Origin of the sequence: Reyranella sp. (genome assembly GCF_004297265.1) — a bacterium.
Taxonomy (GTDB): domain Bacteria; phylum Pseudomonadota; class Alphaproteobacteria; order Reyranellales; family Reyranellaceae; genus Reyranella.
Genome location: NZ_SCUT01000020.1, coordinates 1 through 55,709 on the forward strand (window position 1 = coordinate 1; position 55,709 = coordinate 55,709).

54 protein-coding genes (1 of these 54 running past the window's edge) are annotated in these 55,709 nt (G+C 66.5%); 30 read left to right on the forward strand and 24 right to left on the reverse strand.

Annotated features, from left to right (window positions below; all coding sequences use genetic code 11):
- Positions 1–1,441 (forward strand): chaperonin GroEL (gene groL / locus EPO41_RS07175; RefSeq protein ID WP_296322485.1); only part of this gene is annotated, 1,441 nt, incomplete at its 5' end.
- A gap of 135 nt (positions 1,442–1,576) precedes the next feature.
- Positions 1,577–1,987 (forward strand): NUDIX hydrolase, encoded by a 411-nt coding sequence (locus EPO41_RS07180; protein ID WP_296322488.1) that lies wholly within the window; start codon positions 1,577–1,579, stop codon positions 1,985–1,987.
- On the opposite strand, the gene EPO41_RS07185 is transcribed toward EPO41_RS07180, so the two are convergent.
- The 4 genes from EPO41_RS07185 to EPO41_RS07200 are packed head-to-tail and all read right to left on the reverse strand — an operon-like array spanning position 1,939 to position 4,572.
- A complete protein-coding gene (locus tag EPO41_RS07185) occupies positions 1,939–2,997 on the reverse strand; it encodes a hypothetical protein (RefSeq protein WP_296322490.1) in 1,059 nt (352 codons plus the stop codon). The two genes, EPO41_RS07180 and EPO41_RS07185, sit on opposite strands and share 49 nt — an antisense overlap.
- Positions 2,990–3,283, reverse strand: a complete 294-nt coding sequence (locus tag EPO41_RS07190; protein ID WP_296322493.1) for a DUF1330 domain-containing protein — start codon at positions 3,281–3,283, stop codon at positions 2,990–2,992. Before EPO41_RS07190 ends, EPO41_RS07185 begins: the two co-directional genes overlap by 8 nt.
- A 14-nt stretch (positions 3,284–3,297) precedes the next feature.
- Positions 3,298–4,161 carry a sulfurtransferase gene (locus EPO41_RS07195; protein ID WP_296322496.1) on the reverse strand — a complete coding sequence of 288 codons (864 nt, stop codon included), beginning with the start codon at positions 4,159–4,161 and terminating at the stop codon, positions 3,298–3,300.
- Positions 4,162–4,221: 60 nt separating this feature from the next.
- Positions 4,222–4,572, reverse strand: coding sequence for a hypothetical protein (locus tag EPO41_RS07200; protein ID WP_296322499.1), 351 nt, complete (start codon positions 4,570–4,572; stop codon positions 4,222–4,224).
- A 126-nt stretch (positions 4,573–4,698) separates the two neighbouring features.
- On the opposite strand from EPO41_RS07200, the gene EPO41_RS07205 reads away from it, so the two are divergent.
- Positions 4,699–5,637, forward strand: coding sequence for an AEC family transporter (locus tag EPO41_RS07205; RefSeq protein WP_296322501.1), 939 nt, complete (start codon positions 4,699–4,701; stop codon positions 5,635–5,637).
- A 21-nt stretch (positions 5,638–5,658) separates the two neighbouring features.
- Positions 5,659–6,081, forward strand: a complete 423-nt coding sequence (gene mscL, locus EPO41_RS07210) for a large conductance mechanosensitive channel protein MscL (RefSeq protein ID WP_295141683.1) — start codon at positions 5,659–5,661, stop codon at positions 6,079–6,081.
- On the opposite strand, the gene dapA is transcribed toward mscL, so the two are convergent.
- Positions 6,078–6,962 carry a 4-hydroxy-tetrahydrodipicolinate synthase gene (gene dapA / locus EPO41_RS07215; protein WP_296322505.1) on the reverse strand — a complete coding sequence of 295 codons (885 nt, stop codon included), beginning with the start codon at positions 6,960–6,962 and terminating at the stop codon, positions 6,078–6,080. The two genes, mscL and dapA, sit on opposite strands and share 4 nt — an antisense overlap.
- 80 nt (positions 6,963–7,042) lie before the next feature.
- Between dapA and EPO41_RS07220 the strand changes: the two genes are divergently transcribed.
- Positions 7,043–7,915: a LysR family transcriptional regulator gene (locus tag EPO41_RS07220; RefSeq protein WP_296322706.1), complete on the forward strand. Its 873-nt coding sequence runs from the start codon at positions 7,043–7,045 to the stop codon at positions 7,913–7,915.
- Positions 7,916–8,128: 213 nt separating this feature from the next.
- A complete protein-coding gene (locus tag EPO41_RS07225) occupies positions 8,129–8,713 on the forward strand; it encodes a GNAT family N-acetyltransferase (RefSeq protein WP_296322510.1) in 585 nt (194 codons plus the stop codon).
- Here EPO41_RS07225 and EPO41_RS07230 read toward each other — a convergent pair.
- The 5 genes from EPO41_RS07230 to EPO41_RS07250 all read right to left on the reverse strand — a co-directional run bounded on the left by EPO41_RS07230 (position 8,695) and on the right by EPO41_RS07250 (position 14,759).
- Complete coding sequence (locus tag EPO41_RS07230; protein ID WP_296322513.1) at positions 8,695–11,031, reverse strand: Orn/Lys/Arg decarboxylase N-terminal domain-containing protein; 2,337 nt, start codon at positions 11,029–11,031, stop codon at positions 8,695–8,697. The genes EPO41_RS07225 and EPO41_RS07230 overlap by 19 nt on opposite strands.
- On the reverse strand, positions 11,031–11,954 hold the full coding sequence (ppk2, locus tag EPO41_RS07235; RefSeq protein WP_296322516.1) for a polyphosphate kinase 2: 924 nt from the start codon (positions 11,952–11,954) through the stop codon (positions 11,031–11,033). Before ppk2 ends, EPO41_RS07230 begins: the two co-directional genes overlap by 1 nt.
- Before the next feature lie 94 nt (positions 11,955–12,048).
- Positions 12,049–13,140 carry an NAD-dependent epimerase/dehydratase family protein gene (locus EPO41_RS07240; protein WP_296322522.1) on the reverse strand — a complete coding sequence of 364 codons (1,092 nt, stop codon included), beginning with the start codon at positions 13,138–13,140 and terminating at the stop codon, positions 12,049–12,051.
- A gap of 192 nt (positions 13,141–13,332) precedes the next feature.
- Entirely contained in the window at positions 13,333–14,328 is a 996-nt protein-coding gene (locus EPO41_RS07245; RefSeq protein WP_296322526.1) for a tripartite tricarboxylate transporter substrate binding protein, read from the reverse strand.
- Positions 14,329–14,411: 83 nt separating this feature from the next.
- Positions 14,412–14,759 carry a hypothetical protein gene (locus EPO41_RS07250; protein WP_296322529.1) on the reverse strand — a complete coding sequence of 116 codons (348 nt, stop codon included), beginning with the start codon at positions 14,757–14,759 and terminating at the stop codon, positions 14,412–14,414.
- Positions 14,760–14,950: 191 nt separating this feature from the next.
- On the opposite strand from EPO41_RS07250, the gene EPO41_RS07255 reads away from it, so the two are divergent.
- Complete coding sequence (locus EPO41_RS07255) at positions 14,951–15,697, forward strand: SDR family NAD(P)-dependent oxidoreductase (RefSeq protein ID WP_296322532.1); 747 nt, start codon at positions 14,951–14,953, stop codon at positions 15,695–15,697.
- 5 nt (positions 15,698–15,702) lie between these two features.
- Positions 15,703–16,668 (forward strand): D-2-hydroxyacid dehydrogenase, encoded by a 966-nt coding sequence (locus tag EPO41_RS07260; protein WP_296322534.1) that lies wholly within the window; start codon positions 15,703–15,705, stop codon positions 16,666–16,668.
- A gap of 199 nt (positions 16,669–16,867) precedes the next feature.
- On the opposite strand, the gene EPO41_RS07265 is transcribed toward EPO41_RS07260, so the two are convergent.
- The 3 genes from EPO41_RS07265 to EPO41_RS07275 form a co-directional block, all read right to left on the reverse strand.
- On the reverse strand, positions 16,868–18,232 hold the full coding sequence (locus EPO41_RS07265) for a tetratricopeptide repeat protein (protein ID WP_296322538.1): 1,365 nt from the start codon (positions 18,230–18,232) through the stop codon (positions 16,868–16,870).
- A 127-nt stretch (positions 18,233–18,359) separates the two neighbouring features.
- The gene (locus EPO41_RS07270; protein WP_296322542.1) at positions 18,360–18,719 is read right to left on the reverse strand and encodes a hypothetical protein; all 360 of its coding nucleotides are present in this window, start codon (positions 18,717–18,719) and stop codon (positions 18,360–18,362) included.
- Between the two features lie 66 nt (positions 18,720–18,785).
- The gene (locus EPO41_RS07275) at positions 18,786–21,566 is read right to left on the reverse strand and encodes an ATP-dependent DNA helicase (RefSeq protein ID WP_296322545.1); all 2,781 of its coding nucleotides are present in this window, start codon (positions 21,564–21,566) and stop codon (positions 18,786–18,788) included.
- A gap of 68 nt (positions 21,567–21,634) precedes the next feature.
- On the opposite strand from EPO41_RS07275, the gene EPO41_RS07280 reads away from it, so the two are divergent.
- Positions 21,635–22,786 carry a sterol desaturase family protein gene (locus tag EPO41_RS07280; RefSeq protein WP_296322548.1) on the forward strand — a complete coding sequence of 384 codons (1,152 nt, stop codon included), beginning with the start codon at positions 21,635–21,637 and terminating at the stop codon, positions 22,784–22,786.
- Here EPO41_RS07280 and EPO41_RS07285 read toward each other — a convergent pair.
- The gene (locus EPO41_RS07285) at positions 22,770–23,933 is read right to left on the reverse strand and encodes a YbfB/YjiJ family MFS transporter (protein ID WP_296322551.1); all 1,164 of its coding nucleotides are present in this window, start codon (positions 23,931–23,933) and stop codon (positions 22,770–22,772) included. The genes EPO41_RS07280 and EPO41_RS07285 overlap by 17 nt on opposite strands.
- A gap of 70 nt (positions 23,934–24,003) precedes the next feature.
- Here EPO41_RS07285 and EPO41_RS07290 point away from each other — a divergent pair, with 70 nt between their 5' ends.
- Both EPO41_RS07290 and EPO41_RS07295 read left to right on the forward strand, forming a co-directional pair.
- A complete protein-coding gene (locus tag EPO41_RS07290) occupies positions 24,004–25,605 on the forward strand; it encodes a lysine--tRNA ligase (protein WP_296322555.1) in 1,602 nt (533 codons plus the stop codon).
- A 10-nt stretch (positions 25,606–25,615) separates the two neighbouring features.
- Positions 25,616–26,272 (forward strand): ureidoglycolate lyase, encoded by a 657-nt coding sequence (locus tag EPO41_RS07295; RefSeq protein WP_296322560.1) that lies wholly within the window; start codon positions 25,616–25,618, stop codon positions 26,270–26,272.
- Here EPO41_RS07295 and EPO41_RS07300 read toward each other — a convergent pair.
- Entirely contained in the window at positions 26,247–26,867 is a 621-nt protein-coding gene (locus tag EPO41_RS07300; RefSeq protein ID WP_296322563.1) for a TetR/AcrR family transcriptional regulator, read from the reverse strand. The genes EPO41_RS07295 and EPO41_RS07300 overlap by 26 nt on opposite strands.
- Before the next feature lie 75 nt (positions 26,868–26,942).
- Between EPO41_RS07300 and EPO41_RS07305 the strand changes: the two genes are divergently transcribed.
- Complete coding sequence (locus EPO41_RS07305; protein WP_296322565.1) at positions 26,943–27,890, forward strand: SDR family NAD(P)-dependent oxidoreductase; 948 nt, start codon at positions 26,943–26,945, stop codon at positions 27,888–27,890.
- On the opposite strand, the gene EPO41_RS07310 is transcribed toward EPO41_RS07305, so the two are convergent.
- The gene (locus EPO41_RS07310; protein ID WP_296322568.1) at positions 27,848–28,498 is read right to left on the reverse strand and encodes a TetR/AcrR family transcriptional regulator; all 651 of its coding nucleotides are present in this window, start codon (positions 28,496–28,498) and stop codon (positions 27,848–27,850) included. The genes EPO41_RS07305 and EPO41_RS07310 overlap by 43 nt on opposite strands.
- 84 nt (positions 28,499–28,582) lie before the next feature.
- On the opposite strand from EPO41_RS07310, the gene EPO41_RS07315 reads away from it, so the two are divergent.
- Together EPO41_RS07315 and EPO41_RS07320 are read left to right on the forward strand one after the other, a co-directional pair.
- Complete coding sequence (locus tag EPO41_RS07315) at positions 28,583–29,485, forward strand: sterol desaturase family protein (RefSeq protein ID WP_296322571.1); 903 nt, start codon at positions 28,583–28,585, stop codon at positions 29,483–29,485.
- Between the two features lie 56 nt (positions 29,486–29,541).
- Positions 29,542–30,267 carry an SDR family oxidoreductase gene (locus EPO41_RS07320; protein WP_296322573.1) on the forward strand — a complete coding sequence of 242 codons (726 nt, stop codon included), beginning with the start codon at positions 29,542–29,544 and terminating at the stop codon, positions 30,265–30,267.
- Positions 30,268–30,329: 62 nt separating this feature from the next.
- On the opposite strand, the gene EPO41_RS07325 is transcribed toward EPO41_RS07320, so the two are convergent.
- Positions 30,330–31,298 (reverse strand): 2-dehydropantoate 2-reductase, encoded by a 969-nt coding sequence (locus EPO41_RS07325; protein ID WP_296322574.1) that lies wholly within the window; start codon positions 31,296–31,298, stop codon positions 30,330–30,332.
- A gap of 92 nt (positions 31,299–31,390) precedes the next feature.
- Here EPO41_RS07325 and EPO41_RS07330 point away from each other — a divergent pair, with 92 nt between their 5' ends.
- Positions 31,391–31,894: a pyridoxamine 5'-phosphate oxidase family protein gene (locus tag EPO41_RS07330; protein WP_296322577.1), complete on the forward strand. Its 504-nt coding sequence runs from the start codon at positions 31,391–31,393 to the stop codon at positions 31,892–31,894.
- Between the two features lie 15 nt (positions 31,895–31,909).
- On the opposite strand, the gene EPO41_RS07335 is transcribed toward EPO41_RS07330, so the two are convergent.
- Positions 31,910–32,119 (reverse strand): bacteriocin, encoded by a 210-nt coding sequence (locus tag EPO41_RS07335; RefSeq protein WP_295141753.1) that lies wholly within the window; start codon positions 32,117–32,119, stop codon positions 31,910–31,912.
- 57 nt (positions 32,120–32,176) lie between these two features.
- Between EPO41_RS07335 and EPO41_RS07340 the strand changes: the two genes are divergently transcribed.
- On the forward strand, positions 32,177–32,743 hold the full coding sequence (locus EPO41_RS07340) for a hypothetical protein (RefSeq protein WP_296322580.1): 567 nt from the start codon (positions 32,177–32,179) through the stop codon (positions 32,741–32,743).
- Between the two features lie 40 nt (positions 32,744–32,783).
- Positions 32,784–33,077 (forward strand): hypothetical protein, encoded by a 294-nt coding sequence (locus EPO41_RS07345; RefSeq protein ID WP_296322583.1) that lies wholly within the window; start codon positions 32,784–32,786, stop codon positions 33,075–33,077.
- Positions 33,078–33,086: 9 nt separating this feature from the next.
- Here EPO41_RS07345 and EPO41_RS07350 read toward each other — a convergent pair whose 3' ends face one another.
- Positions 33,087–33,218 carry a hypothetical protein gene (locus tag EPO41_RS07350; RefSeq protein WP_296322586.1) on the reverse strand — a complete coding sequence of 44 codons (132 nt, stop codon included), beginning with the start codon at positions 33,216–33,218 and terminating at the stop codon, positions 33,087–33,089.
- A 111-nt stretch (positions 33,219–33,329) separates the two neighbouring features.
- Between EPO41_RS07350 and EPO41_RS07355 the strand changes: the two genes are divergently transcribed.
- Positions 33,330–34,013 (forward strand): potassium channel family protein, encoded by a 684-nt coding sequence (locus EPO41_RS07355; protein WP_296322589.1) that lies wholly within the window; start codon positions 33,330–33,332, stop codon positions 34,011–34,013.
- 82 nt (positions 34,014–34,095) lie between these two features.
- Positions 34,096–35,760: an NAD(P)/FAD-dependent oxidoreductase gene (locus EPO41_RS07360; RefSeq protein WP_296322594.1), complete on the forward strand. Its 1,665-nt coding sequence runs from the start codon at positions 34,096–34,098 to the stop codon at positions 35,758–35,760.
- A gap of 4 nt (positions 35,761–35,764) precedes the next feature.
- Here the strand turns inward: EPO41_RS07360 and EPO41_RS07365 are convergent, their stop codons facing one another.
- Together EPO41_RS07365 and EPO41_RS07370 are read right to left on the reverse strand one after the other, a co-directional pair.
- Positions 35,765–37,486 carry an amidohydrolase family protein gene (locus EPO41_RS07365; protein WP_296322597.1) on the reverse strand — a complete coding sequence of 574 codons (1,722 nt, stop codon included), beginning with the start codon at positions 37,484–37,486 and terminating at the stop codon, positions 35,765–35,767.
- Positions 37,487–37,607: 121 nt separating this feature from the next.
- Positions 37,608–38,243 (reverse strand): hypothetical protein, encoded by a 636-nt coding sequence (locus EPO41_RS07370; RefSeq protein ID WP_296322600.1) that lies wholly within the window; start codon positions 38,241–38,243, stop codon positions 37,608–37,610.
- A 244-nt stretch (positions 38,244–38,487) separates the two neighbouring features.
- On the opposite strand from EPO41_RS07370, the gene EPO41_RS07375 reads away from it, so the two are divergent.
- Together EPO41_RS07375 and EPO41_RS07380 are read left to right on the forward strand one after the other, a co-directional pair.
- On the forward strand, positions 38,488–39,546 hold the full coding sequence (locus tag EPO41_RS07375) for a type III polyketide synthase (RefSeq protein ID WP_296322603.1): 1,059 nt from the start codon (positions 38,488–38,490) through the stop codon (positions 39,544–39,546).
- 10 nt (positions 39,547–39,556) lie between these two features.
- The gene (locus tag EPO41_RS07380; protein ID WP_296322709.1) at positions 39,557–40,060 is read left to right on the forward strand and encodes an isoprenylcysteine carboxylmethyltransferase family protein; all 504 of its coding nucleotides are present in this window, start codon (positions 39,557–39,559) and stop codon (positions 40,058–40,060) included.
- On the opposite strand, the gene glsA is transcribed toward EPO41_RS07380, so the two are convergent.
- From glsA to EPO41_RS07395, 3 genes are read right to left on the reverse strand one after another with little or no spacing between them, the layout of a single operon-like run.
- Positions 40,054–41,874, reverse strand: a complete 1,821-nt coding sequence (glsA, locus tag EPO41_RS07385; RefSeq protein ID WP_296322606.1) for a glutaminase A — start codon at positions 41,872–41,874, stop codon at positions 40,054–40,056. The two genes, EPO41_RS07380 and glsA, sit on opposite strands and share 7 nt — an antisense overlap.
- A gap of 55 nt (positions 41,875–41,929) precedes the next feature.
- Positions 41,930–44,920, reverse strand: coding sequence for an ATP-binding protein (locus EPO41_RS07390; RefSeq protein WP_296322609.1), 2,991 nt, complete (start codon positions 44,918–44,920; stop codon positions 41,930–41,932).
- Positions 44,921–44,972: 52 nt separating this feature from the next.
- Entirely contained in the window at positions 44,973–45,830 is an 858-nt protein-coding gene (locus EPO41_RS07395; RefSeq protein ID WP_296322612.1) for a branched-chain amino acid aminotransferase, read from the reverse strand.
- Positions 45,831–45,872: 42 nt separating this feature from the next.
- Between EPO41_RS07395 and EPO41_RS07400 the strand changes: the two genes are divergently transcribed.
- From EPO41_RS07400 to EPO41_RS07440, 9 genes are all read left to right on the forward strand, one after another.
- On the forward strand, positions 45,873–46,739 hold the full coding sequence (locus tag EPO41_RS07400; protein ID WP_296322616.1) for a DMT family transporter: 867 nt from the start codon (positions 45,873–45,875) through the stop codon (positions 46,737–46,739).
- 109 nt (positions 46,740–46,848) lie between these two features.
- Positions 46,849–48,360, forward strand: a complete 1,512-nt coding sequence (locus EPO41_RS07405) for an altronate dehydratase family protein (RefSeq protein ID WP_296322620.1) — start codon at positions 46,849–46,851, stop codon at positions 48,358–48,360.
- A 214-nt stretch (positions 48,361–48,574) separates the two neighbouring features.
- Positions 48,575–48,781, forward strand: coding sequence for a cold-shock protein (locus EPO41_RS07410; RefSeq protein WP_230553054.1), 207 nt, complete (start codon positions 48,575–48,577; stop codon positions 48,779–48,781).
- A gap of 5 nt (positions 48,782–48,786) precedes the next feature.
- A complete protein-coding gene (locus tag EPO41_RS07415) occupies positions 48,787–49,245 on the forward strand; it encodes a GNAT family N-acetyltransferase (RefSeq protein WP_296322623.1) in 459 nt (152 codons plus the stop codon).
- Positions 49,246–49,255: 10 nt separating this feature from the next.
- Positions 49,256–50,650 (forward strand): amidase, encoded by a 1,395-nt coding sequence (locus EPO41_RS07420; protein WP_296322626.1) that lies wholly within the window; start codon positions 49,256–49,258, stop codon positions 50,648–50,650.
- Between the two features lie 84 nt (positions 50,651–50,734).
- Entirely contained in the window at positions 50,735–52,849 is a 2,115-nt protein-coding gene (locus tag EPO41_RS07425) for an adenylate/guanylate cyclase domain-containing protein (RefSeq protein ID WP_296322629.1), read from the forward strand.
- A 3-nt stretch (positions 52,850–52,852) separates the two neighbouring features.
- Positions 52,853–53,548: a methyltransferase domain-containing protein gene (locus tag EPO41_RS07430; RefSeq protein WP_296322631.1), complete on the forward strand. Its 696-nt coding sequence runs from the start codon at positions 52,853–52,855 to the stop codon at positions 53,546–53,548.
- A gap of 1 nt (position 53,549) precedes the next feature.
- Entirely contained in the window at positions 53,550–55,220 is a 1,671-nt protein-coding gene (locus tag EPO41_RS07435) for a transporter substrate-binding domain-containing protein (protein ID WP_296322635.1), read from the forward strand.
- Positions 55,217–55,709 carry the 5' portion of a hypothetical protein gene (locus EPO41_RS07440; protein WP_296322639.1) on the forward strand. The gene runs 131 nt beyond the window's last position, so 493 of the gene's 624 nt are visible here — the first part of the coding sequence; its start codon is at positions 55,217–55,219; the stop codon falls past the right edge of the window. Before EPO41_RS07435 ends, EPO41_RS07440 begins: the two co-directional genes overlap by 4 nt.

A 55,709-nucleotide genomic window follows, 5' to 3' on the forward strand; every position in this document is an offset into this window, starting at 1 on the left:
GAACATGGGCGCCCAGATGGTGCGCGAAGTGGCCTCGAAGACCAACGACATCGCCGGCGACGGCACGACGACGGCGACCGTTCTCGCCCAGGCGATCGTGCGCGAAGGCGTGAAGTCGGTTGCGGCCGGCATGAACCCGATGGACCTCAAGCGCGGCATCGACCTCGCCGTCGACGCGGCGGTCGAGGACATCAAGGCGCGCGCCAAGAAGATCACGGGCACGGACGAAGTCGCCCAGGTCGGCACCATCTCGGCCAACGGCGACAAGTCGATCGGCAAGATGATCGCCGAAGCCATGAAGAAGGTCGGCAACGAGGGCGTCATCACGGTGGAAGAGGCCAAGAGCCTGGACACCGAGCTGGACGTCGTCGAGGGCATGCAGTTCGACCGCGGCTATCTCTCGCCGTACTTCATCACCAACGCCGACAAGATGATCGCCGAGCTCGACTCGCCGTACATCCTGCTGTTCGAGAAGAAGCTGTCGGGCCTGCAGGCGATGCTGCCGGTGCTCGAGGCGGTCGTGCAGTCGGGCAAGCCGCTGCTGATCATCGCCGAGGACGTCGAGGGCGAGGCCCTGGCGACCCTGGTCGTGAACAAGCTGCGTGGTGGCCTGAAGATCGCCGCCGTCAAGGCGCCGGGCTTCGGTGACCGTCGCAAGGCGATGCTCGAGGACATGGCGATCCTGACCGGCGGTCAGCTGATCTCCGAGGATCTCGGCATCAAGCTCGAGAACGTCACGCTCGACATGCTCGGCAAGGCCAAGAAGGTCCTGGTCGAGAAGGAGAACACCACGATCGTCGACGGCTCGGGCAAGAAGGCGGACCTCCAGGCCCGCATCAGCCAGATCCGCGCCCAGATCGAGGAGACGACCTCGGACTACGACCGCGAGAAGCTCCAGGAGCGCCTGGCCAAGCTCGCCGGCGGTGTTGCGATCATCAAGGTCGGCGGCGCCACCGAAGTCGAAGTGAAGGAGAAGAAGGACCGCGTTGACGACGCCATGCACGCCACCAAGGCTGCGGTGGAAGAGGGTGTCGTCGCCGGCGGCGGTTCGGCCCTGCTCTACGCGCTGCGCGCGCTGGACAAGGTCCGCACCTCCAACGACGACCAGAAGGTCGGCATCGAGATCGTGCGTCGTGCGCTGCAGGCGCCCGTCCGCCAGATCGCCGAGAACGCCGGCTATGACGGCGCCGTCGTCGCGGGCAAGATGCTCGAGCAGAAGGACACGAACTTCGGCTTCGACGCCCAGAAGGGCGACTATGTCGACATGATCAAGTCCGGCATCATCGACCCGGTGAAGGTCGTCCGTACCGCCCTGCAGGACGCCGCTTCGGTGGCCGGCCTGCTGGTCACGACGGAAGCCATGATCGCCGAGAAGCCGGAGAAGAAGGCCCCGATGATGCCGCCGGGTGGCGACGGCGGCATGGGCGGCATGGACTTCTAAGTCCAGTCTTCTCAGAGACAACGGAAAGGCCGGGGAGCGATCCCCGGCCTTTCTCATTGGAGCGCGCCACTAAAGGGCGGAGACTACTCCGCCCGAAGTGGCGCATCATGAGCGCCACTGGAGTGGCGCGCGCTCATGAGCTTGAATTACCCGACATCGATCAAGGGCGTCGTCCTGCATCAGGGCCGCGTGCTGCTGCTCCTGAACGACCGCGGCGAATGGGATCTGCCCGGCGGGCGTCCCGATGCCAGTGAGGATCATCGCGCGGCGCTGGTGCGCGAGGTGAGGGAAGAGACCGGGCTGGCCGTCGAGGTCGGCGCGCTCGTCGACGAGCATCTGTTCGAGGTGCTGCCGCAGCGCTTCGTGCGGATCGTGGCCTACGTCTGCAGGCTGCAGACCGAGGGCGCGATTGCCCTCAGTCACGAGCATCATGAAGCGAGCTGGGTCGACCTTGCCGCGCTCGGCGAGCGTACCGCCGGCCGGCCGTTGCCGGCGGGCTATCTCGGCGCGATCCGCCAGGCCGCCTGCCAGCCTTCGTCGCCGTAGCTGCGGCTCGTCTCGACCTTGAGGAAGCGGTCGTGCGCCCCGGCGGCGCCGAGCCACAGCTCGTTCCAGGCGTCGAAGCCGGCCAGCGGATCGGCGAGCTGAAGCTCCCGGGCCAGCTTCCAGCCCTCCATGCGCAGGGTGACCGCGCCGTCCTTCTCCTCGGTGACGACCTCCTCGCCCTCGGCGGCGAGGATCGCCGCCAGCCAGCGGGCGAACAGGCGGGCGCTCTCGAGGTCGCCGGTCTCGACGTCGGTCGGCAGGTCGAGATCGCGCGCCGTCTCCTCGTGGAACTGCAGCCCGACGAGACGCGCCACGCGGCCCATCTCGGTCTGTGCGTCCTTCGCGCCCAGAAGGTCCTGCAGCACCGGCAGCATGGTCTGCACGTAGCCCATCGCGTAGGAGCGGAAGGTGCGCAGCCGGCGTTCCTCGGGCCAGTTCGCCGTCTCGAGCCTCGGCTGGGTCTTCCAGTCGATGCGCGGCATCTCCTCGTCGTAGGCGAAGCGCACGCGCTCCTCCTCCTTCAGGGGGCGGCCGTAATCGCAATAGTAGCCTTCGAGGCCGGGCTTGCCGTCGACCGTCATACCCGTGCAGACGAAACCGAGGCCCGGGTTCTTCAACGATACGCCGTTGTGGCCGTGCCAGCCGTGCAGGAAGGCCGCCGACACTTCGTGCGGTACGGCCGCGATGGCCGTGCCCTTCCACATCCAGCGCGGCGGCGGGTAGCGCACCCAGGCTTTCGTGTCGCTCTCGCTCAGGTAGCCAGTCTTCACGCCGCCCAGCGCATTGGAGTGATAGTGATAGAGCGCGCAGGCCGGCGCATCCTTCTCGCCCGCGATGCCGAGCTTCTGCAGGCCGGGCAGGAACTTCTCGAGGTGCTGCCGGCGGAAGTGGCGGAAGATGTACTCGCGCGCCGTGTCGCTGCCGCGTCGCGAGACGAGGCCGAGGACCAGCGCCGTCATCAGCGCGTTGTAGAGCGTGCCGACCGCCCGGTAGGCGGCCGTGCTAGCCATTATGGCCGTCGATCAGGATCGCCTTGGAGTGGCCGGCCTTGAGCCGCATCGCGAGGACCGGCTTGTACTCCTCGGAATGATAGAAGCGCTCGGCCTTGGCGCGATCGGGGAATTCCAGCACGACCACGCGCGCCGGAGTCCAGCCGCCTTCGAGGCTCGTGCAGTGGCCGCCGCGCACGATGAACTTGCCGCCGAACTTGGCGACCAGCCCCGGCGTGTGCTTGCGGTACTCCGCCATCAGCTCTTCGTCCCTGGTGTCGATCTCGACGATGATATAGGCCGTCATGTCTTGCTCCCTCGTCAGCCGGTTTCCATGGGCAGGGCCGGATCGTTGGCCCATTCCTGCATGGAATTGTCGTACACCGAGACGTTCCTGTGACCCAAGAGGGCGGTGAGGACGAAAGCGTCGAGCGTGGCGGCTATGCCGCCGCCGCAATAGACCAGCACCCGCTTGTCCGGCGCGGCGCCGACGCCCTCGAAGGCGGCGCGCAGCTCGGCGATCGGCTTCAGCGCCTTGTCCGGGCCGAACAGGCTGGCGGCCGGCACGCAGGAAGAGCCCGCGACGCGTCCCGCACGGCCGTAGACTACACCGCCCGCGCCGCTGTGCTGGTCGTGGCTCAGCGCATTGAGGGTCAAGGTCGAGGCGTCGCCGATCGCGCCCTTGATCGCATCCTTGTCGACGAAGATCTCCGGCCGGCCGCGCAGCGACAAGGTGGCCGGAGGATGGGTGACGGGGGCGGTCGACAGCGGGCGGCCTTCGGCCTTCCACTTGTCGAGGCCGCCGTCGAGGATCGCCACCTCGTCGAAGCCGACGGCGCGCAGCATCCACCAGATGCGGCTCGCCCAGACCGGCGAGGCATGGCTGTAGAGCACCACGAAGGTGCCGTGGCCGACGCCCTTGGCCGCGAAGGCCTTCGTCAGCTCTTCGAGCGAGGGAAGCGTGAAGCGCAGCTTCGAGCTCTTGTCGGAAAGATCGGCCTGGAGATCGAGATACGCCGCGCCCGGGATGTGTCCCTTGTCGTAGTTGGCGCGCCCGCTTTCGGCGATGTAGCGGCCGTCGGGGCCGGGCTTCAGATAGGTGGTGCAGTCGAAGACGCGCAGCGCCGGCGCGCCGAGCTGGCGCGCGAGATCATCCGTTGTGATCAGATTGGCCGAATGGGCCATGTCGCTCTCCCGGGTTGGGGGAGCGGAGACTAGCGCGGTTCGGGCGAACCGTGCCTCAGCTTAAATCGTCTTGGACGGCAGCGGCGGAACGCTGACCGGGCCGGAGGACGGCGCGGCGGCGGTCGGCGCCGGCGCGGAAGCCGGCGGAAGCTGGCCCATCTCCGGCGACTTCGGGGCGGCCGGCGTGGTGGTGGTCTTCTTTGTCTTCTTGGACGGAGCCTTCGCGACCTGGACCTTCTTCAGGCAGGCGCTGCGCTGCGAGCTGCTCTTGATCTTGTTGCAGGAGGCGGTCGTCGGCGCCTTCGGCTTGGCGGTGGGGGTCGGGGTCGGCATCGTCTCGTCCTGCGCGAAGGACGGGGCGGCAAAAGAGACCGCAGCCAGGGCGGCCATGCTGGCGATCAAAAGACGCATGATTATCTCCCGGGCCGCTTGCGGTGAGGGGCGGGTGCGGCCTCGCTATATCTCTAAAATGCTATGGGATTTGTGCCGTTTATGTCAAATTCTTAATGGGTTAGAGCAACTGCAATCGGATGCGCCGTGCAGGCCATTTTCAACGTCGCCCTCCCGATCTTCGGCGTCATCCTGGCAGGCTTCCTGGCTGGTCGGTGGCGCATCCTGGGGCCGGAGGCGACTACGGCGCTCAACGCCTTCGTGAGCTACTTCGCCCTGCCGGTCCTGTTCTTCGGCACCCTGGCGCGCACGCCGGTGGCCGCCGTGCTTGATCCCAGCCTGATGGCGGGCTTCGGCATCGCCGTGGTCGCCACCTTCGGCGTCGCCATGATCACCACGCGGCTCGTTTCGCGAGGCGGTCTCGCCGCCATGAGCCTGCAGGGCATCGCGGCCTCGTGGGGCAATGTCGGTTACATGGGTGTGCCGCTCTGCCTGGCGGCCTTCGGCGAGCAGGGCCTGCCGCCGGCCATGCTGACGGTGATCGTGACGGCGGTCGTCTCGATGGTGTTCGGCGTCATGCTGATCGAACTCGAGGTGGCGGCAGGGCACGGCCCGGTCCGGACCTTCCTGCGCGCCGCCTTCAACGTGGCGCGCAATCCCCTGCCGGTCTCGATCGCGCTCGGCATCGTGGCGTCCTGGGTCGGTCTGCCGATCCCCGTGCCGGTCGAGAAGTGGCTCGACCTGATGGGCGCCGCGGCCGCGCCCTGTGCGCTGTTCGCCATCGGCCTGTTCCTGTCGGACAAGTCGATCAAGAGCGGTCTCGCCGAGGCCGGGCTCGCCACCCTGATCAAGCTCCTGCTGCAGCCGCTGGCGGCGCTGGTGATCCTGCCTTTGTTCGTGCCGATCGATTCGATCGCGGGCAAGGTAGCCTTGCTGATGGCTGCGTTGCCGACGGCCGCCAACGCCTTCGTGCTGGCCAAGCAGTTCGACGTGTCGGTCGAACAGAACACCGCATCGGTTCTGCTGTCGACGGCCTTCTCGGTGGTGACGGTTTCTGCTCTGCTGGTGTGGCTGCGCGTAACCTGACGACGAAACGGGAGAACACCCATGCTTCAGGAATTCAAGAAGTTCGCGATGCGCGGCAACGTCGTGGATCTCGCCATCGGCGTGATCATCGGCGCCGCCTTCAGCAAGATCATCGACTCGCTGGTCGGCGACATCATCATGCCGATCATCGGCCGCATCGCCGGCGGGCTCGACTTCACCAACTATTTCATCGGCCTCACCCCGGCGGCCAGCCAGGCCACGACCTACGATGCGGCCAAGAAGGCCGGCGCGACCCTGGGCTACGGCACGTTCCTGACGGTGACGGTGAACTTCCTCATCATTGCGTGGGTGCTCTTCCTGGTGATCAAGGGCATGAACCGCGTGATCAAGCAGGAAGAGGCCGCCCCGCCGCCGCCCGCGCCGCCGACCAAGGAGCAGGAGCTGCTGACCGAGATCCGCGACCTCCTGAAGGCGCGCGGCTAGGCCGCCGTCCTCGCGCCGAACATCGCGTCAAGCCGGCGGGCCAGCCCGTCGGAGATCCTCGTGAGCGGCAGCCGGCATTCCGGCGAGGCGATCAGCCCCTGTCGCCACAGGAGATGCTTGATCGGCATCGGGTTGGCTTCGGCGAACAGCATCGGCACGAAGCTCGCGAGCGGGGCCCAGGCCTTGCGGGCGCCGGCGAGATCGTCGGCCCTGAAGCAGCGCTCGACCTCGACGAAGCCCTGGGTCATCAGATGGCTGGCCGCCAGGATGCCGCCCTCGGCGCCGTTGGCGCGCATGGTGAAGAACAGCGCATCCTCGCCGGTCAGCACGGCGAAGTCGGCCGGCTTGCGGCGCAGCAGCTCGAGCGATTGCTCGACGCTGCCGGAACTGTCCTTCACGCCGACGATGTTCGGTACCTCGGCCAGCTCCAGCAGCGAGTCGTTGGCGAGGTTCACCGCCGTGCGATAGGGAATGTTGTAGATCACCACGTCGCGGTCGGTGGCCGCGGCGATGCGCCGGAAGTGCGCGATCAGCCCGTCCTGGCTCGGCCGGTTGTAGTAGGGGCACACCGACAGGATGCCGGCGATCGGCAGGTGGCGCAGCCGCTTCAGCTCCTTCTCGACCTTGGCGGTGGCGTTGCCGCCCACGCCCGCGAAGACCGGCACCCTTCCGTCGGCGACGGCCAGCGTGCGCTCGATCACAGCGGCGATCTCGTCCCCGTCCAGGGCGGGCGATTCGCCCGTGGTGCCGAGCGGCAGCAGCCCGTCGACGCCTTTGCCGATGTAGTGGTTCACCAGCCGGTCGTAGCTCGCGAAGTCGATGGCGCCGTCCTTGAACGGCGTGATGAGCGGCAGCCAGAGGCCTGAAATCTTCGTGGTCATGGCGCCACGGTAAGGCTGTTCAATGAATAACAAAAACGAATGTTTTGGATGAGATCGTTCACAAGTGATTATATGTGGCTATGCGCAAGGATCTCGACATGGCGCTGGTGCGCGCCTTCCTCACCGTCGTCGAAGCGGGCGGCGTGACGCGTGCGGCGGCGGTGCTGGGCATGAGCCAGGCCGCCGCCAGCCAGCAGATCAAGCGGCTGGAGGAGGCGCTCGACTGCCGCCTGTTCACGCGTCAGGGACGCGGGCTCGTGCTGGCGCCGGCGGGCGAACGGCTGCTCGAACAGGCGCGGCGCCTGGTGGCGATGAACGACGAGGTCTGGTCGTCGATGCGCGCGCCGCAGTTCGAGGGAGAGGTCCGCTTGGGCGTGCCCTACGATATCATCGGCAGCTTCGTGCCGGCGATCCTGCGGCGCTTCGCCAAGGCGCAGCCGCGGGTCCGGGTCAGCCTCGTCTGCGAGGATTCGCGCCTGATCCGCGAGGAGCTGAAGTCGGGCGGCGTCGATCTCGCCATGACGACCGAGACGGAATGCGGCCGCCACGGCGAGACCCTGCGCACCGACCGGCTGGTCTGGGTCGGCGCGCCGGACGGGGATGCCCATCTCAAGGATCCGCTGCCGGTGTCGCTCGGCGCGCCGACCTGCGTCTTCCGCCCCGTCGCCGTGGAGGCGTTAGGCAAGGCGCGGCGCGACTGGCGTGCGGTCTGCGAGGTGAGCCGGCTGGAGCCGGTCTACGCCGTGCTGGAGGCGGGCCTGGCCGTGGCGCCGCTGCTGCGCTCCTCGGTGCCCGAACGCTTCGTGATCCTGGGCCGCGAGGCCCGGCTGCCGCCGCTGCCGGAGTTCCGCATCAACCTCTATGCGCCACCCGGCCTCGGTCCCGCCGCACGTGACCTGGCCGATCATGTGCGAGCGAGCTTTTCCGGGCGGTCACGGAACCTCAACAATTGATACCAAGCGCCCCCTGTGCGGAGGTCGCGCCGGCCCGTATCTTCGCGGGCATGGATTGACGCGGTTCGAGACATCGCCGCGGCGGCCGACGAGTTTAGAGGGGGCGTCTGGGGGCCTGGAGAGTGTAACAACTCTCCGGGCCCTCTTTTTGTGCTGACATGAAAGGGTCATGGAGGCGTGTTTGATCCGGTCGTCTCGAAGGAGGAGCGGGTGATGTCTGCAACGAGCGAGTCCGTGCTCGAAAAGCCACGCGGCGCCGTCGTGGTCCGGCCGTCGACCGAAAACGACGTGCCGGCCATGATTGCGATCTACACGCACCACATCACACGGGGCGTGGGCGACGTCGATATCGAGCCGACACAGGCCGACGACATCAAGCGGCGACGCAAGAACATGCTGCGGCGCCGGTTGCCGCACCTCGCCGCGGAACGCGACGGCGTGATCGTGGGCTATGCCTATGCGGTGCCGTTCCGCAAGCGCCCGGCCTATCGCTATGCGGTGAAGCACTCGATCTATGTCCATCCCGACCATGTCTCCACCGGGATCGGCCGTCTGCTCCTGCCGGCGCTGATCGAGGCCTGCGCCAGTGCGGGTTATCGCCAGATGTTCGCCTATGTCGACGCCGACAATGTCGCGTCGCTCAGCCTGCACGAAGCTCACGGCTTTCGCCGCGTCGGCCTGCTGGAAGGCGTCGGCTTCAAGTACGGCAAATGGGCCGACAGCGTGCTGATGCAGCGCGCCATCGGCCCGGGCAGCACGACGCCGCCCGTCGAGATCGCCTACTCGCGCACCACGTAGGTGAGGAAGCGCACGCGGCCGTCCTTGTCGATCTCGCGATAGATGCCCTGGATCTCGACGTCGAAGCCGGGGAACAGGTTGGCCGACTTCTCGAACATGCGCAGATAGTCGAGCATCGGCTTGGCCCGCTCGTCGAGCCGTTCGCCGGGCACGATGCTGGCGATGCCGGGCGGATAGACCACGAACATGGTGGTGGCGATGCGACCCGCCGCTTCTTCGATCGGCACATAGTCGACATTGTTGCGCACGAGCTGGCGCACCGCCTCGTGCGGCGCCATCGCCGGCTCGGGCAGATGCTCGGGCATGAACTGCGCGCGCTGCATCAGGCTGACGTTGCTCTCGCGGAAGAAGGCGTGCATCTCGGCGCAGAGATCGCGCAGGCGCATGCCGGCATAGCGTGCCGGCCGCTTGCGAACGAACTCGCCAATGACGTCTTCCAGCCGCGCATTGTCGTCGTGCAGCCGCTTGAAGATCACGAGCGCGCTCAGCAAGGTGCCGGCCTTGCTCGACTCGACGCCGGGCGTCATCAGGAAGAGCAGCGAGTTGAGGTCGTTCTTCTCCGGCACGATCTGGTTCTCGCGCAGATACTGCGCCACCACGGGGGCGGGGATACCATGGCCGGCATAGCCACCTGTCTCGCGGTCGAAGCCCGGCGTCAGCACGATCAGCTTGTTGGGATCGGTGATCGCGTAGCCCGGGGCCACGTGCTTGAAGCCGTGCCAGCGCCGCTCCGGCGCCAGCTCCCAGTATCGCGCGTGCGTCGCCAGATCGTCGGTTGGAACCTCCTCCCAGAGCTGCTCGCGGTCGCCGACCATGACGCGGTTGGGAATGAAGGGTTCGAAGAACCAGCGCCGCGCCGGGTCGCGCTCCTTGTCCTCGAACTCGCGGCGGATGGCGCGCATCTTCTTGCGGATCTCGATGCCCAGACGAATCGTGTCGTCCCACAGAACCTCGCCCGACCGCCCCTTCATCATCTGCGCGCCGACGTCTAGCGAGGCGAAGATCGGATAGAAGGGCGAGGTCGAGGCGTGCAGCATGAAGAACTCGTTGAAGCGGCGATGCTCGATGCGCCGGCGCTGGCCCTTGATGTGGCGATCCCGGACGTGGATCTGCGAGGCCTGGCTGAAGCTCGCGAGCTGCTTGTGCGCCGACTGGGTCGCAATGATGCCGGGACTGTCCGGGCCGAGATTGGTCAGGCCCATGGCGAAGCGGCCGGCATAGAGCGGGTGAAACTTCATGAAGCCCGCCCAGGCCTCGTCGAACAGGATGTAGTCGCAGAGGTGGCCGATCTTCTCGACGATCAGGCGCGCGTCGTTGATCGTGCCGTCGTAGGTGCACTGCTCGATGACGGCGACGCGGAATGGCCGCTCGCGCTTCCATGCCTCCTTGTCCTGGACCAGCGGATTGGTGCGGATCTTCTCGCGGATGGCCTGCTCGTCGAGCGCCTCGTGGAAGATCGGCCCGATCAGCCCGTGGGCGTTGCGGTCGGTCTCGAGATAGATCGGGATGCCGTTGCCGAGGAACAGCGCTCCGTGATGGGCGGCCTTGTGGTTGTTGCGGTCGAACAGCACCAGGTCACTTTCCGCGACCAGCGCCTGCAGCACGATCTTGTTGGAGGAGGAGGTACCGTTCAGCACGAAATAGGTCTTCTCCGCGCCAAAGATCGCGGCAGCCTCCTTCTGCGCCTTGAGCGCCGGGCCCTCGTGGACCAGCAGGTCGCCGAGATCGAGCACCGAATTGTCGAGGTCGTCGCGGAACACCGCCTCGCCCAGATGCTCGACGAAGATCCGACCGATCGGGCTCCTGTTGTAGAAGATGCCGCCATTGTGCCCGGGACAGGTCCAGAGCTGGTTGCCTTCCTCGGCATAATCGACGAGCTCGCCGAAGAACGGCGTCTTCAGCGTCTCGGCGTACTGCTTCAGCCGACTCACCAGGTTCTTGGCGATGAACTCCGGCGTTTCCTCCGAGAGGAAGATATAGCCGTCGATATAGTCCATCACTTCGACCGGGATGTCCTCCAGCCGCTTGCGGCGCACCAGGATGACGATCGGCATTTCGAGGCCGCGCCGCCGCATCATGTTGATCATCGCGGCGGCCTTTCCGTCGAGGCCCTTCTTGCCCCAGTCGACGACCATGCAGCCGATCGCGGCATCGGTCTGGACCACCATCTCGGCATCCTCGATGCGGCGGGCCCGCACGACCTGGAAACCCATCTTCTCGATGGAAACCGTGATCTCGCCCAGCCGGAGGCCTTCGAGATCGTCGGCGTCGAAAGCCGGAGCGCAGACGAGGAACGTGAAACGCCTGAAGAAATCCATCAGTAGACCGCCGGGACATAGAGTTCGGGAGCGACCGGCGTGCGCGCATAGTCGGGCTTGTGTTCGCGCTTGGGCAGGACGATCGGTTGGTGTTCAACGTCGTTGTAGGGGACTTGTTGCAGCAGGTGATGGATGCAGTTGAGGCGCGCGCGGCGCTTGTTGTTGCCCTCGACCACCCACCAGCGTGCCTCGGGAATGTGCGTCCGCGCCAGCATCTCCTCCTTGGCCTTGGTGTACTCCTCCCAGCGCCGCCGGGATTCCAGGTCCATGGGGGACAGCTTCCACTGCTTCATCGGATCGTGGATGCGCATCAGGAAGCGCATGTTCTGCTCCTCGTCGGTGATCGAGAACCAGTACTTGAGCAGGATGATGCCGGACCGCACGAGCATGCGCTCGAACTCAGGGACCGTCTCGAAGAAATCCCGGACGTCGCTTTCGGTGCAGAAGCCCATGACCCGCTCGACGCCGGCGCGATTGTACCAGCTGCGGTCGAACAGCACGATTTCGCCGCCCGCCGGGAGGTGCGAGATGTAGCGCTGGAAGTACCACTGGGTGCGCTCGCGCTCGGACGGCGCCGACAGGGCGACGGTGCGGCAGACGCGCGGGTTCAGGCGCTGGGTGACTCGCTTGATCACACCGCCCTTGCCCGCGGCGTCGCGACCCTCGAACAGGACCACGACCTTGAGCTTCCGGGCGATCACCCAGTCCTGCAGCTTGATCAGCTCGCGCTGCAGCCGCAGCAGCTCGGTGAAATAGAATTTCCGGTCGATGCCTTCGCTCTGCGGCAGGTCGCCGTCGCCATGCTCGGGCAGGCGGGCCAGCATCTCGTCGCCCAGTTCGAGCTCGAGATCCTCATCGATACTGTCGGCCAGCTCCCGGCGGACGCGATCTTCCAGCGCCTTGCGGTCCCCATCGCTCTGCATGCCCACGCCCTCCGTTGCCGTCCAGAATGGCCGGGAAAGTGAGGGGCGCATATGACAATTTGACGACAGCCGGGCTACGTCGCGAAGAGCACCCTCAGGAACGTGGCAGCAGCTCCTTCTGCTGCATCTCGGCGAAGCATTTCCGGAACATCGCCTCGGTGTCCATCACCTCGGTGAAGCCGGCCTGCATCAGCTTGATGGTCGAGACGATCGCCGCGGGTCCCGGCTCCGTGCGGCCGTAGCCCATCGTGTAGTCGGCATATTCGAACGACAGGCCGACGAACTCCTTCAGCGTGCCCGACCTCAGTCCGTGGGCCGCGCGGATCTCGGCCCATTCGTCCTCGCGCGGCCGGATCTCGCGGTCGAGCGCCAGGGGCACGTGTGCGCCCGGCTCGAAGCCCAGCGCATCGGCGATCGCGGGCCAGACATTGGGCCACACGAAGACGTCGCCGTTGGTGACGTTGAAGATCTCGTTGCGCGCCGCCTCCGCCTCACCCGACCAGGCGATGGCGCGGGCCAGCAGATCGGCATCGACCGCCTGGGCCACACGGCCGACGCCTCCGGGATAGTCGAGCTTCTTGCGGCCGGCCCGGCGCATGAAGGCGGCATAGACTCCCAGTGCCGGAATGACGTTCATGGCGCTGCCCACCGAATCGCCCACGATCAGCACGGGCCGCAGGATCGACCAGCTCCAGCCCTTGCCCTGCTGGCGCTCGCGCAGGAACCGTTCCTGGTTCCAGTAGAAGTTCGGCTGCTCGTGCATCTCCGAACGGTTCTCGCGCGCCGGGACGGCGAGCGGGCGGACATGGACGCCATAGGCCTTGGTGCCCTGCAGCAGGGCCACGTGCCGCAATCCTGACGCCGCTCGTTCGAGCGGGGCCATCAGATTGCGCAGCATCAGGTCGTTGGTGCGGATCTGCTCCTCTTCCTGCCATCCTGCGACCAGCCCCAGCCGTTCATGGAGGGCGGCATAGACGAGGTGCGTCACGCCCGCGAACTCGGCCGCCAGCGCCTCGCAGGCCGCCCGGTCGGTGAGATCGAGCGGCAGCCAGCGCGCGCCGTAGGTTTCGTCCGGCCGACGACGCGACACGGCAATCACCTCGCAGCCCTCGACGGCAGCGAAGTGTTTCAGGGCTGCATGGCCGACGAGGCCCGTGGCCCCGGCGACCAGAACTTTCTTTTTCATGGGTGGCCAGCGTAGCGCATGAGGTCGAGGGAACAAACGCGTTGGCTCAGACCTCGTGCGTTGCTTTCCCCCTCCCGGCCTCCCCCGTATGACGGGGGAGGTGTTATAAAATTGAGCTCAGCTTGCCTCCCCCGTCACACGGGGGAGGTGGCCGCAGGCCGGAGGGGGAGAGCTACAGTCGCGGCGTCTTCGCTACTCCACCTTGGCGCCCGACGCCTTGATCACGGGCGCGAGCTTCTTTTCCTCGGCGGCGCGGTAGGCGGCGGTTTCGGCCGGCGTCATCCAGATCTGGGTGGCGCCCTGCTGATCGAAGGCGGCCTTCACGCTGGGCTTCTGCAGGGCCTGCTTGGTCAGCGCCGAGAGCTTCTCGACCATTGCCGGCGGCACGCCGGCCGGCGCGCAGACGCCGCCCCACGAGGTGATCTCGAAGCCCGGCAGGAATTCCCCGAAGGTCGGCTTGTCGGGCACGGCGGGATGACGATCCTTGGATGTCACCGCGAAGCCCTTGACCTTGCCGCCCTTCATCAGGCCGAGCGGGCCGGGAATGTTGTCGAACATCATGTCGACCTGGCCGGCTAGGATGTCCTGGTGGGCGGGCGCGCTGCCCTTGTAGGGTACGTGCAGCAGGTTGACGCCGGCCATCTGCTTGAACATCTCGCCGGTGAGATGCGGGCTGGTACCGGCGCCCGACGAGGCGAACGAATACTTGCCCGGATTGGCCTTCGCCAGCGCAATCAGTTCGGGGATGGTGTTGGCCGGGAAATCGAGCCGGGTCATCAGCATGTTGGGCACCGACCACAGCATCGCGACGCCGGTGAAGTCCTTGCCTGCATCGAACGGCAGCTTGGCGTAAAGCGTGGGCGCGATGGCATGCGCGGCGATCGTGTAGAGGCCGATCGTGTAGCCGTCGGGGGCCGACTTGGCGATGAAGTCTGCGCCGATATTGCCGCCGGAGCCGGCGCGATTCTCGATGATGAACTGCTGGCCCGTCAGCTCGGAGAGCTCCTGGCAGACGATGCGCGACAGCGTGTCGGTCGGACCGCCGGCCGGAAATACCACGATGTATTTCACGGGCCGGTTGGGCCAGTCGCTCTGGGCACGGGCAATGCCCGAGGCGATCATCGGGGCGGCGAGCGCGCCGCCAGAGAGAAGCAGTGCATGCCTGCGCGGAATCATGACCTTGGTCATCTTGAACGTAGCCTCCTGTGCTTTCTTGATTGGGAGGCACTCTAGCGGAGTCGTTCCGCTGTTCAATATGTCCGGCGCCGATCTCAGTCCGTGATGATCACCGTATAGGCGGCTGTCGTGCCATCGGGCACAACGATGTCGACCTGCATGCCCCTGGACGCCGGCTTGGCGCGGTGTTTCTGAGGCTTCACCGTCTTGGCGGAGATGGGGATCAGCGCGATGCCCCATCCGCCGCTGCGCTTCAACAGCGCCAGGGGAAGCTTGGTCCCCGCTTCGATGCTGTAGGGACCCGGCCGCATCTCCTTCACCACGAAGGCGCCGCGCGTGTCGGTAACGGTCTCGATGATGACGCGGCCGTCAGCTTTGCTGCGGATGATGACGTCGATGCCGGTGACGGGCTCGTTGGCCGCCCTCGCGATGGCGACGGGCAAGAAGGCGAGCACTATTGACGCCAGCAGCGTCCCAAGCATCCGCACCCTGTTCGCTCTCCCTGTCCCGTTCTGTCGCCGACGTTTGCGTCGCATGATGGCGGCAATTGCTACCATTCTCCATGTAAATTTCGTTAGCGATTGATTTGCCGTGCACCGATCGCCACGGTGGCGACCGCAAAAGGAGATGAGCAATGAAACTGGATTTCGCGGGCAAGAAGGCGATCGTCTGCGGTGGCAGCCGCGGCATCGGCAAGGCCATCGCTATGGGCTTCGCGGCCTGCGGTGGTGATGTCTCGATCTGCGCGCGCGATCCCAAGACGCTCGAAGAGACCCGCGCGGAACTCGCCAGGCACGGCCACAAGACCCATGCCGCCAGCGCCGATCTTGCCCAGGGCGACGCGGTGCGCGGCTATGTCCGCGAGGCGATCGGGGCGCTGGGCGGCGTCGATCTCCTGATCAACAACGCCTCGGCGTTCGGTTCCTCGGACGATGACAAGGGCTGGACCAGCAACCTTGCGGTCGACATGCTCTCGATCGTGCATGCGACGCAGGAGGCCCTGCCGGAACTGAAGAAGTCGCAGGGCAACGTGGTCAACATCTCCTCGATCTCCGCGCTCCATCCGGCGGCCCGCCAGCCCCCGTACGGCGCCATCAAGGCGGCGGTGATCCACTACACGGTCACCCAGGCGGCGATGTACGCGAAGGATCGCATCCGCGTGAACTGCATTGCGCCCGGCTCGATCGAGTTTCCCGGCGGCGTCTGGGACAGGCGCAAGACCGACAATCCCGCCTTGTACAATGGTACGCTGGCCTCGATCCCGTTCGGCCGCATGGGGCATGCCGAGGAAGTGGCGAACGTCGCGCTGTTCCTCGCCTCGCCGCTCGCTTCCTGGGTGACCGGCCAGACCATCGCCGTGGCCGGCGGACAGGGGTTGTAACGTCCATGGCCTCGACGAACCGCGCCCACGTCCTGCTTTGGACCGACTCCCCGACGGCCTATCTCGACGCAATCCAGGCGGCCGGTCTCGCCGAGCGCGTCGCCGTCGACACGCTGGCGCGCAAGGAGAAGCCGTCGGCCGAGCAGCTCGCCCGCACCGAGGCCATGATGGCAGGCGCGGTGCCGGCGGGACTGCTGCCCGCCATGCCGAGGCTGCGCTGGGCGCAGGCAATGAGTGCAGGCGTCGACAACTGGCTGGCGCTGCCCGACCTGCCGGCAGGCCTCACGCTGACCTGCGCGCGCGGCACGCACACCGAGTCGATGCCGGAGAACATCATTGGCGCGCTTTTCCACGTCGCGAAGCCCTACGCGCAGGTTGCCGAGCACCAGAAGCAGAGCAAGTGGGTCCACACGGTAGCCGAGCCGCTGACGGGCAAGACGCTCGGCATCCTGGGCCTGGGCGCCATCGGCCAGGAGGTGGCGCGCATCGCCGTGGCGCTGGGCATGCACGTGATCGGCACCAAGCGCCGGCCGACACGCATCCCGAACGTGGCCGAGGTGCTGGCGCCGGAGCAGACCGACGAAGTGCTGGCGCAGTCGGACTTCGTCCTGCTGCTGCTGCCGGCGACCCCGGAGACCGAGAACTTCATCGACGCGAGGCGGCTGGCGAAAATGAAGCCTTCCGCGTGGCTGCTGAACTTCGGCCGCGGCCAGATCGTCAACGATGCCGATCTCATGGCCGCCACGCGGGAGAAGAAGATCGCCGGTGCCCTGCTCGACGTCTTCCGGCAGGAGCCCTTGCCGGCCGACAATCCGTTCTGGACGGCTCCGGGCATCATCGTGCTGCCGCATATCGGCGGACCGCACCCGCAGCGCGACCGCTTCGTGTCCCGCCTGTTCGTCGAGAACCTGAAACGCTTCCTCGACGGGGACCCGCTAAAGGAAGTGGTCGACCGCGCCGCAGGCTACTAGATAGAGCGTCCCGACGACCCGTCAGGCTACATAAGCGAAACAAACGAAATAAACGAAACAATCGAAAGGAAAAAAGCCTCCCCCTGGACAGCGATCCCCCGGGGGGTGGCTGCGCGGTATTTTGCGCGGTGCGTGTTTTTATTGGCCTTGGGGGGTCGGCCTGCGCAAAGCCGTCGACTTGGGCTGACCGAGCCGGACGCTACTTCAGGCCGAAGGGCGCGAACTGCTGGGCGACCTCGGGGTCGAGTATCAGGGCGGCGGCCTTGTCGCCCTCGCCCTCGCGCGTCTCACCGATCATGATGCGCGCGATGCCGCGGCCGTAGAGCGCCAGGGGGCGGTTGGGATCGACGTCCAGGGCGTCGTCGTATTCCTTCACCGCGAGGCGGGGATCGCCCAGCTTCAGGTAGATGAAGCCACGCGTGTCGCGGACATCGAGGTTGAGTGGCATCAGCTTCTGCGCGGTGTCGCAGTCCTGCAGGCCGGCGACCAGATCCTTGCCGGTGATGGCGCGGATGAGGCAGCGGTTGTTGTAGGCGCGCCCCATGCCGGGTTCCAGCTTGATGGCGGCATCGTAATCGGCCAGCGCCTTGGCGTACTCGTGCTTGGCGAAGTGCGCGTAGCCGCGATTGTAGTAGGCGACGGGATTGTCGGAATCGGCCTTGATCGATTCGTCGAGATCGCTGATCGCCTGGTCGTACTTTCCTTCCTCGGAAAGAAGGGCGGCGCGATTGGCCAGCGCCTGCGAATAGCGCGGCGCGTACCGCAGGGCCGTATCGTAGTCCTGCATGGCGAGCTGTTTCTGGCCGCGCCGGTTGTTGGCGAGGCCGCGGATCACGTAGGCTTGGGCATTGTTGGGGGCGAGCTGTATGGCGCGGTCGAGGTCGGCCAGCGCGCGGCCGTTGTCACCGAGCTGGCTGTAGGCATTGCCGCGGGCGATCAGGGCGTCGACATTGTCCGGCTGCAGCACCAGAACCTTGTCGAAATCCTCGATGGCGCGATTGAAGGAGCGCTTGCGGGTCGCCAGCAGGACGCCGCGACCGAGATAGGCGAGCGAGTTGCTCGGGTCGACGCGGATCGCGTCGCCATAGTCGGAGAGGGCCCGGTCGGTTTCTCCCATCGCATGCAGCGACGTGGCACGGCGGTAGAGGTTCAGCGAATCGGGATTCCGGGGATCGATGGCGCCGTCATAGTGCTTCAACGCCTCCGAGTAATCCTCGGCCGCCAGCACCCTGTCGCCCAGGGCCGTACGGGCAATGCCGCGCGTCAGCCGGGCGAGCGCGATCTGGTCGGGCTTGAGCTGGCGGGTCTGCAGCGCCTTCGAGCAGGCGGCTGCCCGCACGTCCGCGTCCTTGACCGTGGGCCAGGCGCCGCGCACGCACTCGTCATAGAGCTGGTCCACCGACGGGCCGGGGGGCGCGGAAAGGGGAGGGGCGGGAGCCGGGGTTGCCGACTGCCGGTCGCGCACCGAGGGCGGCGGGTAGAGGTGATAGGCAAAGCCATAGATCCCGGCTCCACCGGCCAAGAACGCCGCGGCGGTAATCAGGAGCTTGGTCGAAAGGCGCATGGGCAAGGGCTCGATCCGGGAGAACGTCGTCTCGTGTCGGGCGCTTGTACCAGACAGGGCGTAGGGCGGACAGCGTACGGCCCGCCCCGGGTCGGAGCGGGCCGCCACAAATGAAATAATCGAAATGCTAGCGGGTCGTCCCGGAGGCACCGCCCGTCACACCGCCCGAGCCGGACGGCGCCGGGGCCATGCCTTGGTTTACCGAACCGCCCCCGGTCGTATTGGCGCCGGCGCCTGCGCTGCCTCCTGGCGTCGTCGTCGGGCCGCCCGTCGTGGTGCCGCCGATCGTGGCGCCGCCGGTCGTGCCCGTGCCGGTCGTGCCGCCCGGACCCGACGTCGAGGCGCCTCCGCCGACCGAGGCGCCGCCACTCGACGCACCGCCGCCGGTGCCAGCGCTGCCGCCTGCACTTCCGCCGCTCTGGGCCATCGCGGCGCTGCCGAAGAGCAGGGCGGCCGCCGTGAGGGCAACGAGCTTGTTCGTGTTCATGGGTTCCTCCTGTTGCGTTGCTTGATGCAGGAGAAACAGCCTGTCAGAGCGATCGTTGCAGCGATCTCAACTATCCAGAAACCGCCTCGTTTCGGCCACCGCATCGGCCAGCCCGATGCGCTCGACGGTCACCCCCTGCGGGAAGGCGCTGAGCAAACGACTGGGTAACCGCGAATCCAGCATCACGAAGACACCGCGATCGTCGGCCCGACGGATCAATCGTCCGTAGGCCTGCTTCAGTCGCAACCGCGCCAGCATGTCGTCGTAGCCGTTGGCGCCCGCACCGGCTGCCTTCCAGTGCGCCTTGCGCGCGCGGTGGAGAATGTCGGGGCGCGGCCAGGGTACGCGGTCGAACACGATCAGCCGCAGCGAGCGTCCCGGCACATCGACGCCGTCGCGCACGGCGTCGGTGCCGAGCAGGCAGGAATGCTCCTCGGCGCGGAAGATGTCGACCAGGGTCGCGGCATCCATGCCGCCGACATGCTGGGCATAGAGCGGCAGGCCCGCTTCCTCGAGCACGGGCGCGATGCGCTGGTGCACGGCGCGCAGCCGGCCGATCGCGGTGAAGAGGCCCAGCGCGCCGCCGCCCGCCGCGAGGAACAGTTCGCGATAGGCAGCGGCGACCTGTTCGGCATCGTCGCGCTTCACGTCCTTCACGATCAGCACCTTGGTCGCGTTCGCGTAGTTGAATGGCGAAGCCATGGCCGCGCGCATGGCCGGTGCCGCGAGGTGCCGGGTGCCGGTGCGCGCCTCGGCGACCTTCCAGTCGGCCTGGGCGGCGACGTCCTCGTCGTTGGCGGCCTGCGGGATGCCGAGCGAGTCGCGCAGGGTGGCCGAGGTGATCACCGCGCCGTGCGCCGGCCGGATCACCGCGTTCACGAACGGCTCGGCCGGATCGAGATAGTGGCGATACATGCCGACGTCGTATTCACGGCCCTGCACCCTTTCGACCGCGAACCAGTCGACGAAGGCGGGGTCGGGATCGTTGTGCATGCCGCGCAGCATGGCGCGCCAGGATTCCAGCGTCAGTTCGCAGCGGTTGGTGAGCGACCGCGCCACGCCTTCGATGCGGGCGCGCTGGCCGGAGTCGAGCTTGTCGGCCTCGCCTTCGAGCTTGGCGCGCAGCGCCTGGCGCAGCCGACGCACCGGCTGCAGCATCTTCTCCAGCGCCTCGGCAAGCTGGTCGGCCGCTTCGATCAGGCCGGGATTGAGCGGGCGCACGTCGCATTCCTGGCCAAATCCCTGGTCGTCGCCGGCCGATCGCGCACGCACCTGCTGGCGCACAAGTGCCAGGAACTCCTCGGTAGGGCCCAGAACCGTACCGTCGGCCAGGCGCGTCTGCCAGTTGGGGGAAGGAAGCTGTTGCGCAAGATCGAGCAGGCGGCGCAAGGCATTCTGCGCCTCGACGTCTTCGCCGAGGAGATCGCTCAGTCGGCGTTCCAGTCCGCGCGCGCGGCTGCCGCGTCGTCCCTCGGCGCCTAGCAGCCAGCGGCGCAGGTCCGAGGCCTCGATGCCGCTCAGATGCGCGCCGAACGCGCCGTCGGCGGCATCGAACAGGTGGTGGCCCTCGTCGAACACGTAGCGCAGCGGTCGCGTACCGTCGTCGAGCCCGCCCATCGCCGCCTGGATCATCACCAGCGCATGGTTGGCGATGACGATGTCGGCCTGCCGCGCGCGGCGGATCGTGCGTTCGACGTAGCACTTCCGGTAATGTTCGCACGCCGAGTAGATGCACTCGCCGCGCCGGTCGGCGAGCCGCTGCACGCGGCTGCGACCCACCAGGTCGAGCAGCCAGGCCGGCAGGTCGCCGCCGATCATGTCGCCGTCGCGGCTGGCAAGCGCCCAGCGCGCCAGCAGGCCGAGGCCGACCGCATTCTCCGGCACCAGGCCGGTGCGCATCGCCGCCTCCTGGAAGTTCAGCAGGCAGAGATAGTTCTCGCGGCCCTTGCGGATGACGACGCGGCGGCGCTTCTCGGCAGAGTCGCGATGCAGCCGGTCGAGTTCGTTGTCGATCTGGCGCTGCAGGTTGCGCGTGTAGGTCGAGATCCAGACCGGCGCGCCGTTCTTCTCGGCCCACAGGCTGGCCGGCGCGACATAGCCCAGGGTCTTGCCGACGCCGGTGCCGGCCTCGACCAGAACGACATGCGGTTTGCCTTCTTCCTCGCGCGGCGCGAAGGCCGCGCTGGCGGCGGAGGCATAGTCGCTCTGCGTCGGCCGCGCCTCGGCCAGGTTGGCGCCGGCGGAAACGAGATGGGCCAGCCGCAGCCGCGCTTCGCGCGGTTCGACGGGCTGGCTGCCCGGCGGCGGCGCCGGTGGGGGCTCTTCCCAGACCGGCAGGCTCTTCCAGATGTCGAGGCCCGCGCCCGGGCGCGCTTTCTTGCCCCCCTGGTCGATGCCGAGGGCCGCCAGCACGGCATCGCCCCAGCTCCAGTGCCCACGCGCCATGGCAAGCGCCGTGTCCTTCATCTCCGACGAGGCGAGCGCTGCCATGTCGTCGAGCTCGTCGAGCAACGACCGGGCGATCCTGGGCAGGGCGGCAATCTCTTCTTCCGGCGTCGCCGGTACCGGCAGGTCGAGCGCCTCGCACAGGCCGCGCACCGTCGGCAGGCAGAAGCGCGCCGGCCGCACGAAGGCGAAGAGTTCCAGCAGGTCGTGTGCCGGGATCTCCTCAAGGCCGAGCCGCGCCGCTACCGCGGGAGCGTGGCAGACCAGCGGCGGGTTGCCGGCGGCCCGCGAGCCTGCATTGGCGCCCGAGAGACGCTCCAGCGTTCCGCCGGGCGCCCGCCACAGCGCGCCGCGGGCGGTCGCAACCAGGGCTGGCCAGGAGGAAATCGCCGGAATGGTCACCGGCGGGTGAATAGCACAGGCCAAATGGCCGATGCAGCGACTGTCGGTTGCGCCTAAAATCACGCGCCATGAAAGCACCGCCCGTCGTCAGGAAGACCACCGCCGTCTTCCACCAGTCCGGCGCCCTGCCAGTGGGCAGGGGCAAGATCACCGGCATTATTGCACTCACCTTGGGCGGCCTTGCCGTGCTGGCGGTGCTGGCCTTTCATTTCCCCGAGTATTTGACGACGCCGGACCTGCGCAAGAAATACGACGTGGGCCTGCTGCGGCAGGTGTTGCTGGTCGGCATGGTGATCGCGGGCGGCATGGCGATCGCCAATCTGGTCCAGCGCCGCAATCGCTGGCTGAATGCGACGGCGCTCGCCCTGATCGCGTTGGCCGCCGCGATGGGCGGCCACCGGGTCCCTGTCGCCGACTTTCCCGACAACACGCCCTATGTCGGGCTCGACTGGTTCATCCTCGACCTGCTGGGCTCGAGCATGATCTTCATCCTGATCGAGAAGCTGGTGCCTCTCCATCGCGACCAGCCGGTATTCCGGCCGGGCTGGCAGACGGACTTCACGCATTTCATCGTGAACCACCTCCTGGTGGGCCTGGCGTTGCTGATCGTGAACTTCGCCATTCATAGCCTGTTCGGCTGGCTGGTCTGGCCGCCCTTGCAGAAATGGGTGGGCGGGTTGCCGTTCTTCGCCGCGCTCTTCCTCGTGTTGCTGGTGGCCGACCTGGTGCAGTACTGGACGCACCGTGCCTATCACGAGATTCCGTTCTTGTGGCGCTTCCACGCCGTGCATCACAGCGCCGAGTACATGGACTGGATGGCGGGCTCGCGGCTCCACCTGTTCGAGCTTCTCACGACGCGCGTGTCGATCCTGGGCGTGCTCTACGTGCTGGGCTTCAGCCAGGCCGTCACCGACGTCTATATCGTGATCGTGGGCTTCCAGGCGGTGTTCAACCACGCCAATGTCCGGTTGCCCGCGATCTTCGGCAAGGCGCCGCTCAAGTGGCTGATCGTGACGCCCGACTTCCATCACTGGCATCACAGTTCCGAGCGCGAGGCGATCGACCGCAACTACGCCGCCCACTTCGCCTTCATCGACTACATTTTCGGCACCGCGGTGAAGTCAGATCGGCGCTTCCCCGGCAAGTACGGCGTGCTGGGCGACTACATGCCCAACGGCTTCGTGCGCCAGCAGCTCTTTCCCTTCACGTGGAAGGGCTGACGGCCCGTCGCCTGGCCTCGGCCACCAGCGACAGGGCGGCCGCCAGGACCAGGGTGGCGACGGCGACCAGCAACGGCGTCGCGAGGCTGCCTGACGCGTCGTAGACGTAGCCCGCGAAGGCGGGGCCCAGGATCTGGCCGAAGCTGAACGACGCCGTCATCAGCGCGATGCGGCCGCGTGGATCGCCGCTGCCCGAGCGCGTGGCGACGAGGCCGAGTGCGGTCAGGCCCATGAAGGTGCCACCGACGAACACCGCCGAAATCACGATGCTGGCCGGATGGAGCCACAGCGCACTGGTCGCGACGCCGATTGCCTCGACCGCGCAGGCCACGGCATAGATCGGCAGGACGCCCCAGCGCCGTCCCAGCCCCGTCCAGACGGCGACCGAAGGTACGGCGCTGAGGCCGAACAGGACCCAGATGTAAGGCTCCAGGTGTGCGAGCGTCGGCGAGCCGCGCACCATGTCGACGATGAAGGTCGCGGTGATGACATAGCCGAAGCCGAACAGGCCGTAGGAGAGGAGCAAGGCCGCGAAATCCGCCGACAGGCGCACGCCGACTGCCGTCTGCGCGGCCTGCGCGGGCGCCTCGTCGGGGGACACCAGCCAGCCAACGGCGAGGCTGGCGGCGGCGGCGATGGCAGCACTCGCGAACCAAAGTGTCGGCCAAGCAGCGCCGGCCCTGAGCAGCACCGCCACGATGAGCGCCGAGACGGCGATGCCGACGCCTACACCTGCGAAATGGATGGCGGAGAGCGCGCCTTGTCCTGTTGCGCTCAGCCGGTCGATGACGAGGGCCGAGCTGAAGATGAGCGCGAAGGCGCTCGCCGCGCCGGCGATCAGGCGCAGGCCGATGAAGGCGGGCATCACCGTCGTCAGACCCATCCCCAGAAGGCAAATCGCAGTGACCGCGAGCGAAGCCAGCAGCCAGACGCGGCGCGAGCCCGGCAGGCGAATGGCCGCCAGCAAGGCGCCGGCGAAGTATCCCACAAAATTTGCCGACGCGATCAGGCCGGCTTGCGCCTTGGTGAGTGGCACGGCTTCGACCATCGGCGGCAGGATCGGCGTGTAGACGAAGCGGCCGATACCGATCCCGGCCGCCATCGCAAGCAGCCCGCCGAAACTGAGCCAGAGTGCACGTTTGTTCATTGCGGACGCGGCACTTTGGGCTGTCCCTGCAATTGACGCAAATGGCCCCCGCACCTAGTTTGGCCAATCCATGTCACAGATTGATCGCACCCTTGCCGAGGCCGCGCGCGCGTGGCCGTTTGAAGAAGCCCGCAAGCTCGTCGCCCGCATCGGCGGCAAAGCGCCGGCGAAAGGCTATGTGCTGTTCGAGACCGGCTACGGCCCGTCGGGCCTGCCCCATATCGGCACGTTTGGCGAGGTCGTGCGCACGACGATGGTGCGGCAGGCCTTCCGCCGCCTGTCCGACGTGCCGGCGCGTCTGTTCTGTTTCTCCGACGACATGGACGGCCTGCGCAAGGTGCCGGACAACGTGCCGAACAAGGAGATGCTGGCGGGCCATCTCGGCAAGCCGCTGACCTCGGTGCCCGATCCGTTCAGCAACGAACATCCGAGCTTCGGTGCGGCGAACAACGCCCGGCTGCGCGCCTTCCTGGATTCATTCGGCTTCGAGTACGAGTTCCAGTCGGCGACCGACTGGTACAAGTCCGGACGCTTCGACGCGATGCTGCTCGCCATGCTGCGCCACTACGACGAAGTGCAGGCGGTCATGCTGCCGACGCTCGGTGAGGAGCGCCGCGCCACCTACTCGATCTTCCTGCCGATCTCGCCCAAGACGGGCCGCGTGCTGCAGGTGCCGGTGATCAAGACCGACGCCGATGCCGGCACCATCGTCTATCGCGACGAGGACGGCTCGATGGTCGAAACGCCGGTCACCGGCGGCAACGTCAAGCTGCAGTGGAAGGCCGACTGGGCTGGCCGCTGGTTCGCCCTCGACGTCGACTACGAGATGTACGGCAAGGACCTGATCCCCTCGGCCGAACTCTCGGCGAAGATCGTGCGCATCCTGGGCGGCAAGCCGCCGGAGGGCTTCAATTACGAGCTCTTCCTCGACGAGGAAGGCAAGAAGATCTCCAAGTCCAAGGGCAACGGCCTGTCGGTCGAGGAGTGGCTGCGCTATGCCTCCCCCGAATCGCTGGCGCTCTACATGCACCAGCAGCCGCGGCGCGCGAAGCGTCTCCATTTCGACGTGATTCCGCGCGCCATCGACGACTATCTCTCGCTGGTCGAGAAGCTGCCGAAGGAAGAGCCGGCGCGGGCGCTGGAGAACCCCGCGTGGCACATCCATGACGGCACGGCGCCTGCCAACTCCGCGGCCGGGGTCACTTTCGGCATGCTGCTGAATCTCGCCGGCGTCGCCAACACCGAGGACAAGGATGTCCTCTGGCAGTATTTGCGCCGCTACGTGCCGGGCGCCACGCCCGAGAACGCGCCCTATCTCGACCGACTGCTGGCCGGCGCGGTCGCCTACTACCAGGACTTCGTGAAGTCCTCGAAGAAGTTCCGCCTGCCCACCGACCGCGAACGTCCGGCGCTGCAGGATCTGCTGGAGACGCTGCGCAAGTGCCCCGAGGATGCGACGGCCGAGGTCATCCAGGACGAGGTCTATGAGGCCGGCAAGCGCCACTTCGCCAAGGAAGAGCTGCGGCAGTGGTTCAAGACCCTTTACGAGGTGCTGCTCGGCAGCGAGCAGGGGCCGCGCATGGGCGCCTTCATCAAGCTCTACGGTCGCGACAACGTCGTGAAGCTGATCGAACGCGCGCTGGCCGGCGAGGATCTGAGCAAAGCAGCGTAGGACCAGCGACATGCATGACGGCGTCGTCTTCGACTATCTCAATCCCGACGTGCCGGCCGGCCTGCGCCTGCTCGACGTTCCCCTGGTCCGCGCCAACCGCGAGACCATCAAGGGCTATGGCGAGGTCGTGCGCGATCCCAAGAAGCAGAAGATCGAGATCGTACCCTGGCCGCTCACCGGCTCGCGCAAGCTCGATGCCGGCACCGGCATCGAGGGCGGCACGGCCGAGGGCATCTTCACGTGCGAGTGGCGCGGCAACGAGCTGATCGGCCGCAACGAGGCGGTCGGCGGCCACTATGTCATCGGCTTCCGCGACCTGCCAGAGACGGTGCGACCCGGCGTGAAGCTGAGCAAGGGGCGCGTGCTCCTGTGGCACTGCAACTATCACCCGGATGGCGGCCAGCTCTTCTGGCCGCTCGACGGCAAGCCGTTCGTCGTGCCGGCCGCGCTGCCGGGCGACGATCTCCAGCCCGAGTCCTTCAAGGCCTTCTGGTCCGACGGCAGCGTCGGGATCTACATCCACCCCGGCATCTGGCACGAGGGCGTCTTCCCGGTGAACGAGACCGGGCGCTTCTTCGACAAGCAGGGCAAGGTGCATGCGCGCGTGAGCTGCGACCTCGCGCGCGAGTTCGGCGTTCTGCTCAACGTGCCGCTGCCGCAGGGCTGAAGCCCGCGGCCGCGCGGAAGACCCGCGACAGGGCGGCGATCGCTTCCGGGCGTTCGATCGCGGCCTCGTCTTGGGCCAACATCTCCCAGACGGCTCCTTCCACCGCGGCGAGCGCCACGGCAAGCTGCCTTGTGTCGGCGGTCCCTGCGCCGGCCGCAGCGAGCTTGGCCTGGAGGGCGGGAACGAACCTTCGCCCTTCCTCGATGATCGCCTGGCGGCCCTGTACTTCGGGCAATGCGTCGCGAAGGGCGAGCGAGACGTCGAGACCCTTGCGCTTCTCGACGACGAAGGCCGCAATCGCGGCGTCGACGGCCTCTTCCGGCGTCGCAGCCGCTGACAGGTCGGCGGCGATGACGGCGGCCAGATAGATGCGGGTGCGCTGGCGGACGATCTCGACGGCGATCGCGTTGCGGTTGGGGAAGTACTGGTAGAGGGAACCGACCGAGACGCCGGCCAGTGTCGAGATGCGGGTCGTCGTACAGGCAGCCCATCCGTCCCGTCGCAGAATGCGAATGGTCGCCTCGACGATGGCGTCCACCGTCACAGTGGAGCGGGCCTGGAGAGGCTTCTTGCGCGGTTTCAGGGCGGTCGGCATGGCATGCCTCCGATGCGAATGGACGGTTAGCAACCCGGTTTCCATTTTCAATGGACCTCAGCCGGAGTCAAAGAAATGACCGCCATCCATCTCGTCACCGGAGCCACGTCGGGGCTCGGCCTCGAACTTGTGCGCCTCCTGCTCGCGGAACCCGCGACGCGTGTCATCGCCGGTGCCCGCCGGCCTGCGGAGGCGCAGGCATTGCGCCATGTCGCGGGTGAAGAGCGCCTGCTTATCCTGCCGCTCGATCTCTCCTCGCTCGCATCGACGGTCGCGTTTGCCGACGCGGTGACGAAGCATCTCTCAGGCGGCCGTCTCGCCTCGATCGCCGCCAATGCCGGTGGCCAGAACGTGCGCACCCGGCACATGACGAAAGACGGCTACGAAGAGACACTGCAGGCGAACTGGTTGGCGCACGCGATGCTGGTCGAGCGGCTGTTGCCGTGCCTCGAGCGCCGTGCACCGATCGCTTTTACGGCAAGCGGAACGCATGATCCCGCTGACCCCGGGGCCCGCCGGTTCGGTTTCCGGGGCGGCATATATCCCGGAATCGAGCGGGTGGCGTACGGCGACCTCGATGCGAGCGTGCCGGCCAAGCAGCAGGGCATGGATCGCTATGCCACGTCCAAACTGGTGGCCATTCTGCATGTCTACGCCCTTGCACGCCGTACGCCCGCGGATGGTCCGCGCTGGTTCGCCTACGACCCCGGTCTGATGCCGGGCACTGGGCTGGCACGCACCCGCTCCGCCTTCGAGCGTTGGGCCTGGTCGACGATCCTGCCGGTGGTGGCCCGGACGATTCCCGGCGCCAGCACGCCGCGCCGGTCGGCCGCGACCTACGCGCGGCTACTTACGGGCCGCTTGTTCCCGCAGGAGACCGGTGTGCATCTCGATTTCTCCGGCCGCAGGACGGAAAGCTCGGCCGATTCAAAGCGCCGTGACTGGCAGGACGAAGTCGCTGCCTTTGCGGGCGCGATTTCTCAGGGCTGGGGAGCTGCAGCAGTAGAGACGGCCCCGAGATAGGCGACGATCATCCGCACGATCTCGTCCTCGAAGGCGCGGTTTGCGAGGAAGGGTTGCTCCTCCAGCACCGCGGCGCGGACGACACCCATGAGGGCGCGCGATACGACGAAGGCCTGTTCGCGGGTGAGGGGAGCGACCAGCGGGTTCGGCCCGCGCCCGACGGTCTCGTTCGCGCGGGCGATGAAAGCCGCGACGGGCGCGATCAGCTCGATGCCGGCTCCCTGCGCCAGAAGCGCCTGCACGACGGCCTTGCGAGCGCGCTGCCGGCCGCGGAAGGCATGGACGATCGCCCGCACCATGGCGCGCACGCGTCCTTCGACCGAGGGATCGCCCTCGCCCCGCAGCGCCCGCCCGACCTCGCCGAGGGCGGTGTCCATCTCCTTACGGGCCAGCGCCATCAGCAGCGCGTTCTTGTCGGAAAAATACTGATAGAGCGTGCCGATGCTGACGCCGGCCCGCTCGGCCACGGCGTTGGTGGTGAAGGCGGCCAAGCCACCTCTTTCCAGAATCTGAGCCGCCGCCTCGACGATCGATGCGACGGTTTGCGCCGCGCGCGCCTGCCGCGGCGATCTCCGTTTGTTTTCAGCGACTTGGCGACGAGCGGCCATGGCGGCACCGGGTGCGGGAAGGCGAGTAACTGAACATGAGCATCACTCATATATTCGACGGCGACAAGTCACACGGAGGCCTTCGTGCAGTCCCTCGCCATTCTCTACCTCGTCATCCTGCCGCTCGTGCTCGTTGCGGCCTTGGTCGAAGGCATCTGGCAGGCACGGACGCGGGCCGAGGCCTACGACTGGAAATCGTGGGCCTGCTCCCTGGCTGACCTTGCCGGCCGCCGCCTGCTGGCCTTCATCCCCTACACGCTTGCCGCGCCCTGGCTCGACTGGATGTACGAGCACCGGCTGTTCACCCAGTCGCTCGACAGCGTGTGGTCGGTGCTGCTGCTCTTCATCGGCTTGGAATTCTTCTATTACTGGTTCCACCGCGCCAGCCACACCGTGCGCTGGTTCTGGAGTTCGCACTCGGTTCACCACTCGCCCAACGAGTTCAACTTCGCCATGGCCTACCGGCTGGGCTGGATCGGCCGCTTCACCGGCACGTCGCTCTTCTTCGTGCCGTTGGTTCTGTTGGGCTTCACGCCGCAGACCGTGCTGACGGCGCTGTTCCTGAACCTGCTCTACCAGTTCTGGATCCATGCCGACTGGATCCCGAAGCTGGGTTGGCTGGAATACGTGCTCAACACGCCGTCCGCGCATCGCGTCCATCACGCGCGCAATCCGGAATATCTCGATGCCAACTTCGGCGGCGTCCTGATCGTGTTCGACCGGCTATTCGGTACCTATGTCGCCGAGCGCGACGAGGTGAGGTGCGACTTTGGCCTGGTCTCGCCGCAGGTGTCGTCGCGCAATCCGCTGGTGCTGAACTTCGGCCCGTGGATGGGGCTCGTGAAGGACCTCGCCTCGGCGCGCTCGGCCCGGGAAGTCTGGATGTACCTGTTCGGTCCTCCGGGTTGGCGCGCCGACGGAAAAGGCCTTACGGCGGCTGAGCTACGCAAGGCTCACGTGCTGCAAACTCAGGAGGCCATGACTTAATCTCCCTTGAGCTGCGCAATCCCCGTCGACAGATTGGGCAGCAAAGGAGAAACGCCATGGCGAGGGACAAAGTCTGCGTCGTGATCGGCGCGGGCGATGCGACGGGCGGTGCGATCGCCCGCCGCTTCGCGCGTGAGGGCTATACCGCCGTCGTTACGCGCCGTAACGCCGACAAGCTTCAGTCGCTGGTGGCGCGCATCGTCGAGGAGGGCGGCAGGGTCCATCCCTTCGGCTCCGACGCCCGCGACGAGCCGCAGGTCGAGGCGCTGTTCCGGCAGATCGAGACCGAGATCGGCGAGATCGAGGTCTTCGTCTTCAACATCGGCGGCAACGTGCGCTTCGATATTCGTGACACGACCTCCCGCGTCTATCGCAAGGTCTGGGAGATGACCGCCTTCGCCGGCTTCCTGACGGCGCGCGAGGCGGCCAAGGCAATGGTGCCGCGGGGCCGCGGCACAATGCTCTTCACCGGAGCCACCGCCTCGATCCGCGGTGGCCGCGGCTTTTCGGCTTTCGCCGGCGGCAAGCATGCGGTGCGGGCGCTGGCGCAGTCGATGGCGCGCGAGCTGGGACCGCAGAATATCCATGTCGCGCACGTCATCGTCGACGGCGCGATCGACACCGAATGGATCAAGGCCAACTTCCCCGACCGCTACAATGCCGGCCCCGATGCGATCCTCGATCCCGACGACATCGCTGAAACCTACTGGCAGCTCCACCGCCAGCGGCGCAGCGCCTGGACCTTCGAGATGGATCTGAGGCCGTGGAAGGAAAGCTGGTAGCAATGGAGCGCGCCACTCCGGTGGCGCTTCAAGATCATGAGCGCAACCAGAGTTGCGCGCTGCTATGAAGCCGCCCGCAGCTTCAGCAGTGCCAGCATCATGTCGTTGGTCGGTGTCGCGACGCCCGCGAGTTCGCTGAGGTCGGCGATCGAATCGGCGAGCGCGTCGATCTCGAGCGGTTTGCCGGACTGAAGGTCGGTCAGCATCGACATCTTGTGGTCGCCCAGGCCGACCGTGAATTCGATGCGCTTTTCCATCGGCGTCGCCATGGTCGCGCCAAACCTGGCGGCGACGGCCTCGGCCTCGGTCATCATGCGCCGCGCGATCTCGACGGCACCGGCGCTGCGCCCGATCCCGCCATTGTCGGCCAGAGTCAGGACCGCGATCGGATTCCAGGTCAGGCTGTTGATCATCTTGGTCCAGATTTCGGCGCGGATGTCGTGCTTGACCGGCGCCTTGAGCCCCGCCTCGTTCATTGCCGCGCTCAGCGCGATGACGCGCGGCGAGTTCGAGCCGTCGGGTTCGCCCAGCGGCAGGTAGCAGACCTCGTTCTCGAGATGCGCCACCCCGGGTTCGGGCACGACGCCGCCCGCCCAGTAGGCGCAGCCCAGCGCACGCTCGGGCCCGAACATCGACCATTGCTTGCCGCCCGGGTCCATGCGCTTCAGGCGGCTGCCCTCGAACGGGCCAGGCAGCTTGTGAAAGAACCAGTAGGGTGCGCCGGTGGTCGGCGGGATCAGTGCCGTCTGCGGACCCAACAGCGGCACGACCTTGTCGAGAACCGAAAGGTACTGGTGCGTCTTCAGGGTGATGAACACGACATCCTGTGGGCCGAGTTGGGCCGGATCGTCGGTCGCATTCACCCTGACCGTGAAATCGTCGTGCGGGGAGATCAGGCGCAGGCCGTTGCGCCGGATGGCGTCGAGATGGGCGCCGCGTGCAATCAGGCTCACCTCGACGCCTTTCACGCGTGCGAGGTGGGCGCCGATGATCCCGCCGATCGAGCCGGCGCCGTAGAGGCAGATCTTCATGGTGCCCAGCCTAGAGGCTTCATGGTCGCTGTGGAACTGGCGTCCCCTGCGGTCGTTGTGTCGCGAATCCTGAAGAGAAAGGAGGCGCCTGCATGACTGCGCAGACCGTCGATACCAGCAAGCTCTGGGACATGATCAAGGACATCCGGTTCGGCATGCTGACCGTGCGCGGCGCCGACGGACGTCTCCATTCGCGCCCGTTGACCACCCAGAACGGTGACGCAGATCGTGGGGGGGTCATCTGGTTCTTCATGTCGCGTTCGGGCCAGCCAGCGGCCGACCTCGCAGTATCACACGACGTGAATGTGGCCTACGCTGATCCCAATGCCGACATGTACGTATCGGTGAGCGGCATGGCCCGCATCGTCGAGGACCCTGTGAAGAAGCAGGAGTTATGGACTATGGCGGCCAATGCCTGGTTCCCCGGCGGTGTCGAGGACCCCGATCTGGCCCTGGTCGCAGTCCTCGCCGCCGAAGCGGAATATTGGGATGTGAAGGCCAACAAGGCCGTCCAGATCTTCAAGCTTGCCAAGGCCGCGCTGACCGGCGAGGAGCCGGCCGACCTGGCCAAACATCGCCGCGTCCGCATGCGCTGACGCGGGCGGAGGCCGTCAGCGGCGTGGCGTCGTTGCCGCGCCGACGCCGGCACCCACGGCACCACCCACCAATGCGCCCGGCAGCAGCCCGATCGGCGTGAGGGCGCCGATCAGCGCACCGGTCCCCGCGCCGATGCCGCCGCCCGTCACGGCCCGCTGACCCCATGTGTCGCCGCAGGCGGCGAGGGTGAGAGCCAGAAGGGAAATGCCGACGACCTTCATCATGTGGTCAACTCCGTTGCGTGCACGAAAATGCCTTTCGATCTGACAAGGTTTCCATAAATGGCCCGTCTGCGGTGTGTCCTCCTGGTGACCTTGGCATGCCTCGGCCTCGCAGCGCCGCTCCGGGCACAGACAGTGGGAGGCTTCGACTACGCCCCGGAATACGACTTCTCCGAGTTCTGGGCGGCGACCGACGGCCGCCTCTTCCAGGTGATCGTGGCGGGAAATCCCTTTCCGCAATGGCCGGTGGAGTTGGTGAAGCAGCGGCTCCTGCCGGTGATGCAGGCCAACAAGCCGAGGCCGGCACTTACCTTCACCTACCAGTCGCCGGCCGAGGAGCTGCGGCCGAACTACCGTCTGGTGCTGGTCTTCGATCCCGCCAACGATCTAACGGCGGCGCGCGTCTGTGCCGGACAGTATTTCCTGAAGCCGCCCACACCCGGCCGGGTCTATGTGTTCGGGGTCTATTGCCGCAACGATCTCGCTCTGTCCCAGACGACGGCGTGGACCCAAGCGACCGGGCCGGACGATCCGAGGCTCGGCCAGATGTTCGCGCAGCTTTTCCTGGTGCTGTTCGACGACCGGCGCTGGCAGCGCTTCCCCTTCAATCCGTGGTTTGCCCGCTAGCCGATCCGGCCTAAGAGAAGGGCAGCAACAGGGAGATCTCTTGGGTACCGACGTTGAAATCTGGATGCTCTTCGCGCCGTTCTGGCTTCTGGGCATGTTCGCGGCGCTGGGCGCGCTTTGGCACTTCCTGCAGTTCCTCAGCGTGCACGGCAAAGCCCATGCAGCCGGGCAGATCTCAAAGAAATATGAGTTCGGGATGCGCCTCCAGCCGCATGAGACCACGGCGCGGGGGCGTCATCATTTTACGCGGGCCAGAACCGCCTTGCTGCTGTTTATCGGATTCACGGCACTGGGACTGGTGGCCGGCATCCTATGGACGCTCTGGCGGGGCTAGTCCCTGCCGTCATTCGGCCACCAGCCCCACGACCTCATAGTGACCCGGATCCGGAGACGGACCGGCGATCAGAACCTGCTGGTCACACGCGGTCAGGATCAGAACCAGAAGACCGAGGGACGCCAAAACCCTGCGGAACATGACGAATACCTCCATCTGGCATACTAACGCCGGCCATTTGCCTTTGGTTGCCGCGTTTTGCAGTCTGTCTGCCGGACATTGGGGACAGCCGGGGCGGGAGCCCTATGTAAGATGACAAGACACCGTATGCTGCGCCGCATCGCCTATGTACGGCGCAATCGCTGCAGTGCCCTCGTGGGTGTCCTGTGCTTTTTAATTCTGCTCACCCCGCTGCTTGCCGGCTCGGCGATCGGCGGCTCGATGTTGGGCGTGGCGCTCTTCGTGGTGCTCGTCCTGGCAGTCTGGGCGCTGCGGCTCGAACGGCCCGTTCTCTGGGGGCTGGGGGTGTTCGGCTTTATCACCGTCGATACCCTGATCGCCGACCGCATGGGCTACAGCGGGCTGCGTCCGATCGCGCTGGGGGCAACGGCGATCTTCGTCGGCGCCATCACCATTGCGTTGTTGCGTTACGTGCTCGACCGCCGACCCATCACAACCGACAAGGTGTTCGGGGCCGTGGCGGCCTACATCCTGATCGCGTTGTCCTTTGCCAGCCTGTTCGGCTTCCTGCAGGTCTTCGAGCCCGACGCCTTCACGGCCACGATCGCGCATGGTCCGGACGGCAAGCTCAACTGGTCGGACCTGATGTACTTCTCCTTCACCGTGCTCACCTCCACCGGCTTCGGCGAGATCACGCCGGCGACGCCGATGGCGCGGTCGCTGATCGTGATCGAGCAGGTGCTGGGCGTCATGTATGTCGCCTTCCTGATCGCGCGGCTCGCCAACCTGTACGGCTCGCCGAAGCCCTTGCGCTAGCGACCTCCAATCTCGCACTGCGCATCGTCGAAAGGCCTCCGGCCGCGCTATACTGTTCCGTAAAATCAGATGAGGAACGCCAATGGCTATCGCGGCTGAAGCGACACGGACAAGCGAGACCGGCAACATTGCCGAGCCCGGCATTCTCGAACACTGGGACGTCATCGTGATCGGTGCCGGCCTTTCGGGCATGTACCAGCTCCTGAAGCTGCGCCAGATGGGCTTCAAGGCGCGGGTCTACGAGGCGGGGGGCGGTGTCGGCGGCACCTGGTACTGGAACCGCTATCCTGGCGCGCGCTTCGATTCCGAGAGCTGGACCTACGGCTTCTCCTTCTCGCCCGAGGTGCTCGCGGAATGGGACTGGAAGGAGCATTTCTCCGGTCAGCCCGAGAACCTGCGTTACTGCGAATTCATCGCCGACAAGTTCGACCTGCGCCGCGATATCACCTTCAATGCGAGGGTGAAGGCCGCACACTGGGACGAGGCGGGCAACGAGTGGGAGGTGACCTTCGAAGCGGGTGGCCGCGCCCGCGCCCGCTTCCTCGTCACGGCGATCGGGCCGTTGTCGTCGCCCACCATGCCGACCATTCCCGGCATCGAGGATTTCAGGGGCGAGTCCTGGCACACCGGCCTGTGGCCGCATCACCCGGTCAGCTTCGCGGGCAAGAAAGTCGCCGTGATCGGCACCGGCGCCTCGGGCGTGCAGGCGATCACCGAGATTGCCAAGACGGTGGGCGAGCTCACCGTGTTCCAGCGCACGCCCAACTGGTGCACGCCGCTGCGCAACAGCCGGATCGAACCGGAGACCATGGCCGATATCCGCTCGCGCTACGACCGGATCTTCGCGCAGTGCCGGGAGAACTGGGGCTGCTTCGTCCACACCGCCGATCCGCGCCATTCGACCGACGTGACGCCGGAAGAGCGTGAGGCCTTCTTCGAGAAGCTCTACAACACGCCAGGATTCGCCTTCTGGCAGGGCAATTTCCGCGACGTGCTGATGGATCAGGCTGCCAACGACGCGCTGACGGAATTCGTGGTCAGGAAGATCCGCGCCCGCGTGAAGGATCCGAAGATCGCCGACAAGCTGATCCCGACCAATCACGGCTACGGCACGCGCCGCGTCCCGCTGGAGAGCGGCTACTTCGAGGTCTACAACCAGCCGAACGTGAAGCTGGTCGACATCCGCGAGACGCCGATCGAGCGCATCACCGAGACCGGTCTGAGGGTCGGTGGCGTCGACTACGACTTCGACATGATCATCTACGCGACCGGGTTCGACGCCATCACCGGCGCCTTCGACCGCATCGACTTCCAGGGTCGCAACGGCGAGAAGCTGCGCGACAAGTGGGCCGACGGGCCGCACACCTATCTCGGCCTGAACGTCGCAGGTTTTCCCAACATGCTGACCCTGGTCGGCCCTCACAATGCGGCCACCTTCTGCAACCTGCCGCGCTGTATCGAGCAGAATGTCGAGTTCGTGTCCGACCTGCTGGGCTACATGCGCGACAAGGGCCTCACCCGTATCGAGGCGACCTCGGAGGCCGAGGCGGCCTGGACCGCCCATGTCTACGACACGGGATCGCGCCTGCTGCTCACCAAGGTCGATTCCTGGATGACCGGCGTGAACAAGAACGTCCCCGGCCGCCTCAAGCGCACCTTCATGGCCTATGCCGGCGGCGCGCCGAAATATCGCCAGAAGTGCGAAGAGATCGCGGCGAACGGGTATGAGGGATTCGCGCTGCGCTGACGCCTCAGCGAGCGCCGCGCACGAGCCGGCCCGGTCGCGCGCCGGTGAATTCACCGTCGCGATAGGTCACCTCGCCGCTCACGATCGTGGCGCGATAGCCCTCGGCCTTCTGTTCCAGGCGGCGGCCGCCGCCCGGCAGGTTGTGCACCGGACGCGGCGCCGACACCTTTAGCCGGTCGAGGTCGATCACGTTGAGGTCGGCTTTGTGCCCTGCCTGCAATCGTCCGCGATCGCCGAGGCCGACCGTGCGCGCTGGCACGTCGGTGAGCTGTTGGATCGCCCAAGGCAGGGACCAGCGCTCGCCCTTGCGGTCGCGCGTCCAATAGGTGAGGGCGTGCGTCGTGTAGCTCGCGTCGCAGATCAGCCCGTAATGCGCGCCACCGTCGCCCAGCGCCATCACCGTATGCTCGTGGCGCAGCATGCTGGCCATGTTGGCGTCGGAACAGTCCGTGTAGTTGGCGCCGGGATGGAACAGGATGGTGCGTCCGTCGCCACTCACCAGCAGGTCGTAGGCCAGTTCGAGCGGCGTGATGCCGAGCCCGGCTGCGCGGGCATCGAGCCGCTGGTCGGCCGGCGGCGTGTAGTCGGGCGGATCGCCCAGCACGAACATGTTGGCGACGCTGCGCATGAAGGCCAGCATCTGCGGATTGCGGTAGGTCGGCTGTTCCGCGAGCAGCTTTGCCTTCATGGCCGGATCGCGCAGCCGGGCGAGCTTGGCCTCCAGCGGCAAGGCTTCGATCTCACAATAGCTCGGGCAGGTCGAGAAAGGATGGAACGAGAGTTCCAGCCCGTAGAGCACGGCGACGGGCCGCGCCGCGACCTGGCCGCGGATCGGCAGCCCGTCGCGATGGGCCCATTCGATCTCGCGCAGCAAGGTCTGCCAGCGTCCGGGGTAGAGCGAAAGATCGAGCAGCGTGAAGGAGAGCGGCCGGCCGGACAGTTCGACCAGCCGGCGCAGCATCGCGAACTCGGTGGCGCCCTCGGCGGTGGTGTCCGCGAAATCGTCGAGGAGCTGGATCACGCCCTTGCCGGCGCGCCGCATGCCACGCGCGATCGCGGCCAGCTCCTCTTCGCCGGCGGTGATGGTGGGCGTGAGCGCACCATCGGGCGTGCGGTGGAACAGCGAGCGCGAGGTCGAGAAGCCTAGCGCGCCGGCATTCAGCCCTTCCTCGACGAGCTTCGACATCTCGACCATGTCCGACGCGTTGGCGGGTTCACGGTCGACGCCGCGCCGGCCCATCACGAAGACGCGCAGCGGCGCATGCGGCACCTGCGTGGCGAAGTCGATGTCGCAATGGCGCTTCGACAGCGCGTCGAGATAGTCGGGAAAGCTCTGCCAGTTCCACGGCACGCCCTCGCGCATCACCAGCTCGGGAATGTCCTCGACGCCTTCCATCACGTTCATCAGTGTGTCGCGGTCCTGCGGGCGACAGGGCGCAAAGCCAACTCCGCAGTTGCCCATCAGCACCGTCGTCACGCCATGACCGGAGGAGGGCGAGAAGCGGTCATCCCAGGTCACCTGGCCGTCGTAGTGGGTATGAATGTCGACGAAGCCCGGCGTCACGGCCAAGCCCCTTGCATCGATCTCCTCACGGCCGCTGCCGGCGATGCGGCCAACCCCGGCGATCCTGCCATCCTGGATTGCGACGTCCGCTTCGCGCGGTTCGGCTCCGGTCCCGTCGATCACCGTTCCGTTGCGTACGATCAGATCGTATGAGGCGGCCATGGCGTCCTCCCGCAAGAGTTGCTCCCGATTGCCTAGCATTCCGGTCGCGGTAAGTGAAACGCCGACACGAAAACGCCGGAACCTCGCGGTCCCGGCGCTGCCGTTAGATATGCAGAAACGTTCAGCGGATGATCGTGACCTGGAGCGCGGTCTGAACGCTGTACACCGTGGTGATCAGCGTGCCCGGCTTGATCGTCTTCAGCGCGGCCTTGCCCGCTTCGCTCACGATCTGCGGCATCTGGATGACTTCGCCGCTGTCGGGCGAGGGCTTGTCGGGCTCGCCACCGGAGGCGTTGATCAGGAACACCGTGTTGGTCGCGAGGTCGACCTTGGTGCACATGCCGGCCATCGACCAGAGGCGGATGCGCTCGCGCGCGCCGGGGATGCCCTCGATGCGGGCGCCCTGGGCCATCATCGCCTTGGCGCGCGCCGTCACGGCGGGCGTGGTCGGCGCGATCAGGAAATCGACATAGTCGTACCACTGCACGTCGACGATCTGGCCGACGCGGAGTGCCCCGTAGTTGGTGACCAGGTCGGCCGCCTTCATCTTCACCCGGCCGAGATCCTGCCAGACGATGACGAAGCCGCGCGTCTTCTCGTCCAGGCTGTGGATCGTGCCGCGCTTGAAGTTCTGGTAGGCCGACGAAACGAACAGATCTTCCTGTGCGGCGGCGGAGAACGGCAGGGCGGGCAGCGCGGCTGCCGTCAGCGCGGCGCCTCCAAGCAGCTTCAGGGTCGAACGACGATCAGCTTGCATAAAACTCCCCCTTCTCGTCGCGCAGGATGTTCGGCTCCGGCGCGTGCGTGCTGGTTCGCCCCCGAACAGACCCGCGCGTTATGCCGACGAAAGTTTTTCCCGGCAACTCCATTTGCAGCACTTCTGCGCCTAGCTGGACGCGAATAATCTTTCGCTATTCGTGCACAAAAAGATCGTCAGGAAAACGTGACTTGAACCTGCGACAGTCAGGGGTGGTTATGGCGGTCGAAGAAGGAATCACCGCTTGTCCCCATCAATCGCCCTTCTGTCCGTTGCTCACGCCTTGCCGCCGCACCGCCTCCTGCAGTCCGAGGCGGCCGAAGCCGCACGTGGAATCTTCGCCGGTCGCTATGCCGCCTTCGAGCGAATGGCACCGGTCTTCACCACGGCCGGCATCGAGGCGCGCTATACGGTGAGGCCGCTCGACTGGTACCTGTCTTCCCTGGGGTGGCCGGAGCGCAACGCGGCCTATCTCGAAGGCGCGCAGGAACTGTTCGTCGGGGCCGCGACGCGGGCGCTCGCAGCCGCGGGGATACCAGCCTCCGATGTCGACACGATCGTCACCATCTCCTCGACCGGCATTGCGACGCCGAGCCTCGAGGCACGCGTTGCCGGGCGCATGGGCTTTCGCTCCGACGTCGAACGCGTGCCGGTGTTCGGTCTCGGCTGTGCCGGGGGTGTCTCGGGCCTGGCCGTTGCCAGCCGTCTGGCGGCGGCCCGGCCCGGCGCGACGGTGTTGCTGGTCGCCATCGAGATCTGCACTTCGGCCTTCCGAATGGACCAGCTCACGCCCGCCAATATGGTGGCGACCGCCTTGTTCGGCGACGGCGCGGCGGCCTGCGTCGTGCGCGCCGGCTCGGGTGGGGAAGGCGTCGCCCGGATCGAAGGGGCCGGCGAGCATCTCTGGCCCGACACGCTCGACATCATGGGCTGGAAGGTTGATCCGACCGGCCTCGGCGTCATCTTCGATCGCTCGATCCCGCCCTTCGCCGAGCAGGAAGTCGGGCCAGCGGTCGAGACCATCCTGTCTCGCATCGGTGTGGCGCGCGGCTCGGTCGATCGCTTCGCCTGTCATCCAGGCGGCGCCAAGGTGATCACGGCACTGGAGACGACGCTGCGTCTCGACCAGGGTGTGCTCGATCACGAACGCGAGGTGCTGCGCCGGTATGGCAACATGTCGGCGCCGACGGTGCTGTTCGTGCTGGAGCGCCTGATGGAAGCCGGCCTGCCGCGGCGCACGGTGCTGACGGCGCTGGGGCCGGGCTTCACCTGTAGCTGCCTGTCCCTGGCGCGAGCCGCCTGAGCCTGCCGTGATCGACTGGGCGGTTCTCATCCTTGCGCTCGTTACGGCGCAGCGACTGGGTGAGCTCGTGCTGGCACGTCGCAACACCCGTCGCCTGCTGGCGCGGGGCGCGCACGAGGCGGGCGCGGCGCACTATCCTCTGATCGTGGCGCTGCATGCCGCATGGCTGCTGGGCCTGTGGTATCTCGCGGTGTATCGCTCGCCGGCGGAGCAGGGCATCAACCTGCTCTGGATCACGGTCTTCGTCGTCCTGCAGCTGGCTCGCGTCTGGGTGATCGTGTCGCTGGGAGAGCGCTGGACGACGCGCATCATCATTCTGCCGGATGCGCCACTGGTGCAGCGCGGTCCCTACCGCTTCCTCTCCCATCCGAACTACTGGGTGGTGGCGGGCGAGTTCCTCGTCCTGCCGCTCGTCTTCGGGCTGGCATGGTACGGCCTTGCCTTTACGCTGCTCAATGCGGTGGCGATGTGGATCCGGATTCGGGCCGAATCGGCGGCGCTCGGGTCTCAATAGGACGCCAGTACCTCGATCTTGTGATTGGCGACGATCAGGCGCTTGGCAAGCAGGCGGGCAAGGCTGGCCATGATCTTCTCGCCGGCATGCGGGTACCGGTTGCGGAAGCCATTGAAGGCGTCGAGAGACAATTCGAGGCAGGCGACATGCGTGTCCGCCCAGACATCGGCCGACCGATTTGTCTCCAGCAGCGCCATCTCGCCCACCGCCATGCCGGCGGACAAGGTGGCAAGCCGGACGCCGCTGTGCAGGCGGACGCTGACGACCCCGCTCTCCACGAACATCACCGACGACGCCGGATCTCCGGCGGAAATCAGGCGCTCGCCAATTCGATACTCGCGCCGGACCATAGAGCTGGCGAGGACAGCCAGTTCGGCCGCGTCCAGTCCAGCCAGCAACTCCTGCTCGGCAATGTCGACCGACTGGCCGCGATAGAGATCCCCGTCCTGGCTCTGGATGATGCGGTCCTCGGCCCACTCGATGGCTTCGTCCAGCAGCCCGATGACGTGCACGCTTGGCCGGTCGGCCAGCCAGCTGCGAAGAGCTTGTTCGGCGGGAGTTCCCTTGGGGATTCCGCTGAATACCATCTCGACGCGTCCGGATGCGAGGTCGTCGAAGATATCGGCAAGCAACCGCAGCGCCGCATCGCTGACGGAGGGCACGCGCCGGAAGTCGAGGATCAGGTAGTTCAGGTCCCGGCGAAGGCTGCTGATGCGCCGCGATACATACTCGACGTTGGCGAAGCTCAAGGCGCCGGTGAGCTCGAGGATGGCACACTCCAGGTGATGTGCTTCGAGGATGGCCTGCTCGCGCGCCGGCCGGCTGCGGCGCGACGAGACGCTACCGACATTGTAGCCGGCGGCAATGCAGGTCTGCGCGTCGCCGACCCGGTTGAGCATATGCAGGCCGAAATGCGTGGACAGCGCCTCGCAGGTGCGCAGGCCACGGATGCTGTTTCCCTGATCGTCGATGCGCGGCGAATAGGTGCCGAGGCCGAGCTGCGAGGGAAGGGCGGCGACGATGCCGCCGCCGACGCCGCTTTTGGCGGGAATGCCGACGCGGTAGACCCAGCCACCGGCCGAATCGTACATGCCCGAGCTGGTCATGACGGAGAGCGTGCGGGCCACCGCATAGGACGATGCGACCTGCTCGCCGGTCAGCGGATTGCGGCCCTTGTTCGCGAGCGTCGCCGCCATGACGGACAGGTCCCGCGCGGAGACGCGAAGCGCGCATTGGCGGAAATAGACGTCGAGCACCTTGTCCACGTCACCCAGCAGGACGCCGTGATTGCGCAGCAGGTAGGCGATCGCCCGGTTGCGGTCGCCGCTTTCGCGCTCCGACCGGAACGTGGGTTCGTCCACCTCGAGCCGGCGTCCGGCAAAGCGACCCAGCGTGGTTCGCACGCGCTCGAAGGCGCCGTCGGCGTCGCTTTCGCAGATCAGCCCGACGCAGGCGATTGCGCCCGCGTTGACCATCGGGTTAAAGGGCCGGTTGTCCGAGCGCAGGCGGATGGAGTTGAACGCGTCGCCGCTCGGCTCGACACCTACGATCGCCTCGACCCTGTCGGCGCCGACCGCTTCGAGGGCGAGCGCGAAGACGAACGCTTTCGAAATCGACTGGATGGTGAACTCGACCGTGCTGTCGCCGACTTCGTAGACGAATCCGTCGACCGTCGTCGCGGCAATGCCGAAATGCTGGGGATCGGCAAGTGCCAGCTCGGGAATGTACGAGGCGACCTCTCCGCTATCGTCCTTGGAGAAGTCCGCATGGCAGTGCGCCAGGAATCGCGCCAGGGGGAGTTCGGTGGACGACATCGGTTTATCCATTCTGTTCATTGGAAGCGAATTGCCGGTTTCTCGTCGCTGCGGGCTATGGCGCCTCGATGATTTCGCGCACCCGCGTGGCAACCGCTTCCATAGTGAAGGGTTTGGTGATGAGCGTCATGCCGGGCTCGAGCGAGCCGGCGGCGAGCACAGCGTTCTCGGCGTAACCCGTCATGAACAACACCCTGAGATCGGGGCGAAGGGCGCGGGCTGCGTCCGCGACCTGCCGGCCGTTCAGCCCGGGCAACCCGACATCGGTGATCAGCAGGTCGATGCGCTGCGGCGACTGCACGATCTCCAGGCCCTGAGGGCCGTCGGCCGCCTCAATGGCGCGGTAGCCGAGATCGGCCAGCACTTCGACGACCAAGCCGCGGACCACCGGCTCGTCCTCGATGACCAGGACGGTCTCGCCGGTTTCGGCTGGCACGGCCCTGGTCGCATCCGGGGCAGCCTCGTCGCTGGCTTCCCCCTCGAAGCGGGGCAGGCAGAGATGGACGATCGTGCCCCGGCCGGGCTCACTCTCTATCTCGACATGGCCTTCTGACTGGCGCGCAAAGCCATAGATCATGGACAGGCCAAGGCCGGTTCCCTGGCCGATCGGCTTGGTCGTGAAGAACGGCTCGAAAGCACGGGCGACCGTCTCGGCATCCATGCCGGTGCCGCTGTCAGCGACCGAGACGCGTACATAGTCACCGGACACCCTTTCTGCATGCGCAGCGGCCGTCACCTCATCGACCGCCCGGTTGACGGTCTCGATGACAAGTTGCCCGCCCTCGGGCATGGCGTCCCGCGCGTTGATGGCAAGGTTCAGGATGGCGGATTCCAGCTGGTTGGTGTCGCAGCGCGTCAACCAGAGGCCGCCGGCCAGCCTCAACTCGAGATCAATCCGCTCACCCAGCGTCCGCCGCAGCAGCTCTTCCATCGAGCCAACCAGAGGATTGACGTGGACGGGCCGGGGATCGAGGGGCTGCCGGCGTGCGAAAGCCAGCAGGCGATGGGTGAGGGCGGCGGCCCGATTGGCCGACGTCATGGCGCCCGTGATGAAGCGGTCGAGGTCGCCAAGCCGGCCCTGGCTGATGCGCCGCTGGACGAGGTCGAGGCTGCCAGTGATGCCCTGCAGGAGGTTGTTGAAGTCATGGGCGATGCCGCCGGTGAGCTGGCCGATCGCCTCCATCTTCTGGGCCTGGCGCAGAGCCTCCTCCGCCGCCCGCAGTTCGGCGGTCCGCGCTTCGACCCGCGCTTCGAGCGTGGCGTTGAGCGCGCGCAGCGCTGCCTCCGCCTCGTCGCGCTCGATCACCTGGCGGGTCCGCTCGGCGACCTCCTCCATGAAGGCGACCTCGTCGGCTTGCCACTGACGGATCGGCCGGTCGTTCAGATAGACGATGGTGCGCAGGCGGCCGGCACGCACGAAGGGCACGACGAGGATGGCCCGCGTATCCACGGAGCGGGCCGTGTCACGCGTCTCCGGCTCGTCGCTCAATGGATCGGTCTGCAGGTCGCTCACCACGACGGTCTCACCGGCGCTGAGCTTGGTCACGATCTTAATGCCGAAGGCGCGCGCGGGTACCCGGCCGAGCAGCGGCTGGGCATGGCCGTCGGTCCAGCAGACCGAATAGTCGAAGACGTCCTCAACCGGATCGAGATGGCCGTAGCCCACGCGGCTGACGCCGAAGAAGCGGCCCATCAGGGCGCAGGCGTCGTCCAATGCCTTGTTCGCATCGTTGCCGCGTAGCGCGTCGCTGAGTTCGAGCATGAAGGCGTGTCGCGCCTCGGCGAGCTTGCGCGCGCTGATGTCGATGGCGGTACCCACGGCGCGGAAACATCTGCCGTCCGCGTCGAACAGGCCCTTTCCCTTGGCCGCGATCCAGCGGATCACGCCGTCGTCGCGCCCGATCGTCCGGTACTGCACGTCGTAGGTTGCCCGCAGCGCAGGGTCGAGGGCGGCGCCGAACGCCCGGCTGGTGGCATCACGGTCCTCGGGATGGAGGCCGGCGTAGAAGTCGTCGAGCGTGCAGACGGCATCGGGCGAGAAGCCAAACATGGCCTTGGTACGCGGCGACCAGGTCAGCGTGTCGGTTGTGAAGTCGACGTCCCAAGTGCCGATCTCTGCCGCCTCCGTCGTGAGCCGGAGCGATTCCTCATTCAGCAGAGACTGACGCTCGGCTTCCTTGTGAGCCGTGACGTCGTGGCCGCCGACGAAGATGCCGTAGATCTCGCCCGCCTCGTCGCGCATCGGTTCATAGACGAAGTCGATGAAATGCGTGCTGGCCTCGGTCCTGAGGCGAATCGGCATGGCCCGGGCGATGAAGCGCTCGCCCGTGCGGTAGACCCGGTCGAGCAGCTCGTAGAAGCCTTGGCCCTCGAGCTCCGGCAGGGCCTCGCGCACGCTGAGGCCGAGGAAGTCGCGCTGGCCAGCGATGGCGAGGTAGGCTTCGTTCACGTACTCGTAGATGTGGTCTGGGCCGCTCAGGACGGCGATGAAGCCGGGCGCCTTCTGGAACGTGCGGCGTTGGCGCTCGATCTCGGCCATCAGCCGCTGCTCGGTCAGTACCTTCTCGGTGGTTTCGCTGCAGACGACCAGTACCCCGCCCACGCCCTGCGGGGCGTCGGCCTCGTCGATAGGGCTGTAGCTGTAGGTCCAGTAGACGTCTTCGCGGCGGCCGTTGCGCGTGATCGGGACCAGGTGGTTCTCGTGCCACGTGGCGCCTCGGCCCGACATTACCTGCTCGATCTGGGGTCCGATGATGGGCCAGATCTCCTCCCACACGACCGGTCCCGGTTGGCCGAGAGAGGAGGGGTGGCGTTCCGGGCCGATCGAACGCCGATAGGCGTCGTTGTAAAAACTGATGAGGTCCGGACCCCACCAGATGTACATCGGGTGGCCGCAGTTCAACAGCAGCCGGACCGCGGTCCGCAGCGACTGCGGCCATGTGGCCGGGTTGCCGAGCGGCGTGCCCTTCCAGTCATGTGCCCGCATGAGCGCGCCCATCTCGCCGCCCCCGGCAAGAAAGGTCATGTCGCGCTCGGTCGAAGTCATGGACGGACAGTATCGATTCGCGCCTGTCCCGCAAGGGAGGGGAAGCGGGGCCTCAGATCACCCGCTGTGTCCGCGCGAAGGCCATGTAGAGGTCGTGCGCGCGGGCGGCGATCGGACCGGGCTGCATGTCGCGGCCTTCGTAGCGGCTGACCGACTGCACCTTGCCGGCATTGCCGGTGGTGAACATCTCGTCGGCTTCCTCCAACTCCGCCGGACGGATCGTGCGCTCCTCGACCGTGATGCCGGCCGAGCGCAGGAGCCTGATCGTCCGATAGCGTGTGATGCCGGCCAGGAAGCTGCCGTTCGGTACGGGCGTTGCGACCAAGCCATTGCGGGCGATGAAGAGGTTTGAACTGCAGGTCTCCGCCACGTTGCCGAGCGGGTCGAGCACCACGCCGTTGTTGAAGCCGCGCTTCAGCATCTCGGCGACACCGCGCGAGGAATTGGGATAGAGGCAGCTCGCCTTGGCGTCGGTGGGCGCGGTCTCGGGCGCCGGCCGGCGAATGGACCGGCACAGGCCGAGCGTCAGCGGCGTGCCGGCGCGCATCGGCGAGATGTAGGTGCAGAGCAGGAACTGCGCGGAGTCCGGATCGACCGAGATGGGACCGGCGCCGCCCTTGCCGGCCCAGAACATCGGCCGGACATAGAGTTCGGCCTTGGGACCGAAGCGCCGCACGCTCTCGTGCATCAGCTTCAGGATCTCTTCCGGCGTCTGGGTCGGGTTCAGGCCGATGGCGCGGGCCGAACGCACGACGCGTTCCGCATGGAGGTCGAGGTCGGGGCCGCAGCCCTCGAACGCCCGCCCGCCGTCGAATACCATGGAGCCCAGCCAGAAGGCGTGGTCGCGGGGGCCCAGGATCGCCGGGTTGCCTTCGTGCCAGGTGCCGTTCCAGTAGGTGAGCGTGTCCATTCTATCCTCGTCGTCCCTCGAAGCGCGCGGACATAGCAGACGATGAGCGGCGCGGCCATCCTGGCCCTGGGTGCGGCATTCTGCTTCGCCCTGGCGCTGATCCTGACCCAGTTCGGACTGCGGACGATGCCGTCATGGCGCTCGCCACTCTATTCGATCGGCGGCGCGCTGGTCGTGGCCTGGCTGGCCGCCACCGTTTTCGTCGACTGGAGCACCTTCAATCTCGACGCGGCGCTGATCTTCGCCAGCGTCGGCTGCATCTTCCCTGTGGTGGTGTCGATCCTTTCGGTCCGCTCGAACGAGCGGCTAGGACCGGCGGTGGCCGGTGCCGTGGGCAATGTGACGCCGATCTTCGCGGTGCTGGGCGCGGTGCTGTTCCTCGGCGAGCATCTCGGCCTTCTGCAATTGGCCGGCCTGGCGATGGTGGTGGGTGGCGTGGCGTTGCTGGCGCTACGCGGTGGTACCGGTGGCCGGCGCTGGTCCGTCTGGGTGCTGGGCCTGCCGCTCGCCGCGGCGCTGGTGCGCGGCGCGATCCAGCCGGCGATCAAGACCGGGCTCGCTTTATGGCCCGAGCCGCTGGCCGCCGCCGCCATCGGCTATGCGCTCTCGACGGCAGTGATCCTGTCGCTGGTCGGACGTCGCGCGTTGCGGGAAGGGCCGGCGATCCGCAGCGGCGTGCTGTGGTTCCTCGGGGTCGGATTCGCCAACGGCAGCGCTACCTTCCTTCTCTATGCGGCACTCGGGCTGGGCTCCATCACCATCGTCGCGCCGCTGGTCGCGCTGTTCCCGCTGATCGGCGTGGTCATGAGCTGGCTCTTCCTGCGCGGCGAACGGCTTCATGTGATCGGGCTGCTCGGCATCCTCGTCAGCGTGGCCGGCGTCATTCTCCTGCTTCTGGGCGGTACCTGAGCGCAGGGCGGCCGGATCGATGCGATTCGCTCGCAACGCTTGTTGATCGGGAAGCAGTTGCTGCAGGCTGGGGGTGTACTAAGGTCGGCCGACTTCGGAGGAAACAACAATGACGGCCCCGCTCACCATTCGCCTGCATCCCGCTGACAATGTCGTCGTCGCCCGCATGGACATCCTGCCTGGCACGAAGGTCGAGGGTGAGGTCGCGGCCGCGACGCGCGTGCCGCCGGGTCACAAGATTCTCACGAGGGCGGTGAAGCAGGGCGAGCCGCTGCGCAAGTACAACCAGATCATCGGCTTCGCGACCGAGGATCTGGCCCCCGGCACGCACATCCATACGCACAACTGCATCATGGGCGACTTCGAGCGCGACTATGCTTTCTGCGCCGATGCCCATCCAACGGATTTCATCGTGCCGCCGGTCACTTTTCAGGGCTATCGCCGAGCCGACGGCCGCGCTGCGACGCGCAACTACATCGGTATCGTCACGACCGTGAACTGCTCGGCCGCGACCAGCCGCATGATCGCGTCACGACTCGAGCCGCTGCTGGCGCAGTTCGCCAACATCGACGGGGTCGTTCCCCTGACGCATGGTGGCGGCTGCGGCATGGCCGCGTCGGGCCTCGAGATGGACGTGCTGCGCCGCACGCTCGCGGGCTACGCGAAGCATCCCAACATGGCGGCGGTCGTCGTGCTCGGGCTGGGCTGCGAAGCCAACCAGATCTCCGGCCTGATGAACGCGGAGGGATTGAAGGAGGGGCCGAAGCTCATTCCCCTGGCGATCCAGGACGAGGGCGGTGTCTCCAGGACCGTGATGCGCGCCGTGGGATTCCTGAAGGAGTTGCTGCCCGAGGCGAACGATGTGCAGCGCGAGGCGATTCCCGCCAGCGAGCTGATTCTGGCGCTGCAATGCGGCGGCTCGGACGGCTATTCGGGCATTTCCGCCAATCCCGCACTGGGGGCGGCAGTCGATCTGCTGGTGCGCAATGGCGGCACGGCGGTTCTGTCGGAGACGCCCGAGATTTACGGTGCGGAACATCTGCTGACGCGTCGCGCCGTCAGCAAGGACGTCGGCGAAAAGATCGTCGATCGCATCCGCTGGTGGGAGGACCATTGTGCCCGCACCGGCGGTGAAATGAACAACAACCCGTCTCCCGGCAACAAGGCGGGTGGCCTCACGACCATTCTGGAGAAATCGCTGGGTGCGGTCGCGAAGGGCGGCACGACGAACCTCGTCGACGTCTACAAGTATGCCGAGCCGATCACCGCCAAGGGTTTCGTCTACATGGATTCGCCGGGCTACGACCCGGTGTCGGCCACGGGCCAGGTCGCGGGCGGTGCCAATGTCCTGTGCTTCACGACGGGCCGCGGCAGCGTTTTCGGCTGCAAGCCCACGCCGTCACTCAAGCTTGCGACGAATACCTCTCTTTATAAACGCATGACTGACGACATGGACATCAACTGCGGAACGATCATCGATGGAGAGGAAACGATTCAGGAGAACGGCCGGCGGATCTTCGACCTTATTCTTGCCACGGCCTCGGGCCAGAAAACCAAATCGGAGCTTTTGGGGATCGGGGACGACGAGTTCGAGCCGTGGAAGATAGGCGCAACAATGTGAAGAAAGGGACGCAGCCAAATTGATCTGGCGGCGTTACGTTCCTCATATGCGATCCTACGACTCACGAACTTGGCCATGCTTTGGCAGCCCAGCCCACAGCGGTCCCGGACTTTCCCCCGAGCTTTTACCCAAATTCCCGGTTGTCGAAGGCGGTAGCTGCGAGCGCTCCGCCAGCGCGCATTTGCTTGCTCGTTTAACTGCCCAGGAGAGAGACATGGCTACAGGCACCGTCAAGTGGTTCAACGCCACGAAGGGATTTGGGTTCATCCAGCCGAGTGACGGCGGCAAGGACGTGTTCGTCCATATCAGTGCAGTCGAGCGCTCGGGCCTGAACGGCCTCAACGAAGGCCAGAAGATCGGCTACGAGATCGCCACCGAGCGTGGCCGTTCGGCTGCCGTCAATCTCAAGGCGGCTGACTGAAAGACATGAGAGTCGTTCCCCTCGTCGAACGCCCCGATCTGGCCGAACAGGTCTCGGTCTGGGGCTTCGACGAGTGGGGACACCTCAATCCCGGCCAGACGCTCGGCCAGCGCCGGGCCCGGGTTGAGGGAAAGATGAATGTCGATCGCCTTCCGATCGCCTTCGTCGCGCTGGGGGACGATGGCGGTATCGTCGGTACGGCGTCACTGATCTTCGACGATCTCGAGGGCGATCCGCGCAACCCCTGGCTCGCGAGCGTCTTCGTTCCTGCCGAACACCGCAAGAAGGGTATCGCATCGGCGCTCGTTCGCGCCGTCGAGGATGCGGCTCGGCGCATCGGTTACGATCGCCTCTATCTTTTCACGCACTCGGCCGCCTCGCTCTATGCAGGTTTGGGCTGGAGGGCGCTTGAGCGGCGCGACTATCGCGGCGAACATATCCAGGTCATGGAGAAATCGCTGTGAGGGAGTCTGTATGCCATCCGACCTGCACTATCTGTCGCTCGACGAGGTCGCGCGGCGCCTGAAGGCGCGCAAGCTGTCGTCCGTCGAACTGACCGGATCGATGCTCGACCGCATCGGCAAGGTCGATCCCAGGCTCCAGAGCTATGCGACCGTGACCGCCGACCGTGCGTTGGCCGACGCGGCATGCCTCGATGCTGAGACTGCGTCCGGCACCTCGCGAGGACCGCTGCACGGTGTGCCGATCGCGGTGAAGGATCTTTGCAACACGGAGGGCGTCGCGACCGCGGCCGGCATGGAAATCCATCGCGGCAACGTGCCGACGCGGGACGCAACGGTGGTCGCGCGGCTCAAGCAGGCGGGAGCGGTGCTTCTCGGCAAGCTGCAGATGACGGAGGGCGCCTACGGCGCCCACCATCCGAACATTCCTGCGCCGCTCAATCCCTGGAACGCGGCCTACTGGACAGGCTCATCCTCCTCGGGTTCCGGTGCGGCCACGGCGGCGGGCCTTTGCTACGCCTCGCTGGGTTCCGACACCGGCGGCTCAATTCGCTTCCCCTCGACCATGAACGGGCTGTCGGGCCTGAAGCCGACCTGGGGACGCGTGAGCCGCGCTGGCGTCTTTGCGCTGGCCGAGTCGCTCGACCATATCGGCCCGATGACCCGCAACGCCCTCGACACTGCGATCGTGCTCGGCGTGATCGCGGGTGCCGATCCGGAGGACCCGACCTCGGTCGGCCTGCCGGTGCCCGACTATGTCGCCTCGATCGACCAGGGCGTGCGCGGCCGGCGCATCGGGTTCGCCACCAACATGCAGGGGCTCGATGAGGACGCGCGGCGCGCCCTCGACGGTGCGGTCGAGGCGCTGAAGAACACGGGTGCCTTGATCGTCGACGTGAAGCTGCCCGATGGTTTCGACCAGGGTGCCCGCGACTGGGTGCCTCTGTGTGGCGTGGAAGCGGCGGTGGCGCACGAAGTCACCTATCCGTCGCGGGCGGCCGAGTACGGTCCGGTACTCTCCGGCCTGCTCGATCATGGTCGTCGCCTTTCCGCGACGGAGGTCGCGAAGATGCAGCTCCGCCGCGCCGCGCTCACCGGCGAGCTCAATCGCCTGCTGGCGTCGGTCGATCTTCTGCTGATGCCGGTGATGGCCAGGGCCGTGTGGTCGACCGAGGCGCTGCAGGCGGCGGGGCGCGATCCCGAGACCGTCGCAGCGCGTCTGCGCTACACGGCGCCGTTCGACCTGAGCGGTCATCCGACGCTCACTCTGCCAGGCGGCATGTCGGCGGACGGTGTGCCGGTGGGCTTCCAGGTCGTCGGAAAGGCCTTCGATGAAGGGCTGATCCTGGCGGCAGGCCACGCCTACCAGCAGCGGACCGACTGGCATTCGCGGCGACCGCCGCTGTAAATGCACGGCGGGACGGCGCGTGGACGCTGATTCTCCTTTCATTTATAGTGCTCCGATCACCTCCGGGACGTCCATCGCCGCGCAATGACAAGCATCTTCGCGAAAAACCTGCGGCTGCGTCCGAGCATCCTGACGTTGTTCATTCTGCTGACCGTGCCGGTCTTCTTCGCGATCGTTGCGGTGAACTACGTGTCGAACGAGAAGATCGCGCGCGACAATGCCGACGAACTGGTGGGGCGGTTCAGCGTCGAGGCCATCGAGAACATCCAGCACCTCTTCGATCCCATCAAGTCGCTCGTGCGCAGCGCCGCGGCACTGGGCTCCGAGCAACCCGATTTCTTCGATGACAACCGCTCGCTGAAGTATCTCTTCAGCATCCTGCAACACAGCGATCGTATCATCAGCATGTATGTCGGCCTGAACGACGGCTCGTTCCGCCAGGCCCGGCAGATCGATCCAGCTGTTGAGATCCAGGGCAAGCTCCCGCCGCCCGGAACGCGCTGGGCGGACCGATGGATCACGCCGCAGCGCGGGTCGTCGCCCGTGGACCACTACCTTTTCCTCGACAAGGACCGCAAGGAACTGGGCCTCTCGGAGCAGACCACGTCCTACGACCCGCGTGCACGCCTGTGGTATGTGACCGCGCAGCAGACCCGCGACCTTTCGGTCAGCGACGTCGACGTCTTCGCCACCCTGGGGCTCGTCGGCTTCACCGTCGGCGCGCCCTTCTATGCCGACGGAGTGCTGCGCGGCGTCGCCGCCGCCGACATCACGCTCGACGGAATGTCGAACTATCTCGCCGAGCGCAAGATAAGTGCGGGCACGCTCTCCTACATCCTGGACCATCAAGGCCGGGTCATCGCCAATTCGGAGCGCACCAAGACCTATACGAGCCACAACGGCAGGGTCGAACTTCAGCACATCACGTCACTCGGAAACGACCTGCCGGCGATCGCCTTCAGCTTCCGACCCCGCGACAGCGAAAGGACGTTTTCGTTCGAGCGCGGCGGAAAGCACTACGTCGCGAGCCTTACGACCCTGCCGCCGACGTTCGGCAAGAAGTGGCAGCTCTTCGTCATCACGCCTCTGGCCGACTTCACCAGTGCCTTCGACGAGCAGAACCAGCGACTGGCCCTGTTCGGTGTGATCGCGATCGTCCTGCAGATCTGCATCATCTACTTCCTGTCCAGCGTCATCTCCTCGCCGCTCGAGCGGCTCGCGCTCAAGGTGGCGAGGATCCAGGACCTTGAGGGCGACAACCTGCCGCCTCTGCAGTCGCCAATCCGCGAGGTCGCGGTGCTCGCCCGCGCCATCGACACGCTCGATGCGGCCGTGAAGTCCTTCGCCGCCTTTGTGCCGGTGGGCCTCGTCCGCCAACTCCTCGACTCGGATCAAAAGCTGGTGCTGGGTGGCCACAGCCGCTTCCTCACGATTTTCTTCTCGGACCTCGAGGCCTTCTCCTCCATGTCGGAGGAAGTGCCCTCACAGAAGTTGCTGGCGCACGTGTCGGCCTATCTCGGCGTCGTGACCCATGCCGTCAATACGGAGCACGGCACCATCGACAAGTTCATCGGCGATGGCGTCATGGCCTTCTGGGGGGCGCCGGCGCTGCTCGAGGACCATGCGCAGAGATCCTGCTTCGCGGCGCTGCGCATCCGCGAGGGCATGAAGGAACTGAACGCGGGTTGGGAGGCGACCGGCGCCAAGCCGTTGAAGGTCCGCATCGGCATCCACAGTGACGCCGTGCTGGTCGGCAATATCGGCTCAAAGGAGCGGATGAGCTACACCGTCATGGGCGACGGCGTGAACATCGCGGCGCGACTGGAGGGCATCAACAAGGAGTACGGCACGGGCATCTGCATCAGCCATGCCGTCTTCAAGGAAGCTGGTGAACGCCTTTGCGTGCGTCCGATCGACGACGTCACCGTGAAGGGCCGCCGCTCGAAGGTGCCGATCTACGAGCTGGTCGGCGCCTACGGGATCGGACCGGAGTTCGAGCCTGACGAGGCGACGGTCCGCCTTTGCGAACTCACGCGCACCGCCTACAACGCGCTGGTCGCCGAGGACTATGGGACGGCGCTGTCGCGCTACCAGGAGATCCAGTCGGAATATCCCGACGATCCGGTGGCGCGGGCCATGGCGAAGCGGTTGGGAACGATCGATCCGTCGCGTCTCGTGCCGCTGCAGATGTCGCGCTGACCGATGTTCGATGCCCGCAAGTCCTCTCCGGCGGTCGCGACGCTGCGGCCGAGCGAATATACGGCAGCGCTGATCCAGGTGCTTCGCGGGGAACCCAGTCGCGTGTGCGGCGCCAGGGTGCTCGAGATCGGGTGCGGAAGCGGCGTGGTCCTCGCCGTGCTGGGTGGTCTGGGGGCCGCCTCCCTCTGCGGGATCGACATCGAGGACGAGGCCATCGTCACGGGACAGGCGCTCCTGCAGGACCTCGGCCACGAGGCGGAAATCCATCGCGGCGACATGTGGCAGCCGGTGGCGGGACGGCGCTTCGACCTCGTCGTCGCCAACCTGCCTCACTTCCCGATGGATCACTTCGAAGTGGCCGGACGCCTGTCGACCTGGAGCTCGGGAGGCATCGACGGCCGCGAACTGCTCGATCCGTTCCTCGAGGGCCTGTCGAAGCATCTCGCGATCAACGGGCGAGCCCTCATCACCCACAATGCCTTCGTCGACGTCGGGCGCTCGCGCCGGATCCTCGAACGGTACGGTCTCGCGCTTCACATCGCGAAGACTGTGCTGGTCCACATTGCCAACGAGAAGATCGACCTGATGACACCTTCGATTCTGCGGGCGGAGGAGGGTCGTTCCATCCATCGCTATGGACCGCATGTCTTCGCCGACATGCACATCGTCGAAATCGCCGCGGCCGGGACGCGGAGCTGACATGGCGCTGCGTCGCGTTCTGTTCGTTGCGTTCGTGTGGTTCGTTGCATTGGCCGGCCTGCCGGCGCGCGCCGATACCCCGGATGCTGCGCTGGCGAAGCTGATCGACGAGGCGAAGGCCGCGGCGGTGGTGCCGGGTGCCTGCGAGCAACCCGGTCTCGACCGGCTGGTCCGCATCTTCTGTGACGGCAGGATCCGCGTCGGCGTGCGCGAATACTATCCGCTGTTCGGGACTCGCGAGGGCCAGGTCCGCTCGGGCTACGACGTCGACGTGGCGCGCGAGATCGCCAAGCATCTCGGCGTTGAGCCGGCCTTCACGCGCGTCAACGCGGCGAGCCGCATTCCCCTGCTCGCCGACGACAAGATCGACCTCACCATCGCGACCATGGGCCACAATACCCAGCGCGACACCCAGGTGCGCTTCATCCGCCCGCACTACTATCGGTCGGAGACGATCATCGTCGGGCCGAAGGGGCTGGCCATCAAGGACTGGCCAGATGTCGCGAGCCGCACGATCTGCGTCACGATCGGCAACGGCTCCAACGCTCAGATCGTCTCGCACAATGCCCGCCTGATGCTGTTCGACGAGGCGGGCGTGTTGCCGGACAGGCTGCGCGATGAGACCTGCGCGCTGGTGGCGCAGGACGACAGTTTCTTCGACTTCTACTTCACCGAGCCTGCCTTTGCGCAAGCCTACGACAGGAAGTTCGGCTTCGCCCAGCTTCCCTGGGGCATGGCGGTTGCGCTGACCGGCAGTGATCGCCTCGCCCGGGCGCTCGACCTGATGAGCCAGATTTTCCATCGCGACGGCGTCTTCCTCGATGTGGCGAAGCAGAACCGAATCGGCCTCGGGTTTCTCGAACTCCAGCGCGCGGTCTGGAACCGGTCCGAGTGCAACACCGACACCGGCGCGGCCAATCCCGCCTGCGTCCTGCCGGCGCTGAGCGCGGTGCTCGAGCCCACGCGCTTTGCGCCCCAGGTGGCCGCCTTCGAGGCCTGGCTGGAAAAGCACACCGGCATCGCCGTGCAGCTGCCGATGTTCAAGACCATGCCCGCGTGGCAGCTGTTCAGAGCCGGCATCATCAACTCGCTGATCCTGGTGGCCGGCGCGTTGGTGGCGACCCTGCTGTTCGCGCTGGTGCTGGGCGCGCTGCAGAGTTCCCGGTCGTTCCTGCTGCGCTGGCCCGCCCGCGCCCTCACCATCGTGCTTCAATCCTCGCCGGTCGTGCTGACGCTCGTCATCTCCGCGGCCGTGGCGCTGGCGCTGTTTCCCTACTCGTCGGCCGTCGCGATCGGCGCGGCGATCGTGGCGCTCGGCCTGATGAACGGCGCGAATGCGGGGCAGGCAATCGGCGAGGCGATGCACACGCTGCGGACGGAGCGGGGAGGGCCGCCTGTGCCCACCGTCGACCTGTTCGGGCGCGCGGTCAGCCGCTCGGCGACCCAGATCGTGTCCTTCCTCGTCAACGCGGCGAAGGGCACGCCGATCGCGAGCTTCATCGGCGCACCCGAACTTCTGAGCGCGCTCACCGACATCACCTCGTTCGCCAGCGGCCGGGCCAGCACCTACTCGCTGCTGCTCGTCTTCTATGTCTGCGTGGTGATCGTCGTGGTGTGGTTGTGCGACAGGCTGAGGATCTGGCTCGAACGCCGGCAGATGGTGACGGCATGAGCAGGATATCGCCCGACTTCGTGCCGCAACTTCTGGCCGGCATGGTGGTCAATTTCGAGATCGCCGCCATCGCGCTGCTGATCGGCCTCGCCGTCGGCGGCCTGCTCACCCTGGCGAAGCTGGCGGGCGGCGTGCGCGGCGCGGTCGCCACGACGCTGATAGGCCTGATGCGCGCGGCGCCGACCTTCGTCGTCATGTTCTTCCTGCTGAACATCATCCCGTCGGACGCAACGCTGTTCGGCGTCCACGTCGCGCCGTCGGGCATCATGACGGTCGCCCTGTCGCTGGTGCCCTATGCCGCTGCCTATGTCGCAGACAACGGCAGCGAGGCGTTGCGGCAGTTGCGCGACGGCTCGCCGCTTGGGGCGCTGCTCTTTCTGCCCAACGTGACCCGTGCCTTTTTCGTGCTGGTCATGTCGTCGAGCGCCGGTGCCGCCATCGGCGTACCGGAAGGAATCGCGGTCATCCTGCGTGAGGCCGAGCTGATGC

Bases quoted from the DNA above. Each gene is read 5' to 3' on its own strand.
- EPO41_RS07180 (WP_296322488.1), top strand. From the start codon at position 1,577: ATGAGCTTGAATTACCCGACATCGATCAAGGGCGTCGTCCTGCATCAG.
- EPO41_RS07185 (WP_296322490.1), bottom strand. From the start codon at position 2,997: ATGGCTAGCACGGCCGCCTACCGGGCGGTCGGCACGCTCTACAACGCG.
- EPO41_RS07190 (WP_296322493.1), bottom strand. From the start codon at position 3,283: ATGACGGCCTATATCATCGTCGAGATCGACACCAGGGACGAAGAGCTG.
- EPO41_RS07195 (WP_296322496.1), bottom strand. From the start codon at position 4,161: ATGGCCCATTCGGCCAATCTGATCACAACGGATGATCTCGCGCGCCAG.
- EPO41_RS07200 (WP_296322499.1), bottom strand. From the start codon at position 4,572: ATGCGTCTTTTGATCGCCAGCATGGCCGCCCTGGCTGCGGTCTCTTTT.
- mscL (WP_295141683.1), top strand. From the start codon at position 5,659: ATGCTTCAGGAATTCAAGAAGTTCGCGATGCGCGGCAACGTCGTGGAT.
- dapA (WP_296322505.1), bottom strand. From the start codon at position 6,962: ATGACCACGAAGATTTCAGGCCTCTGGCTGCCGCTCATCACGCCGTTC.
- EPO41_RS07220 (WP_296322706.1), top strand. From the start codon at position 7,043: ATGCGCAAGGATCTCGACATGGCGCTGGTGCGCGCCTTCCTCACCGTC.
- EPO41_RS07225 (WP_296322510.1), top strand. From the start codon at position 8,129: ATGTCTGCAACGAGCGAGTCCGTGCTCGAAAAGCCACGCGGCGCCGTC.
- EPO41_RS07230 (WP_296322513.1), bottom strand. From the start codon at position 11,031: ATGGATTTCTTCAGGCGTTTCACGTTCCTCGTCTGCGCTCCGGCTTTC.
- ppk2 (WP_296322516.1), bottom strand. From the start codon at position 11,954: ATGCAGAGCGATGGGGACCGCAAGGCGCTGGAAGATCGCGTCCGCCGG.
- EPO41_RS07240 (WP_296322522.1), bottom strand. From the start codon at position 13,140: ATGAAAAAGAAAGTTCTGGTCGCCGGGGCCACGGGCCTCGTCGGCCAT.
- EPO41_RS07245 (WP_296322526.1), bottom strand. From the start codon at position 14,328: ATGACCAAGGTCATGATTCCGCGCAGGCATGCACTGCTTCTCTCTGGC.
- EPO41_RS07255 (WP_296322532.1), top strand. From the start codon at position 14,951: ATGAAACTGGATTTCGCGGGCAAGAAGGCGATCGTCTGCGGTGGCAGC.
- EPO41_RS07260 (WP_296322534.1), top strand. From the start codon at position 15,703: ATGGCCTCGACGAACCGCGCCCACGTCCTGCTTTGGACCGACTCCCCG.
- EPO41_RS07265 (WP_296322538.1), bottom strand. From the start codon at position 18,232: ATGCGCCTTTCGACCAAGCTCCTGATTACCGCCGCGGCGTTCTTGGCC.
- EPO41_RS07270 (WP_296322542.1), bottom strand. From the start codon at position 18,719: ATGAACACGAACAAGCTCGTTGCCCTCACGGCGGCCGCCCTGCTCTTC.
- EPO41_RS07280 (WP_296322548.1), top strand. From the start codon at position 21,635: ATGAAAGCACCGCCCGTCGTCAGGAAGACCACCGCCGTCTTCCACCAG.
- EPO41_RS07285 (WP_296322551.1), bottom strand. From the start codon at position 23,933: ATGAACAAACGTGCACTCTGGCTCAGTTTCGGCGGGCTGCTTGCGATG.
- EPO41_RS07290 (WP_296322555.1), top strand. From the start codon at position 24,004: ATGTCACAGATTGATCGCACCCTTGCCGAGGCCGCGCGCGCGTGGCCG.
- EPO41_RS07295 (WP_296322560.1), top strand. From the start codon at position 25,616: ATGCATGACGGCGTCGTCTTCGACTATCTCAATCCCGACGTGCCGGCC.
- EPO41_RS07300 (WP_296322563.1), bottom strand. From the start codon at position 26,867: ATGCCGACCGCCCTGAAACCGCGCAAGAAGCCTCTCCAGGCCCGCTCC.
- EPO41_RS07305 (WP_296322565.1), top strand. From the start codon at position 26,943: ATGACCGCCATCCATCTCGTCACCGGAGCCACGTCGGGGCTCGGCCTC.
- EPO41_RS07310 (WP_296322568.1), bottom strand. From the start codon at position 28,498: ATGGCCGCTCGTCGCCAAGTCGCTGAAAACAAACGGAGATCGCCGCGG.
- EPO41_RS07320 (WP_296322573.1), top strand. From the start codon at position 29,542: ATGGCGAGGGACAAAGTCTGCGTCGTGATCGGCGCGGGCGATGCGACG.
- EPO41_RS07325 (WP_296322574.1), bottom strand. From the start codon at position 31,298: ATGAAGATCTGCCTCTACGGCGCCGGCTCGATCGGCGGGATCATCGGC.
- EPO41_RS07330 (WP_296322577.1), top strand. From the start codon at position 31,391: ATGACTGCGCAGACCGTCGATACCAGCAAGCTCTGGGACATGATCAAG.
- EPO41_RS07335 (WP_295141753.1), bottom strand. From the start codon at position 32,119: ATGATGAAGGTCGTCGGCATTTCCCTTCTGGCTCTCACCCTCGCCGCC.
- EPO41_RS07340 (WP_296322580.1), top strand. From the start codon at position 32,177: ATGGCCCGTCTGCGGTGTGTCCTCCTGGTGACCTTGGCATGCCTCGGC.
- EPO41_RS07350 (WP_296322586.1), bottom strand. From the start codon at position 33,218: ATGTTCCGCAGGGTTTTGGCGTCCCTCGGTCTTCTGGTTCTGATCCTG.
- EPO41_RS07355 (WP_296322589.1), top strand. From the start codon at position 33,330: ATGACAAGACACCGTATGCTGCGCCGCATCGCCTATGTACGGCGCAAT.
- EPO41_RS07360 (WP_296322594.1), top strand. From the start codon at position 34,096: ATGGCTATCGCGGCTGAAGCGACACGGACAAGCGAGACCGGCAACATT.
- EPO41_RS07365 (WP_296322597.1), bottom strand. From the start codon at position 37,486: ATGGCCGCCTCATACGATCTGATCGTACGCAACGGAACGGTGATCGAC.
- EPO41_RS07370 (WP_296322600.1), bottom strand. From the start codon at position 38,243: ATGCAAGCTGATCGTCGTTCGACCCTGAAGCTGCTTGGAGGCGCCGCG.
- glsA (WP_296322606.1), bottom strand. From the start codon at position 41,874: ATGTCGTCCACCGAACTCCCCCTGGCGCGATTCCTGGCGCACTGCCAT.
- EPO41_RS07390 (WP_296322609.1), bottom strand. From the start codon at position 44,920: ATGACTTCGACCGAGCGCGACATGACCTTTCTTGCCGGGGGCGGCGAG.
- EPO41_RS07395 (WP_296322612.1), bottom strand. From the start codon at position 45,830: ATGGACACGCTCACCTACTGGAACGGCACCTGGCACGAAGGCAACCCG.
- EPO41_RS07400 (WP_296322616.1), top strand. From the start codon at position 45,873: ATGAGCGGCGCGGCCATCCTGGCCCTGGGTGCGGCATTCTGCTTCGCC.
- EPO41_RS07405 (WP_296322620.1), top strand. From the start codon at position 46,849: ATGACGGCCCCGCTCACCATTCGCCTGCATCCCGCTGACAATGTCGTC.
- EPO41_RS07410 (WP_230553054.1), top strand. From the start codon at position 48,575: ATGGCTACAGGCACCGTCAAGTGGTTCAACGCCACGAAGGGATTTGGG.
- EPO41_RS07415 (WP_296322623.1), top strand. From the start codon at position 48,787: ATGAGAGTCGTTCCCCTCGTCGAACGCCCCGATCTGGCCGAACAGGTC.
- EPO41_RS07420 (WP_296322626.1), top strand. From the start codon at position 49,256: ATGCCATCCGACCTGCACTATCTGTCGCTCGACGAGGTCGCGCGGCGC.
- EPO41_RS07425 (WP_296322629.1), top strand. From the start codon at position 50,735: ATGACAAGCATCTTCGCGAAAAACCTGCGGCTGCGTCCGAGCATCCTG.
- EPO41_RS07430 (WP_296322631.1), top strand. From the start codon at position 52,853: ATGTTCGATGCCCGCAAGTCCTCTCCGGCGGTCGCGACGCTGCGGCCG.
- EPO41_RS07435 (WP_296322635.1), top strand. From the start codon at position 53,550: ATGGCGCTGCGTCGCGTTCTGTTCGTTGCGTTCGTGTGGTTCGTTGCA.